47 protein-coding genes and 1 pseudogene (1 of these 48 cut by a window edge) are annotated in these 46,015 nt (G+C 73.3%); 17 read left to right on the top strand and 31 right to left on the bottom strand.

The features are described from left to right. Positions 1 to 56: 56 nt before the first annotated feature. Positions 57 to 269 (bottom strand): dodecin, encoded by a 213-nt coding sequence (locus ACZDWJ_RS10395; RefSeq protein ID WP_463520880.1) that lies wholly within the window; start codon positions 267 to 269, stop codon positions 57 to 59. A 67-nt stretch (positions 270 to 336) separates the two neighbouring features. On the opposite strand from ACZDWJ_RS10395, the gene ACZDWJ_RS10390 reads away from it, so the two are divergent. From ACZDWJ_RS10390 to ACZDWJ_RS10380, 3 genes are read left to right on the top strand one after another with little or no spacing between them, the layout of a single operon-like run. Then, on the top strand, positions 337 to 636 hold the full coding sequence (locus ACZDWJ_RS10390; RefSeq protein WP_463520879.1) for a DUF3099 domain-containing protein: 300 nt from the start codon (positions 337 to 339) through the stop codon (positions 634 to 636). Then, a complete protein-coding gene (locus tag ACZDWJ_RS10385) occupies positions 633 to 872 on the top strand; it encodes an acetone carboxylase (RefSeq protein WP_463520878.1) in 240 nt (79 codons plus the stop codon). The genes ACZDWJ_RS10390 and ACZDWJ_RS10385 overlap by 4 nt, the downstream gene beginning before the upstream one ends. 55 nt (positions 873 to 927) lie before the next feature. Beyond that, positions 928 to 2,010 (top strand): beta propeller repeat protein, encoded by a 1,083-nt coding sequence (locus ACZDWJ_RS10380; protein ID WP_463520877.1) that lies wholly within the window; start codon positions 928 to 930, stop codon positions 2,008 to 2,010. A gap of 4 nt (positions 2,011 to 2,014) precedes the next feature. On the opposite strand, the gene moaA is transcribed toward ACZDWJ_RS10380, so the two are convergent. Then, on the bottom strand, positions 2,015 to 3,025 hold the full coding sequence (moaA, locus tag ACZDWJ_RS10375; protein WP_463520876.1) for a GTP 3',8-cyclase MoaA: 1,011 nt from the start codon (positions 3,023 to 3,025) through the stop codon (positions 2,015 to 2,017). Positions 3,026 to 3,101: 76 nt separating this feature from the next. Here moaA and ACZDWJ_RS10370 point away from each other — a divergent pair, with 76 nt between their 5' ends. Continuing rightward, the gene (locus ACZDWJ_RS10370; protein WP_463520875.1) at positions 3,102 to 4,058 is read left to right on the top strand and encodes an SURF1 family cytochrome oxidase biogenesis protein; all 957 of its coding nucleotides are present in this window, start codon (positions 3,102 to 3,104) and stop codon (positions 4,056 to 4,058) included. A gap of 12 nt (positions 4,059 to 4,070) precedes the next feature. On the opposite strand, the gene ACZDWJ_RS10365 is transcribed toward ACZDWJ_RS10370, so the two are convergent. The 19 genes from ACZDWJ_RS10365 to ACZDWJ_RS10275 form a co-directional block, all read right to left on the bottom strand. Then, a complete protein-coding gene (locus ACZDWJ_RS10365; RefSeq protein WP_463520874.1) occupies positions 4,071 to 5,942 on the bottom strand; it encodes an ABC transporter ATP-binding protein in 1,872 nt (623 codons plus the stop codon). Between the two features lie 83 nt (positions 5,943 to 6,025). Further along, positions 6,026 to 6,811 (bottom strand): enoyl-CoA hydratase/isomerase family protein, encoded by a 786-nt coding sequence (locus ACZDWJ_RS10360; protein WP_463520873.1) that lies wholly within the window; start codon positions 6,809 to 6,811, stop codon positions 6,026 to 6,028. A gap of 42 nt (positions 6,812 to 6,853) precedes the next feature. Further along, positions 6,854 to 8,452 (bottom strand): ABC-F family ATP-binding cassette domain-containing protein, encoded by a 1,599-nt coding sequence (locus tag ACZDWJ_RS10355; protein WP_463520872.1) that lies wholly within the window; start codon positions 8,450 to 8,452, stop codon positions 6,854 to 6,856. Positions 8,453 to 8,634: 182 nt separating this feature from the next. Beyond that, the gene (locus tag ACZDWJ_RS10350) at positions 8,635 to 9,561 is read right to left on the bottom strand and encodes a hypothetical protein (protein ID WP_463520871.1); all 927 of its coding nucleotides are present in this window, start codon (positions 9,559 to 9,561) and stop codon (positions 8,635 to 8,637) included. A 222-nt stretch (positions 9,562 to 9,783) separates the two neighbouring features. Continuing rightward, complete coding sequence (locus ACZDWJ_RS10345) at positions 9,784 to 10,689, bottom strand: phosphotransferase (RefSeq protein ID WP_463520870.1); 906 nt, start codon at positions 10,687 to 10,689, stop codon at positions 9,784 to 9,786. A 17-nt stretch (positions 10,690 to 10,706) separates the two neighbouring features. Further along, complete coding sequence (locus ACZDWJ_RS10340) at positions 10,707 to 11,417, bottom strand: hypothetical protein (RefSeq protein WP_463520869.1); 711 nt, start codon at positions 11,415 to 11,417, stop codon at positions 10,707 to 10,709. A 906-nt stretch (positions 11,418 to 12,323) separates the two neighbouring features. Then, positions 12,324 to 13,205 (bottom strand): ABC transporter ATP-binding protein, encoded by an 882-nt coding sequence (locus ACZDWJ_RS10335; protein WP_463520868.1) that lies wholly within the window; start codon positions 13,203 to 13,205, stop codon positions 12,324 to 12,326. A gap of 27 nt (positions 13,206 to 13,232) precedes the next feature. Beyond that, positions 13,233 to 13,856, bottom strand: coding sequence for an acVLRF1 family peptidyl-tRNA hydrolase (locus tag ACZDWJ_RS10330; protein WP_463520867.1), 624 nt, complete (start codon positions 13,854 to 13,856; stop codon positions 13,233 to 13,235). A gap of 36 nt (positions 13,857 to 13,892) precedes the next feature. Beyond that, on the bottom strand, positions 13,893 to 14,282 hold the full coding sequence (locus ACZDWJ_RS10325; protein ID WP_463520866.1) for a metal-sulfur cluster assembly factor: 390 nt from the start codon (positions 14,280 to 14,282) through the stop codon (positions 13,893 to 13,895). After that, a complete protein-coding gene (gene sufU / locus ACZDWJ_RS10320) occupies positions 14,282 to 14,731 on the bottom strand; it encodes a Fe-S cluster assembly sulfur transfer protein SufU (protein WP_463520865.1) in 450 nt (149 codons plus the stop codon). The genes ACZDWJ_RS10325 and sufU overlap by 1 nt, the downstream gene beginning before the upstream one ends. After that, positions 14,731 to 16,011 carry a cysteine desulfurase gene (locus ACZDWJ_RS10315; RefSeq protein ID WP_463520864.1) on the bottom strand — a complete coding sequence of 427 codons (1,281 nt, stop codon included), beginning with the start codon at positions 16,009 to 16,011 and terminating at the stop codon, positions 14,731 to 14,733. The genes sufU and ACZDWJ_RS10315 overlap by 1 nt, the downstream gene beginning before the upstream one ends. 2 nt (positions 16,012 to 16,013) lie before the next feature. Then, complete coding sequence (gene sufC, locus ACZDWJ_RS10310) at positions 16,014 to 16,772, bottom strand: Fe-S cluster assembly ATPase SufC (protein WP_463520863.1); 759 nt, start codon at positions 16,770 to 16,772, stop codon at positions 16,014 to 16,016. 76 nt (positions 16,773 to 16,848) lie between these two features. Next, positions 16,849 to 17,184 (bottom strand): non-heme iron oxygenase ferredoxin subunit, encoded by a 336-nt coding sequence (locus ACZDWJ_RS10305; RefSeq protein WP_463520862.1) that lies wholly within the window; start codon positions 17,182 to 17,184, stop codon positions 16,849 to 16,851. Then, positions 17,181 to 18,347: a Fe-S cluster assembly protein SufD gene (gene sufD, locus ACZDWJ_RS10300; RefSeq protein WP_463520861.1), complete on the bottom strand. Its 1,167-nt coding sequence runs from the start codon at positions 18,345 to 18,347 to the stop codon at positions 17,181 to 17,183. The genes ACZDWJ_RS10305 and sufD overlap by 4 nt, the downstream gene beginning before the upstream one ends. Further along, complete coding sequence (sufB, locus tag ACZDWJ_RS10295) at positions 18,344 to 19,762, bottom strand: Fe-S cluster assembly protein SufB (RefSeq protein WP_463520860.1); 1,419 nt, start codon at positions 19,760 to 19,762, stop codon at positions 18,344 to 18,346. Before sufB ends, sufD begins: the two co-directional genes overlap by 4 nt. Then, entirely contained in the window at positions 19,762 to 20,445 is a 684-nt protein-coding gene (locus tag ACZDWJ_RS10290) for a helix-turn-helix transcriptional regulator (RefSeq protein ID WP_463520859.1), read from the bottom strand. Before ACZDWJ_RS10290 ends, sufB begins: the two co-directional genes overlap by 1 nt. Positions 20,446 to 20,533: 88 nt before the next feature. Next, on the bottom strand, positions 20,534 to 21,439 hold the full coding sequence (locus tag ACZDWJ_RS10285) for an alpha/beta fold hydrolase (RefSeq protein ID WP_463520858.1): 906 nt from the start codon (positions 21,437 to 21,439) through the stop codon (positions 20,534 to 20,536). Beyond that, positions 21,440 to 21,853 carry a hypothetical protein gene (locus ACZDWJ_RS10280; RefSeq protein WP_463520857.1) on the bottom strand — a complete coding sequence of 138 codons (414 nt, stop codon included), beginning with the start codon at positions 21,851 to 21,853 and terminating at the stop codon, positions 21,440 to 21,442. Continuing rightward, positions 21,850 to 22,212: a hypothetical protein gene (locus tag ACZDWJ_RS10275; protein ID WP_463520856.1), complete on the bottom strand. Its 363-nt coding sequence runs from the start codon at positions 22,210 to 22,212 to the stop codon at positions 21,850 to 21,852. The genes ACZDWJ_RS10280 and ACZDWJ_RS10275 overlap by 4 nt, the downstream gene beginning before the upstream one ends. A gap of 114 nt (positions 22,213 to 22,326) precedes the next feature. On the opposite strand from ACZDWJ_RS10275, the gene ACZDWJ_RS10270 reads away from it, so the two are divergent. From ACZDWJ_RS10270 to ACZDWJ_RS10255, 4 genes are all read left to right on the top strand, one after another. Beyond that, on the top strand, positions 22,327 to 23,265 hold the full coding sequence (locus tag ACZDWJ_RS10270; protein ID WP_463520855.1) for an ABC transporter ATP-binding protein: 939 nt from the start codon (positions 22,327 to 22,329) through the stop codon (positions 23,263 to 23,265). Beyond that, positions 23,262 to 24,062: an ABC transporter permease gene (locus tag ACZDWJ_RS10265; RefSeq protein ID WP_463520854.1), complete on the top strand. Its 801-nt coding sequence runs from the start codon at positions 23,262 to 23,264 to the stop codon at positions 24,060 to 24,062. Before ACZDWJ_RS10270 ends, ACZDWJ_RS10265 begins: the two co-directional genes overlap by 4 nt. Positions 24,063 to 24,069: 7 nt before the next feature. Further along, positions 24,070 to 25,002, top strand: coding sequence for a COX15/CtaA family protein (locus tag ACZDWJ_RS10260; protein ID WP_463520853.1), 933 nt, complete (start codon positions 24,070 to 24,072; stop codon positions 25,000 to 25,002). 183 nt (positions 25,003 to 25,185) lie between these two features. Next, on the top strand, positions 25,186 to 26,115 hold the full coding sequence (locus ACZDWJ_RS10255; protein ID WP_463520852.1) for a hypothetical protein: 930 nt from the start codon (positions 25,186 to 25,188) through the stop codon (positions 26,113 to 26,115). Positions 26,116 to 26,208: 93 nt separating this feature from the next. On the opposite strand, the gene ACZDWJ_RS10250 is transcribed toward ACZDWJ_RS10255, so the two are convergent. After that, positions 26,209 to 27,123: a heme o synthase gene (locus ACZDWJ_RS10250; protein ID WP_463520896.1), complete on the bottom strand. Its 915-nt coding sequence runs from the start codon at positions 27,121 to 27,123 to the stop codon at positions 26,209 to 26,211. A gap of 390 nt (positions 27,124 to 27,513) precedes the next feature. Between ACZDWJ_RS10250 and tkt the strand changes: the two genes are divergently transcribed. The 7 genes from tkt to ACZDWJ_RS10215 all read left to right on the top strand — a co-directional run bounded on the left by tkt (position 27,514) and on the right by ACZDWJ_RS10215 (position 36,550). Continuing rightward, positions 27,514 to 29,541: a transketolase gene (gene tkt / locus ACZDWJ_RS10245; protein WP_463520895.1), complete on the top strand. Its 2,028-nt coding sequence runs from the start codon at positions 27,514 to 27,516 to the stop codon at positions 29,539 to 29,541. Positions 29,542 to 29,612: 71 nt separating this feature from the next. Beyond that, a complete protein-coding gene (tal, locus tag ACZDWJ_RS10240; protein WP_463520851.1) occupies positions 29,613 to 30,719 on the top strand; it encodes a transaldolase in 1,107 nt (368 codons plus the stop codon). Next, positions 30,716 to 32,383 carry a glucose-6-phosphate isomerase gene (gene pgi, locus ACZDWJ_RS10235; protein ID WP_463520850.1) on the top strand — a complete coding sequence of 556 codons (1,668 nt, stop codon included), beginning with the start codon at positions 30,716 to 30,718 and terminating at the stop codon, positions 32,381 to 32,383. The genes tal and pgi overlap by 4 nt, the downstream gene beginning before the upstream one ends. Beyond that, positions 32,380 to 33,915: a glucose-6-phosphate dehydrogenase gene (gene zwf / locus ACZDWJ_RS10230; RefSeq protein WP_463520849.1), complete on the top strand. Its 1,536-nt coding sequence runs from the start codon at positions 32,380 to 32,382 to the stop codon at positions 33,913 to 33,915. Before pgi ends, zwf begins: the two co-directional genes overlap by 4 nt. Positions 33,916 to 33,988: 73 nt before the next feature. Next, positions 33,989 to 34,978: a glucose-6-phosphate dehydrogenase assembly protein OpcA gene (locus ACZDWJ_RS10225; protein WP_463520848.1), complete on the top strand. Its 990-nt coding sequence runs from the start codon at positions 33,989 to 33,991 to the stop codon at positions 34,976 to 34,978. After that, positions 34,975 to 35,703 carry a 6-phosphogluconolactonase gene (gene pgl / locus ACZDWJ_RS10220; protein WP_463520847.1) on the top strand — a complete coding sequence of 243 codons (729 nt, stop codon included), beginning with the start codon at positions 34,975 to 34,977 and terminating at the stop codon, positions 35,701 to 35,703. Before ACZDWJ_RS10225 ends, pgl begins: the two co-directional genes overlap by 4 nt. Positions 35,704 to 35,749: 46 nt before the next feature. Beyond that, the gene (locus ACZDWJ_RS10215; RefSeq protein ID WP_463520846.1) at positions 35,750 to 36,550 is read left to right on the top strand and encodes a maleylpyruvate isomerase family mycothiol-dependent enzyme; all 801 of its coding nucleotides are present in this window, start codon (positions 35,750 to 35,752) and stop codon (positions 36,548 to 36,550) included. A 30-nt stretch (positions 36,551 to 36,580) separates the two neighbouring features. On the opposite strand, the gene pheT is transcribed toward ACZDWJ_RS10215, so the two are convergent. From pheT to ACZDWJ_RS10170, 9 genes and pseudogenes are all read right to left on the bottom strand, one after another. After that, positions 36,581 to 39,076, bottom strand: coding sequence for a phenylalanine--tRNA ligase subunit beta (pheT, locus tag ACZDWJ_RS10210; protein WP_463520845.1), 2,496 nt, complete (start codon positions 39,074 to 39,076; stop codon positions 36,581 to 36,583). After that, entirely contained in the window at positions 39,073 to 40,185 is a 1,113-nt protein-coding gene (gene pheS / locus ACZDWJ_RS10205) for a phenylalanine--tRNA ligase subunit alpha (protein WP_463520844.1), read from the bottom strand. Before pheS ends, pheT begins: the two co-directional genes overlap by 4 nt. A 146-nt stretch (positions 40,186 to 40,331) precedes the next feature. After that, positions 40,332 to 41,405, bottom strand: a complete 1,074-nt coding sequence (locus tag ACZDWJ_RS10200; RefSeq protein WP_463520843.1) for a sensor histidine kinase — start codon at positions 41,403 to 41,405, stop codon at positions 40,332 to 40,334. A 73-nt stretch (positions 41,406 to 41,478) separates the two neighbouring features. Next, the gene (locus tag ACZDWJ_RS10195) at positions 41,479 to 41,982 is read right to left on the bottom strand and encodes a TrmH family RNA methyltransferase (RefSeq protein ID WP_463520842.1); all 504 of its coding nucleotides are present in this window, start codon (positions 41,980 to 41,982) and stop codon (positions 41,479 to 41,481) included. A gap of 12 nt (positions 41,983 to 41,994) precedes the next feature. Continuing rightward, positions 41,995 to 42,243: pseudogene (locus ACZDWJ_RS10190) on the bottom strand (hypothetical protein); the annotation flags it as partial. An 11-nt stretch (positions 42,244 to 42,254) separates the two neighbouring features. After that, a complete protein-coding gene (rplT, locus tag ACZDWJ_RS10185) occupies positions 42,255 to 42,641 on the bottom strand; it encodes a 50S ribosomal protein L20 (protein ID WP_463520841.1) in 387 nt (128 codons plus the stop codon). A 62-nt stretch (positions 42,642 to 42,703) separates the two neighbouring features. Beyond that, the gene (gene rpmI, locus ACZDWJ_RS10180; RefSeq protein ID WP_463520840.1) at positions 42,704 to 42,898 is read right to left on the bottom strand and encodes a 50S ribosomal protein L35; all 195 of its coding nucleotides are present in this window, start codon (positions 42,896 to 42,898) and stop codon (positions 42,704 to 42,706) included. 101 nt (positions 42,899 to 42,999) lie between these two features. Further along, positions 43,000 to 43,746, bottom strand: a complete 747-nt coding sequence (gene infC / locus ACZDWJ_RS10175; protein WP_463520839.1) for a translation initiation factor IF-3 — start codon at positions 43,744 to 43,746, stop codon at positions 43,000 to 43,002. A gap of 272 nt (positions 43,747 to 44,018) precedes the next feature. Continuing rightward, positions 44,019 to 44,495, bottom strand: a complete 477-nt coding sequence (locus tag ACZDWJ_RS10170; protein ID WP_463520838.1) for an SseB family protein — start codon at positions 44,493 to 44,495, stop codon at positions 44,019 to 44,021. A 107-nt stretch (positions 44,496 to 44,602) separates the two neighbouring features. On the opposite strand from ACZDWJ_RS10170, the gene ACZDWJ_RS10165 reads away from it, so the two are divergent. Both ACZDWJ_RS10165 and ACZDWJ_RS10160 read left to right on the top strand, forming a co-directional pair. Beyond that, positions 44,603 to 45,217 (top strand): uridine kinase family protein, encoded by a 615-nt coding sequence (locus ACZDWJ_RS10165; RefSeq protein ID WP_463520837.1) that lies wholly within the window; start codon positions 44,603 to 44,605, stop codon positions 45,215 to 45,217. 9 nt (positions 45,218 to 45,226) lie between these two features. Continuing rightward, positions 45,227 to 46,015: the 5' portion of an aldose 1-epimerase family protein gene (locus tag ACZDWJ_RS10160; RefSeq protein WP_463520836.1), read on the top strand. It continues 123 nt past the right edge of the window; 789 of the gene's 912 nt are visible here — the first part of the coding sequence; it begins with the start codon at positions 45,227 to 45,229; the stop codon falls past the right edge of the window.

Below are 46,015 nucleotides of genomic sequence, written 5' to 3'. Positions count from 1 at the left end.
GTGGCGCGGTCTGCTGAGGGGCGCTTTGCGGTGCTCCGTCGCCGGTCCGTCGTCGGTCAGTCGTCCTCGAGGCGGAAGCCGACCTTCATGCCGACCTGGAAGTGCTCGACGCCGCCGTCCTTGATCTGGCCGCGCACCTGGGTGACCTCGAACCAGTCGAGGTGACGCAGGGTGCGGGCGGCGCGCTCGACGCCGTTGCGGATCGCCTCCTCGATGCCCTCGGGCGAGGTGCCGACGATCTCGGTGACGCGGTAGGTGCGGTTGGACATCGAAGGCCCTTTCGAGGAGTGAGTCAGGATCGGGGGGAGCCTATAGCCCGCACGTACCCTGGGATACGTGGCCAAGACTCGAACGACCCCAGCCGAATCGATCCGCATCACCACGGTCGGGCGCAACCGCAGCGACGACATCGCGACGCGGCAGAAGCGCTACCTGCTCTCGATGACCCTGCGCTCCCTGTGCTTCGTCGGGGCGGTGATCGCGGGGCTGGCCGGCATCGGCTGGCTCTGGCCGATCCTCATCGCCGGCGCGATCATCCTCCCCTACATCGCCGTCGTGCTGGCGAACGTCTCCACCACCCGCACCGACTCCTTCGAGCTGCGACGCACCATCGACCACCGCGAGCTGGGTCGGTGACGGCCCGGGCCGACACGCCGGAGCCCTCCGCCACGGGGCCCGACGTCTGCTCGGCCAAGGGATGCGCCGACGCCGCCCGCTGGGGGCTGCTGTGGAACAACCCGAAGGTGCACACGCCCGAGCGTCGCAAGACGTGGCTGGCCTGCGAGGAGCATCGCGCGTCGCTGTCGTCGTTCCTGGGGTCGAAGGGCTTCCTGCGCGACGTCGTCGACGCCGACCTCGTGCCGCGGGCCTGACGCGCGCCTGAGCGCCGCGACACAACCGGACCTGGCCGGTGCGCGTCCCAGGGGCATGAGAGCGCGCTCCGCCCTGTCCTCCCTGGCCCTCCTCGCCACGCTCGGCACCGCCGTCGGCGCCGGGCTCTCCGGCTGCTCCGCCTCGACCGGAGCGACTCCCGACGTCCGCGCGACCCGCGCCGCCACCTCGACCTCCTCGAGCCCGGCGGGTGAGGCGTCGGCCGTCCTGAGGGCTCGGGACGCCCATGTCACCGGCCTGTCGATCGACGGCGCGGGCGCGACCCTGGCGCTGTGGACCGACGGCTTCTCCGCGCATCCGCGCGAGGCCGTCGCCGTCCGAGCCGACGGCGCCGAGGCGGCGGCCGCCACGGCCGACCTGCGCGAGCCCGTGGTCGTCGCCGCCCTGCCGACGGGCTGGCTGGTCGCGGAGTCCGGCGGCCGGTCCCCCGCGGTCGTCGGCCACGACGCCTCGATCCGTCCGACGACGTCGGGCCCCGCGATTACACCCCGGGCAGGGGACGTCGCCGCCGTCCTCGGCGGACGGGTGAGCCTCCTGCGCGACTCCGTCCTGCACCCCGTCGCCGGCGTCCCGCTGCGTCACGCCACCGGGGCACGCGTGCTCGACGACGGCGCCCTGCTCGTCGTGGGCGACACCGACCAGCACGCGCGCTGGGCCCGCTGGGCCGACGGTCGCTGGACCTCCGGACGGCTGGCCGGCGCCGCCTCCGTGGACCAGCTCGCGGTCGACGGCACCCGCGTCGTCCTCGCCCTCGGCGGCACCGCCCCCGACGGCGTCGACTCCACGCCCCTGGTGGGCCTGACCCGATCGGACGACGGAGGGCGCACCTGGCGTCGGGTCGGCTCCGCCGTGCGGGTCGACACCGCCCTCGACGCGGCCCTGCTGCCCGACGGCACCGCCGCGGTGTCGACCGGCTCCGGCCCGCTCCTCACCCAGCGCGGAGCAGGCGCGGCGCGCCGCACCGGACCGGTGCGCGCGATCAGGCTCGAGGTCCACGGCGACCGGCTCTACGGCCTCGACGCGCCGGGTGGACGGCTCGGCGACGAGCGTCTGGTCGTCAGCACCGACGGGGGTCGGAGCTGGTCGACGGTCACCCTGCCGGGGCGCGGAGCGTCCTGAGGCCTCAGCCGCCGATGGCCGACATCGGTCGGGCGGGCTGGAGGAAGGTGGGGTCGTCGATGCCGTGACCGGCTGCCTTGCCGCGCATCGCCGTGACCCAGCGCTCGGCGAGCTCCTCGTCGGAGGCACCGGCGCGCAGCGCGCCGCGCAGGTCGGACTCCTCCCGCGCGAACAGGCAGGTGCGCACCTGACCGTCGGCGGTGAGCCGCACGCGGTCGCAGTCCCCGCAGAAGGGCCGGGTGACCGAGGCGATGACGCCGACGGTGGCCGCGGTGCCGTCGACGGTCCACAGCTCGGCCGGGGCGCTCCCGCGCGGCTCGGAGGCCGGGGTCAGCACGTGGGTGCGGCCGAGGTGATCGAGGATCTCCTCGGCGGTCACCATCGCCGAGCGCGACCAGCCGTGCTGGGCGTCGAGCGGCATCTGCTCGATGAACCGCAGCTCGTACCCCCGCTCGAGGCACCAGTCGAGGAGCTCGCCGGCCTGGTCGTCGTTGACGTCGCGCAGGAGCACGGCGTTGACCTTCACCGGGGTCAGCCCGGCGTCGGCGGCGGCCTCCAGACCGGCGATGACGTCATGGAGGCGGTCGCGACGGGTGATCTCGGCGAAGGTCTCGGGCCGCACGGTGTCGAGGCTGACGTTCACGCGGTCCAGCCCCGCCTCGGCCAGGGCGCCGGCCGTGCGGGCCAGGCCGAGGGCGTTGGTGGTGATCGAGAGCTCGAGGTGCTCCCCCAGCGCTGTGCCCAGCGCGCGGGTGCGACGGACGACGTCGACCAGGCCTCGACGCACCAGCGGCTCGCCGCCGGTGAAGCGGACCTCGCGCACGCCGAGGCGCTCGACGGCGACGCCGATCAGCCGCACCACCTCGTCGTCGGTGAGCGTGACGTCGTCGGGCAGCCAGTCCAGGCCCTCGGCCGGCATGCAGTAGGAGCACCGCAGGTTGCACCGGTCGGTCAGGGACACCCGCAGATCCGTGGCGATGCGGCCGTAGCGGTCCTGCAGGGGCTGGGAGGTCATGATGGGTGAGTCTACGGACCCGCCCCGCACCGGGCCCTCCCCGCCCGGCGTGGGACGCCCCGGCTAGCCTGGAGGGGTGCCATCGCTGCGGTTCCTGATCAGCCGACGATGGGCGCTGTTCGCCCTCGCCGTCGTGCTCATCGCCTACGCCACGTGGTGGCTCGGCGAGTGGCAGTTCGGCCGCTTGCACGACCGCAAGGCCGACAACGCGATCGTCCGCACCAACGAGTCGCTGGCCCCAGCGCCCGTCGGCGACGTCCTCGCGCCGGGTCGCACGGTCGACCCGAAGGACGAGTGGCGCCTGGTCACCGCCACCGGCACCTACGACGCCGCCGACACCGTCGTCGTGCGGTACCGCACCCGCGACGGCCAGTCCGGCGTCGACCTGCTGGTCCCGCTGGTGACCTCCGAGGGCACCTCGCTCCTGGTCGACCGCGGCTGGCTGGCCACCGAGAACCAGGGCGGGAGCCTGCCGCCGAACGCGCCCGCCCCGCCCAGCGGCACCGTCGAGGTCGTCGGCTACGTCCGCGTCGACGGCGCCGGCGAGTCCACGCGCATCGACGACAACTCCGTGCGCGCCGTCGACAGCGCGGTCATCGGCAAGGCCCAGGGACGCAGCGTCTACGGCGGCTTCGTGGAGCTGAAGTCCGAGGACGGCCGCCCCGCCACGAGCCTGGAGCCGGTCGAGCTGCCCGAGCTGAACAACGGCCCGCACTTCTTCTACGGCCTGCAGTGGTGGTTCTTCGGCGTCCTCGCCGTCTTCGGCTTCTTCTACCTGCTCTACGACGAGTGGCGCCACGGCCCTCGCGGCCAGCGCGCCGGCGCCGGCCGCGAGACCGTGCCCGGGCCGTTCTCGCGTCCCGGCGGGACGACGTCGCGCGACCAGAGGCAGAGGAGGCAGAAGAAGGTGCGCCAGACCAACCACCCCTACGCCCGGATGCGCGAGGAGGCTCGCGCCCGGGCCGCCGCGGAGCGCGAGGCCGCCGAGGCTCCCGATGCCACCGGTCCCGCCGAGGAGCCGGCGGAGCGCTGAGCGCGCCGGCCCTCAGGCGGTGGCGAACTGGGTGCGGTGCAGGTCGGCGTAGAGCCCCGGCTGACCCACCAGCTCGTCATGGGTGCCGCGCTGGACGACGCGGCCGCCCTCGAGCACCAGGATCTGGTCGGCGTGGCGCACCGTGGAGAGCCGGTGGGCGATGACGATCGACGTGCGGCCCTCGAGGGCGGCGTCGAGCGCGCGCTGCACGGCGGCCTCGGACTCGGAGTCGAGGTGGGCGGTGGCCTCGTCGAGCACCACCACCGGCGGCGCCTTGAGCAGGAGCCGGGCGATGGCCAGCCGCTGACGCTCGCCGCCGGAGAGGCGGTAGCCGCGGTCGCCGACGACGGTGTCGAGGCCGTCGGGCAGCTCGCGCACCAGACCGGCGACCTGCGCGGCCTCGAGCGCGTCCCAGATCTGCTCGTCGGTGGCGCCGGGACGGGCGTAGCGCAGGTTCGCGGCGATGGTGTCGTGGAAGAGGTGGGCGTCCTGCGTGACATAGCCGACGGCGTCCTCGAGGGACTCCAGGGCCGCCTCGCGGACATCGAGACCGCCGACCAGCACGGCGCCCTCGGTGACGTCGTAGAGCCGGGCCACGAGGTGGGTGATCGTCGACTTGCCGGCACCGGACGGCCCCACGAGGGCGATCATCTGGCCGGGCTCGGCGCGGAAGGACACCCCGTGCAGGACCTCGCTGCGCTCGCGGACGCCCTCGGGACGCGCCACGGCCTCCAACGAGGCCAGCGAGACCTCGTCGGCGCGCGGATAGGAGAAGCGGACGTCGTCGAACTCGACGGCGGCCGGGCCCGCCGGGACCGGGCGAGCCTCGGGGTGCTCGGAGATGAGCGAAGGCAGGTCGAGCACCTCGAAGACGCGCTCGAAGCTCACCAGGGCGGTCATGACGTCGACGCGGACGTTCGAGAGGCCCTGCAGGGGGCCCAGGAGCCGCAGCAGCAGCGTGGCCAGCGCCAGGAGCGTGCCGACGGTGAGGGTGCCGCTGACGGCCAGCTGGCCGCCGACGCCGTAGACCAGCGCGGTGGCCAGGGCCGGGACGGCGAGCATCGCCGCGCCGAAGATGCGGGTGGTGAGGGTGATCCGCACGCCGAGGTCGCGCACCCGCGCGGCCTTGATGGCGAACAGGGCGTCCTCCTCCTCGCGGCGACCGAAGAGCTTCAGCAGCATCGCGCCGCCGACGTTGAAGCGCTCGGTCATGACGGTGCCCATCTCGGCGTTGCCGTCCATCTGCTGGCGGGTCAGGCCGACCAGCCGGCGGGAGACCCAGCGCGAGGCGAGCACGAGGATCGGGAAGACCGCGAGGCACAGCAGCGTCACCTGCCAGCTCAGCGCGATCATGGTGATGCCGACGACGACGACGGCGATGAGGTTCGAGACCGCGCTGCCGAGGGTGGCGGTGAAGGCGCGCTGCGCGCCGATGACGTCGTTGTTCAGGCGCGAGACGAGGGCGCCGGTCTGGGTGCGGGTGAAGAACGCCAGCGACTGGCGCTGCACGTGGCCGAAGACCTGGGTGCGCAGGTCGAAGATCAGGCCCTCGCCGATGCGCGAGGACAGCCACGCCGACACGATGCTCAGCGCCGCGCTGACGAGCGCGAACCCGGCCATGCCGAGCGCCAGCCAGGTGATGACGCTGCGGTCGCCGGCCAGGATGCCGTCGTCGACGGCGTGGCGCACCAGCAGCGGCGTGACGACGACGGTGCTGGCGTCGACGACGGTGACGGCCAGGAAGGCGGCGATCACCCGCCGGTGAGGCCCGGCGAAGCGGAGGACGCGCCGGATCGTGTCCCGGGCCAGCCGGTGATCGGCGACGCTGCGGTCGGTGCGCAGACTGCGCCACGCGTACCCCGCGCCCATCATCCCTGAGGACATCCTCGGCCTCCTTCTCGATGCATGTGGTCCTGGCGTCTCCCCCGCGTCTCCCCCGCGTCTCCGGCCCAGGGTCGGCGACGGGCTCAGCCGCCGGCCAGCTCGCGGAACCGGCGGCCCTGCGCCTCGCGCTCGAGGCGTCGCTGGGTCTCCAGGTCGGTGCCGGCGGCCGCGAGAAGCAGCGCCTTGGTCTCCCGGACGGCGCCGGGCAGAGGTGCGGTGAGGGCGCTCACGAGGTCGGAGACGGTCTGCTCGAGCCGCTCGGCCGGCACCACCGTGAGGGCCAGGCCGATCGCCTGGGCCTCGTCGGCGGCCACCATCCGAGCCGTCGCGCAGATCTCCAGCGCCCTGGCGTATCCAACCGCCTCGACCAGCGGCTTTGTTCCCGTCAGGTCGGGGACCAGGCCGAGGGCGGACTCCTTCATGCACAGCTGGGCGTCGTCGGCCAGCACCCGCAGGTCGCAGGAGAGCGCGAGCTGGAACCCGGCGCCGACGGCGTAGCCCTGCACCGCGGCGATCGAGATCCAGCGCGGGTCGCGCAGCCAGGTGAAGCCCTGCTGGTAGGCGTCGATCGTGGCCGACATCGACGCGTCGTCCATCGCGAGCAGGTCGGCGACGGTCTCGACGCCCTCGGTGGTGGGGTCGAGCATCGCGCGGTCGAGCCCGGCGGAGAAGGTGGCGCCCTCACCGCGCACCACGACCACCCGGACGTCGTCGGGCAGGCCCGCCCCGACCGCCGCCATCGTGCGCCACATCGCCGGCGTCTGGGCGTTGCGCACCGTCGGCCGGGAGAGGGTGAGCGTGGCCAGCGGACCCTCGACGCGGAGGTCGAGGCCGGCGGCGGCGAGTTCGGTGGTGGAGGGCAGCGTCATGAGGCGGAGTCTAGGGAGCGCCGCCGACGTCCGCCGGGCGGGTCAGGCCAGGGACACGAGGTCGCCGTAGCCCTCGTTCCAGAGGTCCTCGACGCCGTCGGGCAGGATCAGCACCCGGTCGGGCTCGAGGGCGTGCACGGCGCCCTCGTCGTGGGTGACCAGCACGATCGCGCCCTCGTAGGAGCGGATCGCCTCGAGCACCTCCTCGCGGGAGGCGGGGTCGAGGTTGTTGGTGGGCTCGTCGAGCAGCAGCACGTTGGCGCTGGAGACGACGAGCGAGGCCAGCGCCAGACGGGTCTTCTCACCACCGGAGAGCACGCCCGCCGGCTTGTGGACGTCGTCGCCGGAGAAGAGGAAGGAGCCCAGGACGCTGCGGGCCTCGGTGTCGGTGAGCTGCGGCGCGGCGCTCTGCATGTTCTCCAGCACCGAGCGGGAGGTGTCGAGCGTCTCGTGCTCCTGGGCGTAGTAGCCCACCTTGAGCCCGTGGCCCGGCACGACCTCGCCGGTGTCGGGGGCGTCGACGCCGGCCAGGATGCGCAGCATCGTGGTCTTGCCCGCGCCGTTGAGGCCCAGGATGACCACGCGGGTGCCGCGGTCGATGGCGAGGTCGACGCCGGTGAAGACCTCCAGCGAGCCGTAGGCCTTGGAGAGGTCCTGCGCGGTGAGCGGGGTGCGTCCGCAGGGCGCAGGCGCGGGGAAGGCGATGCGCGCGACCTTGTCGGCGGCCCGCTCCCCCTCGATGCCGGCCATCATCTTCTCGGCGCGCTTGAGCATCGACTGCGCGGCCTGGGCCTTGGTGGCCTTCGCGCGCATCTTGTTGGCCTGGTCGGTGAGGGTCTTGGCCTTGTTCTCGGCGTTCATCCGCTCGCGACGGCGTCGCTTCTCATCGGTCTCGCGCTGCGTCAGGTAGGCCTTCCAGCCCATGTTGTAGACGTCGATGACCGAGCGGTTGGCATCGAGGTGGAGCACCTTGTTGACCGTGGCGTCGAGCAGGTCGGTGTCGTGGCTGATGACGATGAAGCCGCCGTTGTGCGCCTTGAGGAAGTCGCGCAGCCACACGATGGAGTCGGCGTCGAGGTGGTTCGTGGGCTCGTCGAGGATCATCACCTCGGCGCCGGAGAACAGGATCCGCGCCAGCTCGACGCGGCGGCGCTGGCCGCCCGAGAGCGTCTTGAGCGGCTGGGCCAGGATCCGCTCGGGGATCGCGAGGCTGGCGGCGATCTGCGCGGCCTCGGACTCCGCGGCGTACCCACCGCCGGCGTGCATCTCGTCGTCGGCGCGGGCGTAGCGCCGCATCGCGCGGTCGCGCACCTCGTCGTCATCGCTGGCCATCTCGATCTCGGCCCGGCGCAGCCGCCGCACGACGTCGTCGAGCCCACGGGCCGAGAGGATCCGGTCGCGCGCGAGCACCTCGGGATCGCCCGTGCGGGGGTCCTGCGGCAGGTAGCCCACCTCGCCGCTGATCTGCACCTGCCCCGACGCCGGCAGGCTCTCTCCCGACAGCACGCGCGTCAGCGTGGTCTTGCCGGCCCCGTTGCGGCCGACGAGGCCCACCTTGTCGCCCGGGCCGACCCGGAACGACACCTTCTCCATCAGGAGCCGCGCACCCGCACGGACCTCCAGCTGCTGCGCGGTGATCATGAGGGCACCGATCCTAGGTGTCGTCGGGCTCGGGGTGGGATTCGTCGGCGCGCGGCGGCCAGGCGCCAATTACCCGGCTGGCCGGGTAGTTGACCGCCGCCGGGCGTGTCTCGCAGGTCTCCAGCACTGCGAACCTGCGAGACACGTCACACGGTCGGAAGCGGACCGTGGTCCGGCAGACCTCATGCCACCCGGTGCCGACGCGGCAGCTGTGCGGCTCGACGCCGGGCTGCCTCGATCCGGGGCCCCAGGCGGGAGGCGCAGAGCTCTGCGCGGCCCACCACCACGACCATCTCCAGCCCAGCGTCGCGGAATCGCTCCTGCCGCCTCACATCACGCCGATGCTGGCGGGCCGAGCGGTGCACGCGGCCGTCGTACTCGAGTGCGACGCCGTGCTCCGCGTCGAGCAGGTCCGGCTCCCCCAGCAGCCGGCCCTGGGAGTCGAGGACGGTGGGATTCTCCAGCAGGTCGCGCAGCCCGAGGAGCACTCGGCAGGTCAGGCGAAGCCGCGTCTCCTGGGGCGATCGGGCCAGGGGCGAGCAGTACGGAAGGAGGAGCCCGAGATCGGTCTCGGCCGAGCTGAGGGAGCGCATCTTGCGCTGCGGCGGAACGGGCGTCAGGTCCGCTCGCAGCGCCGGCAGGCTGACCACTCCGCTGGCGAGCGCCCGATCGATCACGACGACGGACTCCCACGAGTCCGGACCGAGGCGCACCTGGTCGACCAGCGCGCGCAAGGGCGTGGTGACGCGCAGCCCGTCGACGACGGTCGTCTCCTCGGCGGTCAGGCGGGCCCGCGTGCCGACGCATCCGGGCGGCAGGCCCACCCTCGACGACCCCAGGGCGATCTGCAGCGGCAGCGGGGTCACCCCGTCGGGCTCGCGACCGTCGAGGTGCTCGACGCCCATCCACCGCAGAGCCGCCCACCCGGTGATGGCGCCACGGTCCCCCAGCACGGCGGACGCCTCGACGATCCGCTGGTCGACGCCGTCGCCCGCGACGTCGCCAGGCACGAAGAGACCGACGCCGACCCGCCGCCAGCGTGGCCCGGCCGCCTGCCCGCGGGTCGGGCCCGCGCGTCCGAGCGGGTCGATCGGCACGGGAGCGCTCACGGACGGCACACGGTGCGGCGTGGTCATGCCACCTGCCTGCCCACTCGGACGGGAGCTGCCCCAGGCTCGACGCCGACCTGTGGAGGACCGTCCGGGAGCCGCGTCGCGACGGCGTGACGTGTCTCGCAGGTCTGGAGCGCCGCGAACCTGCGAGACACGCCGCACGGCGGTCAGTTACCCGGTCAGCCGGGTAGTTGGCGGGCTGCCCGGCGCGGGAGTCACCTAGGAGAGCAGCGCCTCGATCAGCGGAGCCTGACGCTGAAGGGCGCGCAGGTGCGGCTCGACGGCGGGGTGACGGAACTTGGCGGTGAGGGCGCCCTCGCCGCCGGCGACCCGCGCCAGGGCCCAGTCGGCGCGGGTGAGGGCGGTGAAGACGGCGGTGACGCGGGCGCCGAGGGCTGCCTGGTCGTCGGTGGCCAGGCCGGGCGGCAGGCCGAGGAGGTAGGCCTCGAGGAGCGGGGCGAGCTCCTCGCGCGCGGAGAGCAGGTAGTAGCCCAGGTCGCTGCCGACGGGACCGGTGCCGAGGGTGCCCCAGTCGACGGCGACGACGTCGTCGCCCTGGCGGCCGGCGAGGTTCGAGGGCGTGGGGTCGCCGTGCTGGGCGACCTGCGGGAGGGCGTCGAGGCGCTGGAGGAACGAGCCCCGGCGCGACCAGAGGTGCTCGGCGACGTCGGCGACGGTGGTGCGGCCCAGGGTGGTCCAGCCGCCGCGGTGCTCGACGCGACCCAGGCGGGCGGCGAGCTGGCCGGTGGCCAGCCAGGGGCGGGCGCCGAGGTCGACCCCGGCGAAGCGGCCCAGCGCGTGGGCGACGAACAGGCCGTTGTTGGCGGCGTCCTCGACCCAGTCCTGGTGGAGGGTGAGGCCGTCCTCGTCCTCCTCGACCCAGCAGCGGTAGGGCGCGCGGAGCCCGGGGGTGTCGCGCACCAGACCGCTCTCGAGCACGTCGGCACCACGACGCCACCAGGCGAAGTGGGTGGAGTCGGAGAGCTCGGGCGGGTCGTCGGGGCCGGGCGCGCCGAGCCGCTTGACGACGACCGCCTGTCCGTCGACGGCGGTGCGCCACACGCCGACGGTGGAGGGTCCGGTGCCGCCCGGGAGCGGATGCCAGCCGGGCTCGGGCTGCCACATGTCTCGACGCTAGTGGATCAGCCCAGGTCACGCCGGGCGAACCGCCGTGCGGCGAGTCCTGCGCAGCCCAGCCCGAGGACCAGCAGGGCCGCCGAGGCAGGCGTCAGCAGTTCGCTCGCGCCGGCACCCGCCGGCACGTGGTGGAACGGCGAGAGCCCGAGCACGACGCCCGGCAGGTGCAGCAGCGGGCCGACGTCGTCGAGCAGCAGGCTCAGCGCGAGCACGCCCCAGCCCACCGCGGCACCACGACGCCACCAGGCCGCCGCGAGCAGTGCGACGCCGACGACGACGCTCGTCGCGGGCCAGGGCACGAGCGCCATCGCGACGACCTCGCCGAACCCGGTCGAGCCGGCGCCCACGAGGGACAGCACGGCAGCGGCGACGACGCCGGCCAGCGCGAGCAGCCCCAGCGGCGGCAGCAGCGCCGCGGCGACGGTGGTCGTCGCGGCCCGCAGCCGGGGGACGCCGGTGGCCAGCAGCAGCTCGGAGCGTCCGGACTCCTCGTCGGCCGCGGCCCGGGCGACCACCGCGATCCCCCAGCCGGCGACCGCGACGCCGGCGAGGGAGAAGATCGCGCCGAGCAGCGCCTGCTCCAGGACGCCCTGGCCGCCCAGCGCCTGGAGCACGTCGCGACCGCTGCCGGTGTCGAGCAGGTCGCCGAGGCCGGGCGCGAGCGCCGCGGCGAGAGCGCCGGTGCCACCGAGCGCCACGGCCCACCCGAGCAGCATGGCGCGCTGGGGTGCGCCAGGTGAGCGACGCAGCCCCCGAGAGGCCTCCCCGGGCCGGGCCCGGGAGCTCGCCGATGACGCCGCTGCCGAGGTCGCGTCGGCGGGCCACGGCGACGGCGGCGAGGACGAGCACGCCGGCCAGCGCGGGCCACAGGGCCAGCACCCACCAGCGCGGCTCCGACCACGCCTGGAGGCGCGTCGTCCAGCCGAGCGGGGAGAGCCAGCCCAGCCAGCCGACGGCGCTCTCGACATCGGCCACGGCCCGCAGGCCGAACCAGACGCCGATGACCGCCAGGCTCACGGCAGCCGTCGCGCGGGCGGTGCGGGTCAGCTGAGCGGCCAGCGCCGCGAGCCCGACGCCGACGAGTCCGACACCGGTCCAGGAGGCGCCGAACGCCAGCGATCCAGCCACCGGGAGTCCGCCCAGGACATCGGAGGCCGCAGCGAGCAGGCCGGCGAGCACCACGGTCGCAGCGGCCCACACCAGGGCGCCGTCGAGGAGGGTGCCGCGGCCCAGGCCGGTGGCGGCCAGCAGCTCGGCGCGGCCGTCCTCCTCCTCGGCGCGCGTGTGCCGACGCACCACCACCAGGCCCAGCGCCGCCACGGCGACGGCGTAGAGCACCGTCAGCTTGGTCATGGCGAGCTCGCCGAGGCTGCCGGTGTCGAGGATCGGGCCGTAGAGGGCGACGAGGGTCGGGCTGGCGTTGATCGCCTCGGCGGCGCGCACCTGGTCGGCCCGGGTGGAGTAGAGGCCGCTGGTGGCGCCGGCGGAGGCGAGCACCAGGACCACCAGCACCAGCAGCCACACGCCCACCAGGACGCGATCGCGGCGCGCGGCCGAGCGCACCACGAGCGCCAGGCCGGGCGACGGCGCGGCGTCGGCCGTGCTCCCCGGGCTCACACGGCTCACGTCCCGGACCGGTAGGCGTCGAGGAACAGCTCCTCCAGGCTGGGCGGAGCCGCGGTGAGATCGCGGACGTCGGCCGCCGCCAGCGCGGCCAGCGTCTGGGGCAGGGCGTCGGGCTCGACGCTGCCCCGCAGCCGCCCATCCTGGGACTCGAGGCCGAGGCGCGCCAAGGCGTCGGGCAGCGGGCCGGTGAGCGTGGCCTCGATGCGGGTGCGGCGCAGGTGCCGGAGATCGGCCAGACGCCCGGTGGTGACGACGCGGCCCGCGCGGATGATCGTCACTCGCTCGGCCAGGTGGTCGACCTCGCCGAGCACGTGGCTGGAGAGCAGCACGGCGGTGCCCCGGGCGGCGTGCTCGCGCACGCACTCGGTGAACACCTCGGCCATGAGCGGGTCGAGGCCGGTGGTGGGCTCGTCCAGGACGAGCAGGTCGACCGGGGCGGCGAAGGCCGCCACCAGCACCACCTTCTGGCGGTTGCCCTTGGAGTAGGCGCGGCACCGCTTGGTGGGGTCGAGGCCGAAGCGCTCGACGAGCGCGTCGCGGTCGGTCGTCGCTGGATCGAGGCCCCGCGCGCGCAGCAGGAGGTCGATCACCTCGCCGCCGCTGAGCTGCGGCCACAGCGCGACCTCACCGGGCACGTAGGACAGGCGTCGGTGCAGGGCGGCGGCGTCGCGCACCGGATCGCCGCCCAGCAGCTCCGCGCGGCCGGAGTCGAGGCGCAGCAGTCCGAGCAGCGCACGGATGGTGGTGGACTTCCCGGCGCCGTTCGGGCCGAGGAAGCCGTGCACCTCACCCGCCTCCACGTCGAGGTCGAGGCCGTCGAGGGCGCGCGTCGCGCCGAAGGTCTTGACCAGGCCGCGGGCCCGGATCGCCGACGTCATGGCGTCAGCATGCCACTGGGGTGCGGGTCAGGGCAGGGCGTCGGGATCGTCGACGACGACCTCGATCGCGAGGGCCTCCTCGAGGGCGGCCTCCAGGACGGCGCGACGCGGATCGGCGACCGCCAGCCACCGCTCGACGGGGACGAGGCCGCGCAGACGGGGGTCGCTCAGCACCGCCTCGACGGCAGCACGATCACCCCCGGTGACCAGCGGCCCGCGCAGATCCCCGAGCAGCCGGACGGCGTGCTCGCCGGCGGCCTCGTAGGCCTGGCGCGCCTGGTTGTCGCGTCGTCGCGCGAAGCGCTGCTGGCTCTGCCCGCCGGCCTTCGTGCGGCCCTGGACGTGGCGCTGACCGACCTTGCTGGCCACCAGCCGCTCGCCGGCGAGTCGCCCAACCGCGAACCCGCCCTTGCGCACCAGCAGCACGCCCCAGGCGGCCGGAGCCGCCAGGGAGGCCACCAGGGAGGCGGCGTCCGCCGGACCCGGGTGGGTCAGGCCGAACGGCAGCCGCGCCTCGAAGGACGCCCCGTCGTCGGCGGCGCCGTGGAGGACGCCGCCGTGCACGTCCAGACGCGTGCCGGGGTGCCGGGTGGCGAAGTTGTCGACCCAGCGCACGACCCGCCCGGCCGGCAGCAGGAGACGCTGGGGCACGAGCGGGTCGGGGCGGGACGGGACGACGCGGGAGCGTCAGACGTTGAAGCCGAGGGCGCGCAGCTGCTCGCGGCCGTCCTCGGTGATCTTGTCCGGGCCCCACGGCGGCATCCAGACCCAGTTGATCGCGACGTCGCCGACCAGGCCCTCCAGCGCGGAGTCGGTCTGGTCCTGGATGACGTCGGTGAGCGGGCAGGCCGCCGAGGTGAGCGTCATGTCGATGACGGCGTTGGAGTGCTCGTCGAGGTGGATGCCGTAGACGAGGCCGAGGTCGACGACGTTGATGCCGAGCTCGGGGTCGACGACGTCCTTCATCGCCTCGGTGACGTCCTCGACGGTGACGGTGCCGGCGCCGCCGGCGGCCGGGACCTCGGGCAGGTCGCCGTGGTCGACGGCGGGGGTCTCGGCGGGCGTGGTGTCAGACATCAGGCGTGAGCCTCCAGGGATCGGGCCGTGGCGTCCTTCCAGGCCATCCACGACAGGAGCGCGCACTTGACGCGCGCAGGGAACTTGGCGACGCCGGCGAACGCGATGCCGTCCTCGAGGACGTCCTCGTCGGGCTCCACGGAGCCCTTGCCCTGCATGAGGGTGAGGAACTCCTCGTGGATCGCCATCGCCTCCTCGATCGGCTTGCCGATGACGAGGTCGGTGAGCACCGAGGCCGAGGCCTGGGAGATCGAGCAGCCCACGGAGTCGTACGACACGTCGTCGACGACGCCCTCGGAGAGGTGCACCCGCAGGGTGATCTCGTCGCCGCAGGTGGGGTTGACGTGGTGCACCTCGGCCTCGAAGGGCTCGCGCAGGCCCTTGTGGTGCGGGTTCTTGTAGTGGTCCAGGATGATCTCCTGGTACAGCGCGTCGAGGTCCTGGCTCATCAGCCCACCTTGAAGTAGGAGCGGGTGTAGTGGAGCGCCTCGACGAGCGCGTCGATCTCCGCCGGCGTGGTGTAGAGGTAGGTCGACGCACGCGTCGAGCTCTGCACGCCGAAGCGGGCGTGGGCGGGCTTGGCGCAGTGGTGGCCGGCCCGCACGGCGACGCCGCGGACGTCGAGCACCTGCGCGATGTCGTGCGGGTGCACGCCCGCGAGCTCGAAGGAGACCGCCCCGCCGCGCCGGGTGGCGTCGAGCGGACCGAGGACGCGGACGCCGGGCACGGTGCTCAGGCCCTCGAGGAGGTAGGCGGTGATCGCCTGCTCGTGGGCGTGGATGGCGCCCAGACCGATGCTGCCGAGGTACTCCACCGCGGCGCCGAGGCCCACGGCCTCGACGATCGGCGGGGTGCCCGCCTCGAACTTCGAGGGGATCCCCGCGTAGGTGGAGCGCTCCATCGCGACGGTCTCGATCATCTCGCCGCCGCCGAGGAAGACCGGCAGCTGCTCGAGCACGGCCCGGCTGCCCCACAGGACGCCGATGCCGGTGGGCCCGACGACCTTGTGGCCGGTGAAGGCGAGCAGGTCGGGGCGCTCCTCGACCGGCATCGCGGCGAGGTCGATCGGCAGCTGGGGAGCCGCCTGCGACGCGTCGACGACCACGATCGCGCCGACCTCGTGCGCCCGCCGGGCGATCATCGCGATCGGGTTGATCGTGCCGAGCATGTTCGAGACCCACGTCAGCGAGACGACCTTGGTGCGCTCGGTGATGAGCTCGTCGATCGCGCTGAGGTCGAGCTCGCCGTCCTCGGTGAGCCCGAACCACCGCAGGGTCGCGCCGGTGCGCTGGGTGAGCAGCTGCCACGGCACGATGTTGGAGTGGTGCTCCATCTCGGTGATGACGACCTCGTCGCCGGGGCCGACCTGGAGCGGGCTGCTCCAGGCCAGCGTGTTGGCCACCAGGTTGAGCGCCTCGGAGGCGTTCTTGGTGAAGATCACCTCGTCGCGCGACGGGGCGCCGAGGAACCGCGCGACGAGGTCGCGTCCGTGCTCGAATGCCTCGCTCGCCTCGGCGCCGAGCTGGTGCATGGCGCGCGCGACGTTGGCGTTGTGGCGCTCGAGGTGGTCGACCATCGCGTCGATGACCACCTGCGGCTTCTGCGAGGTGTTGGCGCTGTCGAGGTAGACCAGCGGCTGACCGTCCGCCAGGGTGCGCCGCAGGATCGGGAAGTCCGCGCGGATCACCTCCAGATCGGGGAGGAGTCCGGGCAGCTGCAGGGTCGTCATGATCAGACCCCGGCGCTCTGGAAGCGCTCGTAGCCGTTGGCCTCGAGCTCGTCGGCCAGCTCGGGGCCGCCGGACTCGGCGACCCGGCCGTCGACGAAGACGTGGACGACGTCGGGCTTCACGTAGCGCAGGATGCGCGTGTAGTGCGTGATGAGCAGCAGGCCCTTGGCCTCGCGGCCGGCGAAGGCGTTGATGCCGTCGGAGACGACCTTGAGGGCGTCGATGTCGAGGCCGGAGTCGATCTCGTCGAGGATCGCGAACTTCGGGTCGAGCAGGTCGAGCTGGGCGATCTCGGCGCGCTTCTTCTCTCCACCGGAGAAGCCCTCGTTGACCGAGCGGCTGGAGAAGGCGGTGTCGAGCCGCATCCGGTCGAGGGCGCCGTTGACGTCCTTGACCCAGGTGCGCAGCTTCGGGGCCTCGCCGTCGAGGGCGGTCTTGGCGGTGCGCAGGAAGTTGGCCATCGAGACGCCGGGCACCTCGACGGGGTACTGCATGGCGAGGAAGAGTCCGGCGCGGGCGCGCTCGTCGACGCTCATCTCCAGGACGTTCTCGCCGTCGAGGAGCACCTCGCCGCCGGTGACCTGGTACTTCGGGTGGCCGGCGATCGAGTAGGCGGTGGTCGACTTGCCCGAGCCGTTGGGGCCCATGATCGCGTGGGTCTCGCCGGACCGGATGGTCAGCGTGACGCCCTTGAGGATCTCCTTGGCACCGTCCTCGGTGTCGACGGAGACCTGCAGGTCCTTGATCTCGAGAGTGCTCATGCGTGTCCTCACTTCGTTCCGGGCACGCATGAGGCTCCACGCGCGCTGTTCATGTTGATGAGCTCGCTCCGCTTGCTCATGCGGGGACTACTCCATTCAGGGTGGACTCCACGTCGACGTAGACGTCGCCGTCGCGGAGCTCGACAGGGAAGGTGGCGACCGGCTCGGTCGCGGGGAGGCCGGAGGGCTGGCCGGTGCGCAGGTCGAAGCGGGAGCCGTGCAGCCAGCACTCGATCTGGCAGTCGGCGACCTCGCCCTCGCTCAGCGAGACCGACGCGTGGGAGCAGAGGTCCTGCAGGGCGAAGACCTCCTCGCCGTCGCGCGCGATGGCCACGGTGTAGCGGCCGATCTGGACGGCGTGGCCTTCGTCCTCGGGGACGTCGGCCAGGGCGCAGGCGCGCTCGAAGGTCACGCGAGCTCCTGGAGGACGTTCTTGGAGAGCTCGGCCTCGACGACGGCGAGCAGCTTCTCCTCGACCGACTCGATCTCGACCCGGCGGATCAGATCGTTGAAGAAGCCGTGCACCACCAGGCGCTGCGCCTCCTTCTCGGAGATGCCGCGCGAGCGCAGGTAGAACAGCTGCTCGTCGTCGAAGCGGGCGGTGGCCGAGGCGTGGCCCGCACCCTCGATCTCGCCGGTCTCGATCTCCAGGTTCGGCACGGAGTCGGCCTGGCAGCCGTCGGTGAGGACGAGGTTGCGGTTCTCCTCGTAGGTCTCGATGCCCTCGGCGACCTTGCGGATCAGCACGTTGCCGATCCACACCGTGTGCGCCCGCTCGCCCTGCAGCGCGCCCTTGTAGACCACGTTGCTCGTGGTGCGGGGCGCGTTGTGGTCGACGAAGAGCCGGTGCTCGATGTGCTGGCCGGCGTCGGCGAAGTAGAGGCCGACGCCCTCGAAGGCGCCGCCCGGGCCGGCGTAGGAGACGTTCGTGGTGGTGCGCACGACGTCGCCGCCGATGGTGACCTCGAAGTTGCGCACCAGCGCGTCGCGACCGACGGTGATGTTCGTCTGCGCGGTGTGGACGGCGTCGTCGGCCCAGTCGTAGACGTTGACGAGGTCGACGCGCGCGCCGTCCTCGACGATCACCTGGACCAGCTCGTTGTAGTGCGCGGAGCCCTGGTCCTCGACGATCAGCTGCACCTGGGCGTGACGCCCGACGCGGATGACCGTGTGCTGGACGACGGGCTCGCCGAGGCCGGTGCCGAGGGCACGGATGCGGATCGGCTCGCCCAGCTCGGCCTCGGCCGCGACCTCGAGGACGCCGACGGTGCCGGCGTGCTGGGCGGCCAGGGCGCCGAGACGGTCCAGCGGCGCCACGCCGCCGAGCGCCCGGGCCTCGGCCGCGTCGACCTCGCGCCACGTGGCTCCCTCGGGGAGCTGGGCGTCGAGCTCGAGCGAGCCACCGGCAGGAGCGTCCTCGAGCAGCTCGCCGAGCCGCTTGAGCGGGGTGAAGCGCCAGATCTCCTCCCGGCCCGTGGGGGCCGGGTGCGCGTCGAGCTCGTAGCTCGGCTGGGTGTGGAGGTGGCTCTCGACGTGCTCGACCTCGAGCGCGTCGCGGACAGCGGTGACCGTCACCCGACGGCTCCTTCCATCTGCAGTTCGATGAGTCGGTTGAGCTCGAGCGCGTACTCCATGGGGAGCTCCTTGGCGATCGGCTCGACGAAGCCACGCACGATCATGGCCATCGCCTCGTCCTGCTCCATGCCACGCGACATGAGGTAGAACAGCTGGTCGTCGGAGACCTTCGAGACGCTGGCCTCGTGGCCCATCGACACGTCGTCCTCGCGGATGTCGACGTAGGGGTAGGTGTCCGAGCGGCTGATCTGGTCGACCAGGAGCGCGTCGCACAGGACGTTCGACTTCGAGCCGTGGGCGCCCTCGTTGACCTGGATCAGGCCGCGGTAGGAGGTGCGGCCACCGCCGCGCGCCACCGACTTCGACAGGATCGAGGACGAGGTGTGCGGGGCGGCGTGCACCATCTTGGCGCCGGCGTCCTGGTGCTGGCCCTCGCCGGCGAACGCGATCGAGAGGGTCTCGCCCTTCGCGTGCTCGCCCATGAGGTAGACGGCCGGGTACTTCATGGTGACCTTGGAGCCGATGTTGCCGTCGACCCACTCCATCGTCGCGCCGGCCTCGCAGACCGCGCGCTTGGTGACGAGGTTGTAGACGTTGTTCGACCAGTTCTGGATGGTCGTGTAGCGGCAGCGGCCGCCCTTCTTCACGATGATCTCGACGACCGCGGAGTGCAGGGAGTCCGAGGAGTAGATCGGCGCGGTGCAGCCCTCGACGTAGTGCACGTAGGCGTCCTCGTCGACGATGATCAGCGTCCGCTCGAACTGGCCCATGTTCTCGGTGTTGATGCGGAAGTAGGCCTGCAGCGGGATGTCGACGTGCACGCCCTTCGGCACGTAGATGAACGAGCCGCCGGACCACACCGAGGTGTTCAGCGCGGCGAACTTGTTGTCGCCGACCGGGATGACGGTGCCGAAGTACTCCTGGAACAGCTCGGGCTGCTCCTTCAGCGCGGTGTCGGTGTCGAGGAAGAGCACGCCCTGGGCCTCGAGGTCCTCGCGGATCGAGTGGTAGACGACCTCGGACTCGTACTGCGCGGCGACGCCGGCGACGAGGCGCTGCTTCTCCGCCTCCGGGATGCCGAGCTTGTCGTAGGTGTTCTTGATGTCCTCGGGGAGGTCCTCCCACGAGCCCGCCTGCTTCTCCGAGGAGCGCACGAAGTACTTGATGTTGTCGAAGTCGATGCCCGAGAGGTCCGAGCCCCAGGTCGGCATCGGCTTGCGGTGGAAGAGCTTGAGGCCCTTCAGCCGCAGGTCGAGCATCCAGTCGGGCTCGCCCTTCTTGGCGGAGATGTCGCGCACGACGTCCTCGTTGAGGCCGCGACGCGCGGAGGCGCCGGCGACGTCGGGATCGGCCCAGCCGAAGTCGTAGCGGCCGATCCCCTTCAGCTCGGGGTTCAACTCTTCGATCGAGGTCATCAGACGACCTTCTTCCTCTCATCGGTGGTCCGCTGGGGGTCCGGGATGCAGGTGGTGCACACGCCGTCGCCGTGGGCGATGGTGGCGAGGCGCTGCACGTGGCGGCCGAGGACGCGGCTGATCGCCGCGGTCTCGGCCTCGCACAGCTGGGGGAACTCGTGGGCGACGTGGCTGACCGGGCAGTGCTGCTGGCACAGCTGCTCGCCGGCGACCGCGCCGGGCAGCTCGCGCACGCCGGCCGCGTAGCCCTCGTCGGTGAAGACCCGGGCGAGCGCCTCGGCGGGGCTCAGCGCGGGGTCGGCGGTCTGGACGGCCGGGAAGCGCTGCTCGATGAAGGCGACGCGGCGGTCGGCGAAGGCACGGACGGCGTCCTCGCCGCCGGTCTCGGCGAGGAAGCGCAGGGCCTGGACGGCGAGGTCGTCGTACTGCTGGTCGAAGCCCTCGCGGCCGACCTCGGTGAGCGCGAAGACCTTGGCCGGACGACCGCGTCCGCGGGTGGCGCCGGCGCGCGGCTCGCGGGCCTCGACGGCGCCGTCCTCGAGCAGCTGGTCGAGGTGGCGGCGCACGGCGGCGGGGGTGAGCTCGAGCCGCTCGGCGAGCGCCGCGGCGGTCGAGGGGCCCTCGACGAGCAGGCTGCGCGCGACGCGCTGACGCGTCGTGCCGTCGCCGCTCTCGAATTCCACAACATCAGTGTGCCGTTATTGCCGGAGGCCCTTCAAGGAAGGTCACCCTTACCTGCGGCGCGGTGTGACCTGGGTCTCCGAGATGCGCTCACAGACCGGCCAGCTCGCGCAGCTCGGTGAGGATCTCCGGCAGCCGGTCGAAGAGCGAGAGGTGACCGTCGGCCTCGGTGAAGTGCGGGCGCACGCCCGCGACCGCCGCGGCCAGCCGCTCGGCGTGCGCGAAGGGCACCATGCGGTCCTGGCGGCCCTGCCACAGGGTCACCGGGACGGTGATCTCCGCGAGGTCGAAGCCCCAGGGACGCAGGAACGCGAGGTCGTCGTGGAGCCAGCCCTCGATGCCCGACGACAGGGCGTGTCGGAAGGTCGCGGCCATCCCGTCGGCGCGCTCGCCGGTGAGCCAGGCGCGGTCGACGTCGGGCAGGAGGTCTCCCATGCCCTCGACGACGTTCGCGCCGGTCATGTCCGCGAACCCCGGGCGCCAGGACTCCAGCAGCGGCCGCAGGGCCGACTCGCCCTCGATCGCCGCGCCGAACTCCTCGACGTTCTCCTCCCCCATGCCCTCGAGGAACTGCTCCTCGAAGCCGACGTAGGGGGCGACGCCGACGCCGGAGGCCGCGGCGAGGCAGCGTCCGGGCAGCAGCGCGGCGCAGGCGATGGCGCGCGGACCGCCGCCGGACCAGCCGACGGTGACGAACCGGTCGAGCCCGAGATGGTCGAGCACCGTGACGACGTCGTCGACGTCGGCGGCGATCGTCGCGGCCTGCGCCCGGGCCGTGGAGGCGCCGTAGCCGGGACGCGAGTACGTGATCGTGCGCAGCCCGAGGTCGGCCGCGGACTCCTCCAGTGCCGGGAACGGCCAGGCCGCCTGCGGGGTGCCGTGGTGGTGCACCAGCGGGAAGCCGTCCTCGGGGCCGGCCAGCCGCACCTCGAGGAGGCGGCCGTCGGGGGCGTCGATGAGGAGCGGGGCGTCGGCGAGGAAGGCGGAGTCGGTCACTCAGCGAGCCTGTCGCGTGGCCCGCAGCCAGGCAAGACCGAGGAAGGGGAGGACGAGCGGCAGATAGCCGTAGCCCTGGCCGAAGTGCGACCACACGGTCTTGTCGGGGAACAGCTCGGTCTCGGTGTAGCTGAGCACCCCGACGCTCACCACGCCGACCGCCTCGACGATCACGGCCACCAGCGCGATCCACCACGCCCTGCGGCCCCCGCGCAGCAGGCAGGTGGTCGCGACCAGGTAGATGATCGCGGCGACCAGCGAGAGCGAGTAGGCCAGCGGCGCCTTGCCGGCGTCGAGGCCGAGCTGGGTGAGCGAGCGGCCCGTCGCCGCGACGGCGAAGACGCCGTACAGGGCGACCAGCACGCGTCCCGGACCGGCGGCCAGCACCAGGCGGGGCTCCTCCCCCGCGCTCATGCGACGTTCCACAGCGCGTGCAGGCGCAGCTCGCAGGCCAGCACCGTCAGGATCATGACGAGCAGGACGCCGCTGCCCCAGCGGCTGCGCTCGACCAGCGCGAGCCCGGCGCCCACCGGCACCACCAGCACCGCGGTCCACAGGTAGGCCACGAAGGTGATGCCCTCCACCGCGCGGTCGGTGAGCCCGAGCGCGACGCACCCGCCGATCGCCTGGGCCAGCAGCGCCACCAGGAGCACGCCGAGCACCGCGAAGTAGCGGTCGCTCGGAGGGGACTCGTCGCGCACGATCATCAGCACCGTCGCCACCGTGGCCACCAGGCCGACGACGACGATCACGGCGGTCAGCCACAGCGTCACGCAGCCCAGCCTAGGAGCAGCCCGGCACCGGGACCGACGTGACCCGCGTCCCACCCGGCGTCCGGCGCACCACCGATGCCCCGGCCGCGACCCGCGCGCTCCTACACTGGAGCCGTGTCAGACGCCGACCTCGCCGTCGTCGTCGACGACCTCGTGATGCGCTACGCGGACAAGGTCGCCGTCGACGGACTGTCGCTCACCGTGGAGCGTGCGAGCATCACCGCCGTGCTCGGCCCCAACGGCGCCGGCAAGACCACCACGCTCGAGACCTGCGAGGGCTTCCGCAGCCCGCAGTCGGGCGTCGTCCGCGTGCTGGGGCTCGACCCCGTCCGCCAGCGTCGCGAGCTGCTGCCGCGCATCGGCGTGATGCTGCAGGGCAGCGGCGCCTGGAGCGGCGCGCGGGCGATGGAGATGCTCGCGCACGTCGCGCGGCTGCACTCCGACCCGCTCGACATCGGCATGCTCGCCGACCGGCTCGGCCTCCACGAGTGCGGACGCACCCCGTACCGCCGCCTCTCCGGCGGACAGCAGCAGCGCCTGGGCCTGGCGATGGCGATCGTCGGGCGGCCCGAGATCGTCTTCGTCGACGAGCCCACCGCCGGCATGGACCCGCAGGCCCGCCGCACCACCTGGGAGCTGCTCGAGGAGCTGCGCGGCGACGGCGTCACCGTCGTCCTCACGACGCACTACATGGACGAGGCCGAGCGGCTCGCCGACCGCATCCACATCGTCGACCACGGCCGCCTCATCGCCACCGGCACGCCGCTGGAGCTCACCCGCGGCGGCGACTCCGCCACGATCCGCCTGGTCGTCACGCGCCCCTTCCCGCCCGGTGCGCCGGAGTCGCTGCGCGCCGCCCTCGGCGCCGCGATCGACGTCCAGGTCATCGACGAGCTGAGCCTGGTCGTCAGCGGCCCCGCCGACGCCTCCACCCTCGCCCGCGTCTCCGCGTGGTGCGAGGCGCAGGGCGTGCTGCCCGAGTCCCTGACCCTGGGACGTCGCACTCTCGAGGACGTCTTCCTCGAGCTCACCGGACGGGAGCTGGTCGCATGACCGCCCTCGAGCCCCGCGCCGTCGCCACCGGTCGCTTCGCCCCCCGCCCCGGCTCCGCGCCGCTGGCCCGCCAGGTGCTGGCGCAGGCGTCGATGGAGGCGCGGCTGACGCTGCGCAACGGCGAGCAGCTGCTGCTGGCCGTCGTGATCCCCGTGATCGTGCTCATCGGCGCCGTGCAGGGCGCCGACCGGATCGGCCTCTCGGTCGACCGGCGTCCCGTCGACGTCTTCACCCCCGGCGTGCTCGCCCTCGCGGTGATGTCGACCGCCTTCACCTCCCTCGCCATCGCCACCGGCTTCGAGCGGCGCTACGGCGTCATCAAGCGGCTGGGCGCCTCCCCGCTGCCGCGCGCCGGCCTGCTCGCGGGCAAGGCGCTGGCGCTGCTGCTGGTCGAGGTGCTGCAGATCGTCGTCGTCGGCGCCGTCGGGCTGGCGCTGGGCTGGCGTCCCGACCTCTCCCCCGCCGCGCTGCTGGGCGGCGTCCTGGCCCTGGTGCTGGGCACGCTCGCCTTCGCCTCCCTCGGCCTGTTCGTCGCGGGCGTCCTGCGCGCCGAGGCCACGCTGGCCGCCGCCAACCTCGTCTACCTGCTGCTGCTCGCCGGCGGCGCCGTCGTGCTGCCGTCCTCGGCCTACGGCTCGGTCGGGCCCGCCGTCACCTGGCTGCCCTCCGGCGCGCTCGGCGCGTCGGCCCGCGAGGCGCTGCTCTACGGCTCGATCGCCTGGGTCCACCTGCTCGTCCTCGCGGCCTGGGCCGCGCTCGGCACCGCCCTGACCGCACGCACCTTCAAGTGGGAGTGACCCCCTCGTGAGCCTCACCGACCGCACCGCGCCCGCGACGACGCCCGCCGGCCGTCCCGCCCGCGAGCCCGGACCGCTCGCCCGCTTCCTGCCGCTGACCGCGTGGGCCTCGATCGTGGCCAACATCGGCATCGTCGTCACCGGAGGCGCCGTGCGCCTCACCGGCTCCGGCCTCGGCTGCCCCACCTGGCCGCGCTGCACCGACGAGGGCTACACGCCCCACGGCGCGTACAGCGTCCACGCGGCCATCGAGTTCGGCAACCGGCTGCTGACGTTCGTGCTCGTCGCCGTCGCGATCGCCACGGTCGTCGCCGCCTGGTCCAGCCGTCGTCGCGACCTGCGGATCCTCTCGATCGGCATGGCGCTGGGCATCCCGTTCCAGGCGATCATCGGCGGCATCACCGTGCTCACCGACCTCAACCCCTGGATCGTCTCGCTGCACCTGATGCTCTCGATGGTGATCACCGCCGTCGCGGTGCTCTTCCTGCGCCTGCTCCCCGGCCCGCTCCCCGCCCCCCGGGGCGGCCCGGTCACCGCGCTGGCCTGGGCGACGTTCGCGATGGCCTGGGTGGTGCTCTACATCGGCACCGTCGTCACCGGCAGCGGACCGCACGCTGGCGACGCGAACGCCCCCCGCAACGGCCTGGACCCGCTCGAGGTCAGCCAGCTGCACGCCGACGTCGTCATGCTCTTCATCGGCCTCTCCGTCGGCCTCCTCGCCCTCGCCGTGCTCCTGGGCGACGGCGCCGCCCGCCGCGCCGCCCTCCTGCTGCTCGGCGTCGAGGTGGCGCAGAGCGCCGTCGGCTTCGTCCAGTACTTCACCGGGCTCCCCGAGATCCTCGTCGGCGCCCACATGCTCGGCGCCGGCGTCCTCATCGCCGTCACCACCTGGGTGCTGCTGGCTCTTCGGCACCCGGTGGAGCGGGTGGCGGTGGGCTGACGCCCCGGGGGCAGTTTCCCCGGATATCCGGGGAAACTGGACGTTGTCAGGGGAAGTTTCCCCCGACAACGTCCAGTTTCGCCTGACCTGATCCACGCCCCAGCGACGCTGGATCGCACCGTCGTCCACAGGCGATGATCTCCTCCCAGCGAAGAGCGTCGACGATGACGCAGGGTGTCGCGCATGGCTGACCTGATCGATCGCTCCCTCGTCCGGTCCCGCGCCGAGATGCTGACAGCGGGCTACACCGACAAATCGCTCGCCCGACTGGTGCGGGCCAAGCGCCTGGTGCGCATCCGCCAGGGCGCCTACGTCGAGACGGCGGTGTGGGAGGAGCTCGACGCCCTCGCGCGCCACCGCCTGCTCGCTCGCGCGGTCCTGGATCGGTCCGGCGCTCCGGCCGTCCTCTCGCACACCAGCGCGGCCGTCGAGCACGGCGGAACCGCCTGGGGCCAGGACCTCGGCCGCGTCCACCTCACCCGCACCGACGCCATCGCCGGCCGACGGGAGGCAGGGGTGGTGCAGCATCGCGGCCTCCTGGGCGAGGACGAGATCGACAGACTCGGGGAGATCGCGGTCACGACGCCGGCACGCTGCGTGGCGGAGGTGCTGAACCGCGACGGATCCGAGCCCGCCCTCGTCCTCGCTCACGAGCTCGTCCAGCTGGGGAGGCTCTCGACGGCCCACGTCAGGGACGCCATCGAGAAGGTCGGCCGCTGGCCGGGGTCGCTCGGCACCCATCGCTTCCTGCGCATCCTCCCGGCCCGGTGCGAGAGCGTCGCCGAGAGCCGGTTCCTGCACCTCCTCCAGCAGGCGGGCATCCCGCTGCCGGAGACGCAGGTCGAGATCCACGACGAGGACGGGCGGTTCGTCGCCCGGGTGGACGGGGCGTGGCGCGATCGCGGGGTGTTCTTCGAGGTCGATGGGCGAGGCAAGTACGACATCGGTCTGACGTCCGGTCGCTCGGCTCGCGATCTGCTGTGGGAGGAGAAGACCCGGGAAGACGAGGTCCGTCGGGTCACCGGATGGCGCTGCATCCGCATCACGTGGGCGGACCTGGAGAATCCGTCGCGCCTGATCCGCCGGATCCGGACCGCACTCGGCCTCACCTGAGGTCGATCAGGTCAGGGAGAACTGGACGTTGTCAGGGGAAGCTTCCCCTGACAACGTCCAGTTTCCCCGGATATCCGGGGAAACTGCCCCGCCTCAGAACCGCAGCAGCGGGTCCAGCGCGACGGCGACGAAGAGCAGGGAGAGGTAGAGGTTGGAGGAGTGGAACAGGCGCATCGGCTGGATGACGCTCAGCTCCTCGGAGCCGCGGGCACGGGCCCACATGCGGTGGGCCTCGACGAGGAAGACCGCGCCGAGGACGACGGCGGCGATCGGGTAGGCGGGGCCGGTGCCGGCGACGGGCCACAGCAGCAGGGAGGTGGCGACCATGACCCAGCTGTAGAGGACGATCTGGCGGCCGACGTCGCTGGCGGAGCGGACGACGGGGAGCATCGGGACGTCGACGTTGCGGTAGTCCTCGCGGTAGCGCAGCGCGAGCGCCCAGGTGTGGGGCGGGGTCCAGAAGAAGACCACGAGGAAGAGGATCACCGGCGTCCAGGCGAGCGAGCCGGTGACGGCGGTCCAGCCGATGAGGGCCGGGAAGCAGCCGGCGATGCCGCCCCAGACGATGTTCTGGGTGGTGCGGCGCTTGAGCAGCATCGTGTAGACGAAGACGTAGAACGCGTTGGCCAGCACCGAGAGCACCGCGCTGAGCGGGTTGGCGCCGAACCACAGGATCACGGTGGAGCCGACGCCGAGCACGAGGCCGAAGACGAGCGCGGACCTCGGGCTGACGATGTGGCGCGGGAGCGCTCGACGCCGGGTGCGGCGCATCTGCTCGTCGATGTCGCGGTCGTAGACGCAGTTGAACACCGACGCCGAGCCAGCCGAGAACGTGCCGCCGAGGACGGTGGCGACGACCAGGCCGAGGTCGGGGACGCCGCGGGCGGCGTAGAACATCACCGGAACGGTGGTGAGCAGCAGCAGCTCGATGACGCGCGGCTTGGTCAGGCCGACGTAGGCGGCGACGACGTCGCGCCAGGTCTTGGGCGCCTCGTCGCGGGAGGCGATGCGTCCACCTGAGCCGTCGCCGGGGCCGGTGAACGGCTCAGCCGACGGTTGCTCACCGACGTGGGTCACGCAGCATCCTCGAGGGGCAGGGGGGCGCGCCCCCCGTGAGGGTGGGCGCGCGGACTCAGGTTCGAGTCTAACCGCGCAGAACAGTAGGCTCGGAATCGCCTGCCACGTCGTCGCTCGGGCGTCCGCCGCACAGGTGAGCAAGCCCACAGATCAGCAACCCGATCAGCCTCCGGAGACACTCCGGTCCCCGGGCCCGGCGACCACCGTCGAGCCGCTCGGGGCCGCCTCCGCCGCCATGGAAGGATCCCCGTGACCTCTGCCGCCCCCCTCGAGTGGACCGACCTGGACCGCAGGGCCGTCGACACGGCTCGCGTCCTCGCGATGGACGCCGTCCAGAAGGTCGGCAACGGCCACCCCGGGACGGCGATGAGCCTCGCGCCGGCCGCGTATCTGCTCTTCCAGAAGGTCATGCGCCACGACCCCGCGGCCACCGACTGGATCGCGCGCGACCGCTTCGTGCTCAGCTGCGGTCACTCCAGCATCACGCTCTACACCCAGCTGTTCCTCGGCGGCTTCGGGCTCGAGCTCGAGGACCTCAAGGCGCTGCGCACCTGGGACAGCAAGACCCCGGGCCACCCGGAGTACGGCCACACCGCCGGCGTCGAGGTCACCACCGGCCCGCTGGGCCAGGGCGTCGCGAACGCCGTCGGCATGGCGCTGGCCGCCCGCCGCATCCACGGCCTGCTCGACCCCGAGGCGCCGGCCGGCGAGTCCCTCTTCGACCACGACGTCTTCGTCCTCTGCTCCGACGGCGACCTCCAGGAGGGCGTGAGCGGCGAGGCCAGCTCCATCGCCGGCACGCAGGGCCTGGGCAACCTGACGGTCGTCTACGACCGCAACCGCATCTCGATCGAGGGCGACACCGACATCTCCTTCACCGAGGACGTCGCGAAGCGCTACGAGGCCTACGGCTGGCACGTGCAGAACGTCGACTGGACGAACGGCGGCACCGAGTACCGCGAGGACGTCCCCGAGCTCTACGAGGCCATCCAGACCGCGCGCGGCGTCACCGACCGTCCCTCCCTCATCGTGCTCGACACCGTCATCGCCTGGCCCGCGCCGAACGCGCAGGGCACCGAGGCCGCGCACGGCTCGGCCCTGGGCGCCGACGAGGTCGCGGCCACCAAGAAGGTCCTCGGCTTCGACCCCGAGCAGCACTTCGCCGTCGACCAGGAGGTGCTCGAGCACACCCGGGCGCTGCGCGAGCGCGGCGCCGCCGCCGGTGCCGAGTGGGACGAGAAGTACGCCGCCTGGGCCCAGGCCAACCCCGAGCTCGAGACCCTGCTGCACCGGCTGAAGAAGCGCGAGCTGCCCGACGGCATCGCCGACGCGCTGCCGACGTTCCCGGCCGACCCCAAGGGCGTCGCCACCCGCTCGGCCTCCGGCAAGGTCATCAACGCCCTCGCGCCGCTGCTGCCCGAGCTGTGGGGCGGCTCGGCCGACCTCGCCGGCTCCAACAACACCACCATCAACGACGTGCCGTCCGTCGGCACCGTCGAGGGCGGCACCCACGACTGGAAGACCGACCCGTTCCAGGGTCGCGTGCTGCACTTCGGCATCCGCGAGCACGCCATGGGCGCGATCATGAACGGCATCGCCGTCTCCGACCTCACGCGCGTCTTCGGCGGCACCTTCCTCACCTTCTCCGACTACATGCGCGGGGCCGTGCGCGTGGCCGCGCTCATGGGCGTCCCGGTCACCTACGTCTGGACCCACGACTCCATCGGCCTCGGCGAGGACGGCCCCACCCACCAGCCGGTCGAGCACCTCGCCGCGCTGCGGGCCATCCCGGGCCTCGACGTCGTCCGCCCCGGCGACGCCAACGAGACCGCCGCCGCCTGGCTGGCGATCCTCAAGAACACCGACCGACCGGCCGCCCTGGCGCTGACCCGCCAGAACGTGCCGGTCCTCCCCCGCGGCGAGGACGGCTTCGCCACGGTCGACGACGTCGCCCGCGGCGGCTACGTGCTCGTCGACGCCGACGGCACGCCCGACGTCATCCTCATCGGCACCGGCTCGGAGCTGCAGATCGCCGTCGAGGCCCGCGAGCGGCTCGCCGCCGACGGCGTGCAGGCCCGCGTCGTCTCGATGCCGTGCCAGGAGTGGTTCGAGTCCCAGGACCAGGCCTACCGCGACTCCGTCCTGCTGCCCTCGGTGCGCGCCCGTGTCTCGGTCGAGGCCGGCGTGCGCCAGGGCTGGCGCGAGTACGTGGGCGATCTGGGCCGCATCGTGTCCATCGACCACTTCGGAGGCTCGGCCGACTACGCCCGCCTCTACCAGGAGTACGGCATCACCACCGAGGCCGTCGTCGCCGCCGCGCGCGACAGCCTCACCTCGGTCAGCGGCTGAGGCCGACCGGGCGAACCCCGGTCCCCCCGCCACCGTCCGTGCCACCTGACCCACCTCACCAGGAGGAACACATGACCGACCGCCTCAAGAAGCTGGCTGACGCCGGCGTCTCCATCTGGCTCGACGACCTCTCCCGCGAGCGTCTGGAGACCGGCAACCTCGCCGAGCTCGTCCAGGACAGCTCCGTCGTGGGCGTCACCACCAACCCGACGATCTTCGCCGGCGCGATCGCGAACGGCGAGCGCTACGACGAGCAGGTCCGCTCGCTGGTCGAGCGCGGCGCCGGCGTCGACGACGTCATCTTCGAGCTCACCACCGAGGACGTCCGCAACGCCTGCGACGTGCTCGCCCCCGTCTACGCCCAGCAGGCCTGGGACGGCCGGGTGTCCATCGAGGTCGAGCCGACCCTCGCCACCGACACCGAGGGCACCATCGCCTCGGCCCAGCGGCTGTGGCAGGCCGTCGACCGTCCCAACGCGCTGATCAAGATCCCCGCCACCCGCGAGGGCGTCCCGGCGATCACCGCGGCCATCGCCCAGGGCATCTCGGTCAACGTCACGCTGATCTTCAGCGTCGAGCGGTACCGCGCCGTGATGGACGCCTACCTCACCGGCCTCGAGCAGGCCCGCGACGCCGGCCTGGACCTCTCCACCATCCACTCGGTGGCGTCCTTCTTCGTCTCCCGCGTCGACTCCGAGGTCGACAAGCGCCTCGAGGCCATCGGCTCCGAGGAGGCCCTCGGCCTGCGCGGACAGGCCGCGGTGGCCAACGCCCGCCTGGCCTACGCCGCCTACGAGGAGGTCATCGCGAGCGACCGCTGGCGTCAGCTCGCCGAGGCCGGCGCGAATCCGCAGCGTCCGCTGTGGGCCTCCACCGGCGTGAAGAACCCCGACTACTCCGACACCCTCTACGTCACCGAGCTGGTCGTCGCCGGCACGGTGAACACGATGCCGGAGAAGACCCTCCAGGCCGTCGCCGACCACGGCGAGGTGCACGGCGACGCCGTCACCGGCACCGGCTCGGAGGCCCAGCAGGTCTTCGACGCCCTCACCGGGGTCGGCATCGACCTCGACGAGGTCTTCCTCGCGCTGGAGGACGAGGGCGTCAGCAAGTTCGTCGACTCCTGGCGCGAGCTGGTCGAGACCGTCCAGGGCCAGATGGAGGCGGCGGCGAAGTGAGCGCCGCGCCGGTGGACCCGACCTCGACACCGGCCTGGTCGCGGCTGACCACCCTCGCAGCGGGCTTCGAGCCCGACCTGCGCGGGTGGTTCGCCGCCGACCCCGACCGCGTCACCCGGCACACCCACGACGCCGCGGACCTGCACGTCGACCTCTCGAAGTCGCTGCTCACCGACGAGGTGCTCGCAACGCTCCTCGAGCTGGCGGAGCAGACCGGCGTCGCCGAGCGGCGCGACGCCATGCTGCGCGGGGAGCACGTCAACGTGACCGAGGGCCGCGCGGTGCTGCACACCGCGCTGCGGCTGCCGAAGGACGCCACGCTGATCGTGGACGGCGAGGACGTCGTCGCCGGCGTGCACGAGGTGCTCGAGCGAATCTACGACTTCGCGCGGCGCGTGCGCAGCGGCGCCTGGACCGGCGCGACCGGCGCGGCCGTGCGTACCGTGGTCAACATCGGCATCGGCGGGTCCGACCTCGGACCGGTCATGGCCTACGAGGCGCTCCAGCCCTACCGCGACGGCGGGCCGGAGGTGCGGTTCATCTCCAACATCGACCCCACCGACGCCGCCACCACCCTGGCCGATCTCGATCCCGCGACGACGCTGTTCATCGTCTCCAGCAAGACCTTCGGGACGCTGGAGACCCTGACCAACGCCCGGCTGTGCAAGGCCTGGCTGCTCGAGGGCCTGGCCGGCCGCACCGAGGGTCAGGACGAGTCGGCCGTCGTCGCCCAGCACTTCGCCGCGGTCTCCACCGCGCTCGACAAGGTCGCCGACTTCGGCATCGACCCGCAGAACGCCTTCGGCTTCTGGGACTGGGTGGGCGGGCGCTACTCCCTGGACTCCGCGATCGGCACCTCCCTGGTGCTCGCGATCGGCCCGGAGCGGTTCGCCGAGATGCTGGCCGGCTTCCACGCCATCGACGAGCACTTCCGCACCACGCCGCCCGAGCGCAACGTCCCGCTGCTCATGGGCCTGCTCAACGTCTGGTACTCCACCCTCCTCGGCGCGCAGAGCCACGCGGTGCTGCCCTACGCCCAGCTGCTGCACCGCTTCCCGGCCTACCTCCAGCAGCTGACGATGGAGTCCAACGGCAAGAGCGTGCGCTGGGACGGCTCGCCGGTCACCACCGACACCGGCGAGGTGTTCTGGGGCGAGCCCGGCACCAACGGCCAGCACGCCTTCTACCAGCTGATCCACCAGGGCACCCGGCTGATCCCCGCCGACTTCATCGCGGTCGCCAACCCGGCCCACCCGCTGCGCGACGGCGACACCGACGTCCACGAGCTCTTCCTGGCCAACTTCCTGGCCCAGACCCGCGCCCTGGCCTTCGGCAAGACCGCCGAGGAGGTCCGGGCCGAGGGCGTCGACGAGGACGTCGTCGCCGCCCGCACCTTCCCGGGCAACCGGCCCACCGCCTCGATCATCGCCCCCGAGCTCAGCCCGAGCGTCCTGGGCCAGCTGGTGGCGCTCTACGAGCACATCACCTTCACCCAGGGCGCCGTGTGGGGCATCGACAGCTTCGACCAGTGGGGCGTCGAGCTCGGCAAGCAGCTGGCCACCCAGGTCGGCCCGGCCCTCGGCGGCGACGCCGAGGCCCTCGAGCAGCAGGACGCCTCCACCCGCGCCCTGATCGCCTACTACCAGGAGCACCGCCGCCGATGAGCGCCTACGTCAACCCGCTGCGCGACCCGCAGGACCGACGGCTCCCCCGCATCGCGGGCCCGTGCGGCCTGGTGCTGTTCGGAGTCACCGGCGACCTCTCGCGCAAGAAGGTCATGCCGGCCATCTACGACCTCGCCAACCGCGGTCTGCTGCCGCCGGGCTTCAGCCTCGTCGGGTTCGCCCGTCGCGACTGGGCCGACCAGGACTTCGCGCAGATCGTCCACGACTCGGTCAAGCAGCATGCCCGCACGGAGTTCCGCGAGGAGGTCTGGCGCCAGCTGGCCGAGGGCTTCCGGTTCGTGCCCGGCTCCTTCGACGACGACCAGGCCTTCGAGCGGCTGCGTCACACCATCGAGGAGCTCGACGAGGTCCGCGGCACCGGCGGCAACCACGCCTTCTACCTCGCCATCCCGCCGGGCGCGTTCGGCACCGTCACCCAGCAGCTGCAGGAGCATGGTCTCACCGACGCTCCGGCCGACGCGCCGGACGCCTGGCGCCGGGTCGTCATCGAGAAGCCCTTCGGCCACGACCTCGCCTCGGCGCGCGAGCTCAACGCGGCCCTCGACGCCGTCTTCCCGCCCGAGACGATCTTCCGGATCGACCACTACCTCGGCAAGGAGACGGTGCAGAACATCCTCGCGATGCGCTTCGCGAACACGATGTTCGAGCCGCTGTGGAACAACAACTTCGTCGATCACGTGCAGATCACGATGGCCGAGGACGCCGGCATCGGCGGCCGCGCGGGCTACTACGACGGCATCGGCGCGGCCCGCGACGTCATCCAGAACCACCTGCTTCAGCTGATGGCGCTCGTGGCCATGGAGGAGCCGACCTCCTTCGAGCCGCACGCGCTGCAGATCGAGAAGCAGAAGCTGCTCGGGTCGGTGAGCCTGCCGCGTCGCCTCGACCTCACCACCGCCCGCGGCCAGTACGACGCCGGCTGGGCCGGCGGCGTCAAGGTCCCCGGCTTCCTGGAGGAGGACGGCATCGCGAAGACCTCCACCACCGAGACCTTCGCGGCCATCACGCTGCACGTGGAGAACCGCCGCTGGGCCGGCGTCCCGTTCTACCTGCGCACCGGCAAGCGCCTGGCCCGCCGCGTCACCGAGGTGGCCGTGGTGTTCAAGCGGGCGCCGCACCAGCCGTTCTCGGAGACCTCGGTGGAGGACCTCACCCAGAACGCCCTGGTCATCCGCATCCAGCCCGACGAGGGCATGACCGTCCGGTTCGGCTCCAAGGTGCCGGGCACCGCGATGGAGATCCGCGACGTCAGCATGGACTTCACCTACGGCGGCACCTTCACCGAGGCCTCGCCGGAGGCCTACGAGCGCCTGATCCTCGACGTCCTGCTCGGCGACCCGCCGCTGTTCCCGCGGCACGAGGAGGTCGAGCTCTCCTGGAAGATCCTCGACCCCATCCTCGAGCACTGGGCCGCGAAGGGCCGTCCCGACTCCTACGGCTCGGGCGGCTGGGGGCCGGACTCCGCGGAGCAGATGCTGGCCCGCGACGGCCGCACCTGGCGTCGGCCGTGAACGCCGCCCGTCCGCGCACCGCAGCGCGACCCGCAGCACGACCCGCAGCCCGACCCGACCTGGAGGGACTCGCATGATCGAGCTCACCGACACCACCTCGTCCGCGATCGCCGCCGAGTTCGTCCGCGCCCGCTCGCGGGCCGGCTCCCCGGCGATGGGCATGGTCATGACGCTCGTCTTCGTGGTCGAGGAGGAGCAGGCCGAGCAGGCCATGGCCACCGCCCGCGAGGCCAGCCAGGAGCACCCGGCCCGGGTGCTGGGCGTCATCCTGGGCTCGGCGCGCGGCTCGGGGCAGGTCAACGCGCAGGTCGGCATCGGCTCGGGCTGGGCCGGCGAGACCGCGCTGATCCGGCTCTCCGGCGAGCTGGTCAAGCACCCGGAGTCGGTCGTCCTGCCGCTGCTGCTGCCCGACTCCCCCGTGGTCGTGTGGTGGCCGGTCGACGCGCCCCACGACCCCGCCGGCGACCCGCTCGGCACCCTGGCGCAGCGCCGGATCACCGACTCCGCCGCGGCCACCAAGGCACGCACCACCGCGTTGCGCACCCAGTGCGACGCCTACACCAAGGGCAACACCGACCTCGCCTGGACCCGCCTCACGCCCTGGCGTGCGCTGCTGGCCGCGGCCCTCGACCAGTCCCGCTCGAAGGTCGTGGGCGCCAGCGTCACCGGCGAGAAGGTCAACCCCAGCGCCGACCTCCTCGTCGCCTGGCTGGCCGACCGGCTCAAGGTGCCGGTGACCCGCGAGACCTCCGAGGGCCCCGGCCTCACCGAGGTGGTGCTGGAGACCAAGGCCGGCCCGATCCGCATCTCGCGCGCCGACGGCCTGCTGGCCACCTTCACCACGCCCGGCGCGCCCGACCGTCCGATCGCCCTCAAGCGTCGCTCGCCGCACGAGCTGCTCGCCGAGGAGCTGCGACGCCTCGACGAGGACGACGTCTACGCCGCCACCGTGAAGGCCCTGGGACGGGCCGCCTCGAAGGCCCCGGCGAAGAAGGCCCCGGCCAAGAAGGCTGCCACGAAGACCGCCGCGAAGAAGACCACCGCGAAGGCGGGCTCGCGGTGAGCGCAGCGCTGATCGAGGTCCAGCCCGACGCCGCCACCCTGGCCACCGCGGTGGCCGGGGAGCTGCTCGAGCGCCTGCGGGCGCTGCAGGCGGCCGGTCGCGTGCCCCAGGTGGTGCTCACCGGCGGCACCATCGCCGAGCGCATCCACCGCGAGGTGGCCCGCATGGCGCCGGAGGCCGACGTCGACTGGACCCGGGTCGGCTTCTGGCTCGGCGACGAGCGGTTCGTCGAGGCCGACTCCCCCGACCGCAACCTCGGGCAGGCCAGGGCCGCGTTCCTCGATGCCGTCGGCGCCACGCTCGTGCACGCGGTGCCGGCCGCCGACGAGGTCGCCACGCCCGAGGAGGCGGCTGCCGCGTACTCCGCCGAGCTCGACGTCCTCGACGCCGCGGACGGCTTCGACGTCGTCATGCTCGGCGTGGGTCCCGACTCCCACGTGGCCTCCCTCTTCCCCGGGCACCCCGGCGCCGCCCACGAGGGCCCCGGCGCCATCGCGGTGCACGACTCCCCCAAGCCGCCGCCGCTGCGCGTCAGCCTGACCCGCGAGACCCTCAACCGCGGCCGCGCGGTCTGGTTCCTCGTCAGCGGGGCCGAGAAGGCCGACGCCGTCGCCGCGGCGCTGGCCGAGCCCGCGCCCGATCACCGCGAGGTGCCGGCGTCGGGCGTGCGGGGCGTCGAGGAGACCACCTGGTTCCTCGACCACGACGCCGCCTCCCGGCTCTAGCGCAATCGGCTCGCGGTCGGCCCGCAGCCGCCCCTAGGTTGGTCGGATGCGACTCTCGGCCGAGCAGTGCCTGACCGCGATCTCCCAGGAGACCGACCGCTTCCTCGACGTCCTCGAGGGCGCGCCGGAGGGGGTGCGCGTGCCGACCTGCCCGGACTGGGACGCCGACGACCTGCTGTGGCACCTCGGGGAGGTCCAGTGGTTCTGGGCGCGGATCGTCGAGGGTCGTCCGGCCGGACCGGACGCGGTGCCCGAGCGCGTCGAGCGGCCGGCCGATCGCGCCGGTCTGCTCGCGCACCTGCGCACGTCCTCCGGCGACCTGCGTCGCCTGCTGAGCGAGGCGGACGCCTCGGAGGAGGCGTGGTCGTGGGCGGGTGACCAGAGCGTCGGGTTCACCCTGCGTCGCCAGGCCCACGAGGCCCTGATCCACCGCCTCGACGCCGAGCTCGTCGCCGGGCTGCCGCACGCGCCGATCGATCCCGCCCTCGCGGCCGACGGCGTCGAGGAGGCCCTCGACGTCATGTACGGCGGGGAGCCGCCCGCCGGCGTCGCCCTCGACGCCCTGCCGGGGCTCGTCGAGGTGCGTCTCACCGACGTCGACCGGACGCTGCGGGTCGCCGTCGGCACGCTCGCCGGACGCACCGCGGAGGGCCGCGAGCTGAGCGGCCCCCATCTCGTCCTCGTCGACGACGCCCACCGCGGCCGGCCGGCCGCGGCGCTGGAGGGCACCGCCGCCGGCGTCGACCGCTGGCTGTGGAAGCGCACCGGCGACGATGCCGTCACGTGGAGCGGCGACGACGCGACCCGCGAGGCGTTCCTCGCCGCGGTGCGCCCGTCGATCGACTGACCGACGGGCGCTCCCGCGCGCGGCGAGGGCTCAGGCGCGCTGCTCGGCGCCCGTGCGCTCGGCGGCCAGGGCCACCGCGGCCGTGCGAGCGGCGGTGGTCTCCTCGTCGGTGAGGGTGCGGTCGGGCGCCCGGAAGCGCAGGGCGAAGGCGAGCGACTTGCGACCCTCGCCGATCTGGGCGCCGCGGTAGACGTCGAAGAGCCGCACCGACTCCAGCAGGGCGCCCGCGCCCTCACGGAGCGCCTCCTCGACCTCGGCGACCGTGGTGGACTCCGCGACCACGAGGGCGACGTCCTCCTTGGCGACGGGGTAGCTGGAGAACGACGGCGCCGGGGCGACGTCGGGGGCCGCGGCGATGAGGGCGTCGAGATCGAGCTCGACGGCTGCCGAGCGGGCCGGCAGGCCGTGCGCGGCGCACACCCGCGGGTGCAGCTCACCGGCGTGGCCGAGGACGACCTCGCCATCGGGGCCGCTCACGACCACCTCCGCGCAGCGGCCCGGGTGCCACGGCGCGAGGACGGCGGAGCGCACCTGGACCTCGACGGCCAGCTCGGCCGCGAGGCGGCGCACGACGGCGACGGCGTCCTCCCAGCCGGCCGGACGCGCGGCGCCCCACCAGCCCGAGGCCTCGCGCTCGCCGGCCAGGACGACCGCCAGGTGCAGCGGCTGGGCCGGGATGGCCTCGAGCAGGGCGGCGATCTCGGCGTCGGTGGGACGGCGGTCGACGCCGTAGATGGGCGCCTTCACGGGACCTGCGGACACCACGACCGCTCCGGTCTCGAAGACCGCGACGCCGGCCTGCCCGCGGGCGAGGTTGCGGCCGGCCTGACGCAGGACGCCGGGCAGCAGCGTGGTGGTGAAGCCGGGCTCCTCGCTCGACATCGGGTTGGCCAGCGGCACGGTGGCCCGGCGCGGGTCGTCGGCCGGCAGGCCGAGGGCGTCGAGGCCGGCGTCGCCGATGAAGGGGAAGGAGACGACCTCGACGCAGCCCGCGGCCGCGAGCGTGCGTTCGATGCGGCGACGCAGCCGCTGCGAGCGGGTCAGGCCGCGGCCGGCGGGCGGGGTCGGCAGCACGGAGGGCACCTGGTCGTAGCCGACGATGCGCACGACCTCCTCGACGAGGTCGAAGGGGTCGGCGACGTCGGGACGCCAGGTCGGCGGCGCGGCCCGCAGGCGTGCGCCGTCGACGGCGACCTCGCAGCCGACGGCCTCGAGGTGACGCACCGTGTCGGCGTCGGCGATCGCGATGCCGCTCACGCGCGCGGGCAGGTCGACGTCGATCTCGATGGCAGCGCGCGCGGGCACCGAGCCCACGACGGTGACGCCGGGCTCGGCGGTGGCCCCGCCGTGCGCGACGAGCAGCTCGACGACGCGGTCGGCGGCGGCCTCGGTGATCGCGGGGTCGACGCCGCGCTCGTTGCGCTTGCCGGCCTCCGAGGAGATGCGCTGGCGCTTGCCGGTGCGGAACATCGAGACGGGGTCCCAGTGGGCGGCCTCGACCAGCACGCGGGTGGTGGTCTCGGAGATCTCCGTGGACTCACCGCCCATGACGCCGCCCAGGCCGATGGCGCCGGAGTCGTCGCAGACGACGAGGTCCTCGGGGTGGAGGGTGCGCTCGGTGCCGTCGAGGGTGGTGAGCCGCTCGCCGGGGGTGGCGCGGCGCACCCGGAGGGCGCCGGCGACCTTGTCGGCGTCGTAGCCGTGGATCGGGCGGCCCAGCTCGAGCATCACGTAGTTGGTGACGTCGACGGCCAGCGAGATCGGCCGCATGCCCGCGGCGGCGATGCGCTGGGCCATCCAGTCCGGCGTCGGCGCGGTGGGATCGAACCCGGAGACGGTGCGGGCCACGAACAGCGGGCAGCCCTCGGCGTCGTCGATGACGACCGGGTGGCCGGCGTCGTCGGCGGCGGGCACCGCACGCACGGCGGGGTCGCGGAAGGGCGCCTCGAAGCCGAGGGCGGTCTCGCGGGCCAGGCCCCGGATCGAGAGCGCGTACGCGCGATCGGGGTTGATCTCGAACTCGATGATCTCCTCGTCGAGCCCGAGCAGCGGACGGGCGTCCTCGCCCGGGGTGCCCGCGCCCTCGGGCAGCACGATGATGCCGTCGTGGTCGCCGGAGAGGCCGAGCTCGGCGGCCGAGCAGATCATGCCCGCCGAGACGTGGCCGTAGGTCTTGCGCGCGGAGATCGCGAAGCCGCCGGGCAGGACGCCGCCGGGCAGCACGGTGATCACGAGGTCACCGGGCTTGAAGTTGTGGGCGCCGCAGACGATGCCCTGGGGCTCGCCGGTGCCGTTCGCGTCGCCGACGTCGACGGTGCACCAGTTGATGGTCTTGCCGTTCTTCTGCGGCTCCGGCTCCTGGGTCAGCACCCGGCCGACGACCAGCGGGCCGGTGATCTCGCTGCCGGGCGACTCGATCGCCTCGAGCTTGAGGCCGAGCGCGGTGAGGCGGTCGGTGATCTGCTCGGTCGTCAGCCCCGCCGGGAGGTCGACGTGCTCGAGGATCCAGGACAGGGGTGCCTTCACAGCTCGCTCCCGAACGCAGTGGTGAATCGGACGTCGCCCTCCCAGAAGGCGCGCAGGTCGTCGATGCCGGAGCGGAACATCATCATCCGGTCGATGCCGAAGCCGAACGCGAAGCCGGTGTAGCGCTCGGGGTCGACGCCGCACGCGACCAGCACGCGCGGGTTGACCACCCCGCAGCCGCCCAGCTCGATCCAGCCCTCGCCGCGGCAGGTGCGGCAGGCGTCGGTGCCCTCGGGGTTGAGCGCCGAGCCGTGGCAGACGAAGCAGACCATGTCCATCTCGGCGCTGGGCTCGGTGAACGGGAAGTACGACGGGCGGAAGCGCGTCGAGATGCCCTCGCCGAAGAGGCTGGAGACCAGGTGGTCGAGGGTGCCCTTGAGGTGGGCCATCGTCAGGCCCTCGTCGATCGCCAGGCCCTCGACCTGGTGGAAGACCGGGCTGTGGGTGGCGTCGTACTCGTCGGTGCGGAAGACCCGTCCCGGGCAGGCGACGTAGATCGGGGGCGTGCGGGTGAGCATGCTGCGCGCCTGCACCGGCGAGGTCTGGGTGCGCAGCACGACGCCGCTGTCGGCGGGGGCGACCCAGAAGGTGTCCTGCATGGTGCGCGCGGGGTGGTCGGGGCCGAGGTTGAGGGCGTCGAAGTTCAGCCACTCCGCCTCCATCACCGGGCCCTCGGCGATCTCCCAGCCCATCGCGACGAAGATGTCGGCGATCAGCTCCGAGCCGGTGGTCAGCGGGTGGCGCGCGCCGACGGGCACGCGGTCGACCGGCAGGGTGACGTCGACGGTCTCCTCGACCAGCATCCGCTCCTCGTGCTCGGCCTCGAGCACGGTCTGACGGGCGGCCAGGGCCTGGTTCACCGCGCCGCGGGCCTGGCCCACGCGCTGACCTGCCTCCTTGCGGGCCTGGGGCGGCAGCGCGCCGATCTCCCGGTTGGCCAGCGCGAGCGGCGAGCGGTCGCCGGCGTGCTCGAGCCGCACCGCCTTGAGCGCCTCGAGGTCGGCTGCGGCGGCGATGGCGGCCAGCGCGGCGTCGCGGGCGGCCTCCACCTCCGGGGCCTGCAGCGGGGTGACCTCGACGGGGTCGTACTCGGTGTTCGGTCCCGACATGACGGCCTTTCACGCGTGCGGTGCGGTGGGCTGCGTCGCCCTCGATGCGACGGCGACCGGCCAAGTCTAGGAAGCCGTGCCCCCGCGCCGCGAACCGGTTCCGCGCCCCGGTCGTCCAGGGACCGGCGCGGGCCCTGCAGGAACGCTCAGAGGGGCGCGGCAGCAGGCCAGTCGACGACCATCCGCGCCCCGCCGCCGGCGGCGTCGTCGATGAGCACGGTGCCCCCGTGGGCGCGCACCAGGCCGTTGACGACGTAGAGCCCCAGCCCGGTGCCGCCGCGCTCGCCGTTCTTCCAGAACTTGGTGAACACGGTGCGCCGCAGGGCGACGGGCACGCCCTCGCCCTCGTCCTCGACGACGAACCGGACGCCGTCGAAGACGACGTGGTGCTCCTCGTCGGTGGGCTGGGCCTCCTGCAGCCGCTCGGCGCGGACGCGGACGGTGCCCTCGCCGTGGCGCAGCCCGTTCTCGACGAGGTTGGTGAGCACCTGGGTGAGCTTGTCGGGGTCGGCCGCCAGCAGCGGGAGGTCGTCGGCGACCTCGAGCTCGACCGGACGCGGGGCCTCCCCGGCGCGCACCGACTCCACGACGCGGGTGGCGATGACGCCGGCGTCGGTGGGGCGCTGGTGCAGCTGCAGACGGCCGGTGTCGATGCGGGCGACGTCGAGCAGCTCGGCGATGAGGCGCGAGAGCCGGTCGGAGTCGACCGACACGGTGGTGAGCATCAGCTTCTTCTGGTCGTCGTTGAGCCGGTCCCAGCGATTGAGCATCACCTGCACGAAGCCCTTGACGCCGGTGAGCGGCGAGCGCAGCTCGTGCGCGACGGTGGCGACGAGGTCGGAGCGCTCGCGGTCGAGACGCGCGCGGCCGCGACCCGAGCGGATCACCAGCGCGACCCGGCTGACCGGAGCGCCGAGGTCCTCGCGGTGCAGGCGGGCGGTGACGAGCACCTCGGTGCCGTCGGGCAGCAGCCAGGGCTGCTCCGGGACGCCGGTGCGCGTGGCCAGGCCCTCGTAGGGGCGGTTCTGACCGACCCAGTCGCGGCCGTCCTGGTCCTGCAGGCGCAGCACCTCGCCCAGCGGCCGGCCCACGGCCGTGGCGGCGTCGAGGGCGAGCATCCGGGCGGCGACGTCGGAGACCGCGACGACGCGCTGATCGGCGCCCGCGATGACGACGCCGTCGGGCAGGGCGTCCAGCAGCGCGATCGTGGCCCGGTCCATGGGCCTCACCCTACGGCCGCGGGAGACGCCGTCCAGGGACGAGCGCGCCCGGGACCTCGGGGGCTCCGAAGGCTCAGTCGCGCTGGGCGGTCGCCGAGGCGTAGAGGCAGAGCGCGGCGGCGGTGGAGAGGTTGAGGCTCTCCGCGCGGCCGTGGATCGGGATCGAGACCCGGGCGTCGGCCAGGGCGACGAGCTCGGGCGGGAGACCGTGGGCCTCGTTGCCGAAGAGCCAGGCGGTGGGGCGCGCGAGCAGGTCGCCGGCGGCGAAGAGGTCGACGTCGCCGCCGGCCTCGGTGGCCAGCACCTGGTAGCCGGCGGCCCGGGCCGCCGCGATGGCCTCCTCGGCGCCGACGCCGAGGCTCACCGGCAGGTGGAAGACGCTGCCGGCGCTGGCGCGCACGGTCTTGGCGTTGTGGACGTCGACCGACTCCCCCGCCAGCACGACGCCGCCCGCACCGGCGGCGTCGGCGCAGCGGATGACGGTGCCGGCGTTGCCGGGATCGTTGACCGACGCGCAGATCGCGACCGTGCCGCCGACCAGGGCCTGCCCCAGCGGGACGTCGAGGAGCCGGCACACGGCGAGGACGCCGTCGGGCGTGACGGCGTCGGTGAGCGCCTTGAGGGCGCGGGCGTCGAGGTGGGCGAGCGGGACGTCCTCGGGCAGCGCCGGGAGCAGGTGGGCCCGCTCGGGCAGGGCCAGGACCTCGACGACGACGCCGGCGGCCAGGGCGGCCTCGACGGCGTTGCGCCCCTCGGCGAGGAAGAGCCGCCGCTCCGATCGCTCGGAGCGGCGGCTCAGGCGCCGTAGCTGCTTGACGCGAGCGCTGCTCGACGTCAGGACGGCGATGCTCAGGCCGAGACCTTGGGCGCGTTGACGTCCGCCGGGAGGGCGGCCTTCGCGGTGGCGACGAGCGCGTTGAACGCGGCGATGTCGTTGACGGCGAGGTCGGCGAGGATCTTGCGGTCGACCTCGACGCCGGCCAGGTTGAGACCCTGGATGAAGCGGTTGTAGGTCATGCCCTGCGCACGCGCGGCGGCGTTGATGCGCTGGATCCAGAGGCGACGGAAGTTGCCCTTGTTCTTGCGACGGTCGTTGTAGCTGTAGACCAGCGAGTGGGTGACCTGCTCCTTGGCCTTGCGGTACAGGCGCGAGCGCTGGCCGCGGTAGCCGCTGGCGCGCTCGAGGGTGGTCCGACGCTTCTTGTGGGCGTTCACTGCGCGCTTGACGCGAGCCATCTCGTACTCCTAGGTGATTCTGCCGGCGAGGCCGGCGGTCGTGGCTGTGGTGCGGGGCCGCGTCAGCGACCGAGCAGCTTCTTCGCGCGGGGGACGTCGTTGGCGGCGACCTCGACGGTGCCCGTCAGGCGGCGGGTGACCTTGGAGGCCTTCTTCTCCAGGTTGTGCCGCTTGCCGGCCTTCTCGCGCAGGATCTTGCCGCTGCCGGTCACGCGGAACCGCTTGCCGGCTCCGGAGTGGCTCTTGTTCTTCGGCATCTCGTCTCTCTTTCTCGGGTGTCGGCCGGTGCGGTGGTCCACAGGCCGGCTCAGGCGGTCGTCGGGGCGCGCGGCACCCCGACGACGAGGGTTCTGCTGGCTCAGGCCTCGATCTCGGGATCGAGGTTCTCGGAGCGGCCACGCTCCTTCTTGGCCGCGACCGGCCCGGCGGCGTGCGCGGCGTCGCGCTCGGCCCGCTCGGCGGCCTGGTCGGCCGCGCGCTCCTCGGCCTTGGCGACCTTGGCGGCCTCGGCCTCGACCTTGGCGTCGGCCTTCTTCTTGTGCGGGCCGAGGACCATGATCATGTTGCGGCCGTCCTGCTTCGGCGAGGACTCGACGAAGCCGAGCTCGGCGACGTCGTCGGCGAGCCGCTGGAGCAGCCGGAAGCCCAGCTCGGGGCGGTGCTGCTCGCGGCCGCGGAACATGATCGTGATCTTGACCTTGTCACCGGCGCGCAGGAAGCGGACGACGTGACCCTTCTTGGTCTCGTAGTCGTGCGCGTCGATCTTCGGACGAAGCTTCATCTCCTTGATGATCACGTTCGTCTGGTTCCGGCGCGCCTCACGGGCCTTCTGGGCGTTCTCGTACTTGAACTTCCCGTAGTCCATGAGCTTGCACACGGGCGGCTTGCCCTGCGGCGCGATCTCGACGAGGTCGAGGTCGGCCTCCTGGGCAAGGCGCAGCGCGTCGGCGGTGGGGACGATGCCGACGGTCTCGCCGTTGGGGCCAACGAGCCGGACCTCGCTGACGCGGATCCGGTCGTTGATACGAAGCTCGGTGCTGATGGGTCCTCCTGGTGGGAATGGGAGCGGAGGGCCGGGGACCCGGGGACGGACCCCGGGAAGCACGAAGGCCTCCGCGCTGACGCAAGCGGAGGCCAGTCCGATGGTCTCCTGCCACGAGGAGTCCACCGGGGAGGGACGCACGGCACGCCGTGCGGGAGATCCCTCCCGGACCGGACCCGACGGCCTGGGCGGCCGGTGCGGGTGGGAGACGATCGAGCTTGTCTCCGCTTGTGGATCGATCGGCTCCCGCACGGATGCGGGCGTCGACTGATCGGTCAACACCGAACGCTACCCCAGGTGTTCCCGGGCGCCGAATCGGCGCGACGGACCGGGGCTCAGGCCGGACGCACCCAGCCGCGTGCGCCGTCGACCGAGGCCATCCGCCAGCCCGAGGCCAGCGCGGTGAGGTCGTCGCCCTGGACGACGAAGCGCACCGGTCCCGCGACGTCGACGAGCAGCGCGGCCGCCTCCTCCTGCACCGCGGACAGCGCCGCGACGGCGGTGGTGACGGGCACGGGGCGGGCCTGGGGGTCCCAGCGGGCCATCGACTCCAGGCCGGTGAAGGCCAGCAGGGCCCGGCGGCCGTCGGCGCCGGTGAGCAGCACGGCGGCCATGTCGCTGGACTTGTCGTGCACCAGGCCGGCCTCGTCGGTCTCCGACTCCCCCAGCACCGCGATGACCGGCACCAGCAGACGCCCCTCGGCCAGCCGCGCGAGCACGTCGCAGTAGCGGTCGAGGTCGTCGGGGGCGGCGTCGTAGGCGGTCAGGGCCGCGGCGAGCGCGGGGTCGGTGGAGCCGTCGTCGTCCGGCACCGCCGGAGCCTGCAGGTACCGTCCTCGTCCCTCGACCGCCACGCCTCGAGCCTACCGGTGCCCCGCCGACTGACCCGCCGGTGCTCCCGCGCCTAGGCTGCGGGGCGATGAGCGACGTCGACGCAGCCGTGACGCGGCTCCTGACCGCCCTCGACGCAGCACCTCCCCGCCTGGGCTCGGCGCGGCTGCTGGCGATCGACGGGCCGTCGGGGTCGGGCAAGTCAACGCTGGTGGAGGCGCTCCTGCGGCACTGCCCCGACGCGTCGGTGCTGCGCGTCGACGAGCTCTACGAGGGCTGGGACGGCCTGCCGGGCGTCGGCCCTCGCGTCGCGGAGGCCCTCGCCGACCTCGCGGCCGGACGCGTCGCGCGTCCGCGCGCCTGGGACTGGCATGCCGACGCCTGGGGCGAGCCCCTGGAGGTCGCGCCGGCTCCGGTGGTCGTGCTCGAGGGCGTCGGCGCCGGAGACCGCCGCCATGCCCACCACACCTCGCTGCTGGCGTGGTGCGAGGCGCCCGCGGCGCTGCGCCATGCCCGCGGCGTGACCCGCGACGGCGAGGCGATGCGGCCGCATCTGGAGCGCTGGTGGAGGGCCGAGGACGCCCATCACGCCGCGGAGGACACCCGGGCCCGGGCCGACCTCGTCGTCGCGACCGGGGGCCATCCGGATCCGGGGGCCCGCCCGGACGCCGGCCCGAGCACGGGAGGGCCGTCCGCCCCCTAGGGTGTCGCCGTGAGCATCCCTCCCAGCGGCGAGCAGTACGAGATCACCGCGGCCGGCTACCGCGCCGTCATCACCGAGAGCGGCGGCGCACTGCGCGTCCTCGAGCACGAGGGCCGGGCGCTCCTGGCCGGCTTCGAGCTCGACGCCGTCGCCGACGGCGGCCGCGGCCAGCTGCTCATGCCGTGGCCCAACCGCATCCGCGACGGCCGCTACGAGGTCGACGGCGTCGTCCACCAGCTCGGGCTCACCGATCCCAGCCGCGGCAACGCCTCCCACGGCCTGGCCCGCTGGGTGGCCTGGACGCTGGAGGAGCACACCGGCCACTCCGTCAGCCTGCGCTACCGGTGCATGGCGCAGTCCGGCTACCCCTGGACCCTCGACCTCCACGTCGTCTACGACCTCTCCGCCGACGGCCTGACCGTCACCCAGTCCGCGGCCAACCTCGCGGCCACCGCCGCCCCCTATGCCAGCGGCGCGCATCCCTACCTGCAGGTCGACGGCCGCCTGGTCGACGAGCTGGAGCTGCGGATGCCCGCCTCGACCCGCTACGTGCTCGACGACCGGCTGCTGCCCGTCGGCACCGAGCCCGTCGACGGCACCGCCCTGGACTTCCGCGTCAGCCGGCCCGTGCGCGACGTCGAGCTCGACGTCGCCCTCACCGACCTCGAGCGCGACGCCGAGGGCCGCGTCGTCGTCGAGCTGCGCGACCCGGCCACCGGACGCGGCGCCGCGCTGTGGGCCGACGAGGCCCACCCCGTCATCCAGCTCTACACCGCGCCGGGCGGACCCGAGGTCGCT

It is taken from the genome of Nocardioides sp. B129/18 (assembly GCF_055282735.1).
Note: the sequence above shows the minus strand (reverse complement) of the source record. Positions and strands in the feature narration are given on the sequence as shown.

What these genes read in the sequence shown, in the direction of transcription:
- rpmI (WP_463520840.1), bottom strand. Translation starts at nt 42,898, where the DNA reads ATGCCGAAGAACAAGAGCCACTCCGGAGCCGGCAAGCGGTTCCGCGTG.
- ACZDWJ_RS10315 (WP_463520864.1), bottom strand. Translation starts at nt 16,011, where the DNA reads ATGACGACCCTGCAGCTGCCCGGACTCCTCCCCGATCTGGAGGTGATC.
- ACZDWJ_RS10325 (WP_463520866.1), bottom strand. Translation starts at nt 14,282, where the DNA reads ATGTCTGACACCACGCCCGCCGAGACCCCCGCCGTCGACCACGGCGAC.
- ACZDWJ_RS10355 (WP_463520872.1), bottom strand. Translation starts at nt 8,452, where the DNA reads ATGATCACCGCGCAGCAGCTGGAGGTCCGTGCGGGTGCGCGGCTCCTG.
- ACZDWJ_RS10395 (WP_463520880.1), bottom strand. Translation starts at nt 269, where the DNA reads ATGTCCAACCGCACCTACCGCGTCACCGAGATCGTCGGCACCTCGCCC.
- tkt (WP_463520895.1), top strand. Translation starts at nt 27,514, where the DNA reads ATGGACGCCGTCCAGAAGGTCGGCAACGGCCACCCCGGGACGGCGATG.
- ACZDWJ_RS10365 (WP_463520874.1), bottom strand. Translation starts at nt 5,942, where the DNA reads ATGTCCTCAGGGATGATGGGCGCGGGGTACGCGTGGCGCAGTCTGCGC.
- ACZDWJ_RS10200 (WP_463520843.1), bottom strand. Translation starts at nt 41,405, where the DNA reads ATGGACCGGGCCACGATCGCGCTGCTGGACGCCCTGCCCGACGGCGTC.
- ACZDWJ_RS10360 (WP_463520873.1), bottom strand. Translation starts at nt 6,811, where the DNA reads ATGACGCTGCCCTCCACCACCGAACTCGCCGCCGCCGGCCTCGACCTC.
- pheS (WP_463520844.1), bottom strand. Translation starts at nt 40,185, where the DNA reads ATGTCGGGACCGAACACCGAGTACGACCCCGTCGAGGTCACCCCGCTG.
- ACZDWJ_RS10345 (WP_463520870.1), bottom strand. Translation starts at nt 10,689, where the DNA reads ATGTGGCAGCCCGAGCCCGGCTGGCATCCGCTCCCGGGCGGCACCGGA.
- ACZDWJ_RS10380 (WP_463520877.1), top strand. Translation starts at nt 928, where the DNA reads ATGAGAGCGCGCTCCGCCCTGTCCTCCCTGGCCCTCCTCGCCACGCTC.
- sufB (WP_463520860.1), bottom strand. Translation starts at nt 19,762, where the DNA reads ATGACCTCGATCGAAGAGTTGAACCCCGAGCTGAAGGGGATCGGCCGC.
- rplT (WP_463520841.1), bottom strand. Translation starts at nt 42,641, where the DNA reads ATGGCTCGCGTCAAGCGCGCAGTGAACGCCCACAAGAAGCGTCGGACC.
- zwf (WP_463520849.1), top strand. Translation starts at nt 32,380, where the DNA reads ATGAGCGCCTACGTCAACCCGCTGCGCGACCCGCAGGACCGACGGCTC.
- ACZDWJ_RS10340 (WP_463520869.1), bottom strand. Translation starts at nt 11,417, where the DNA reads ATGCTGCTCGGGTGGGCCGTGGCGCTCGGTGGCACCGGCGCTCTCGCC.
- ACZDWJ_RS10255 (WP_463520852.1), top strand. Translation starts at nt 25,186, where the DNA reads ATGGCTGACCTGATCGATCGCTCCCTCGTCCGGTCCCGCGCCGAGATG.
- ACZDWJ_RS10215 (WP_463520846.1), top strand. Translation starts at nt 35,750, where the DNA reads ATGCGACTCTCGGCCGAGCAGTGCCTGACCGCGATCTCCCAGGAGACC.
- ACZDWJ_RS10165 (WP_463520837.1), top strand. Translation starts at nt 44,603, where the DNA reads ATGAGCGACGTCGACGCAGCCGTGACGCGGCTCCTGACCGCCCTCGAC.
- tal (WP_463520851.1), top strand. Translation starts at nt 29,613, where the DNA reads ATGACCGACCGCCTCAAGAAGCTGGCTGACGCCGGCGTCTCCATCTGG.
- ACZDWJ_RS10280 (WP_463520857.1), bottom strand. Translation starts at nt 21,853, where the DNA reads ATGAGCGCGGGGGAGGAGCCCCGCCTGGTGCTGGCCGCCGGTCCGGGA.
- ACZDWJ_RS10265 (WP_463520854.1), top strand. Translation starts at nt 23,262, where the DNA reads ATGACCGCCCTCGAGCCCCGCGCCGTCGCCACCGGTCGCTTCGCCCCC.
- ACZDWJ_RS10335 (WP_463520868.1), bottom strand. Translation starts at nt 13,205, where the DNA reads ATGACGTCGGCGATCCGGGCCCGCGGCCTGGTCAAGACCTTCGGCGCG.
- ACZDWJ_RS10225 (WP_463520848.1), top strand. Translation starts at nt 33,989, where the DNA reads ATGATCGAGCTCACCGACACCACCTCGTCCGCGATCGCCGCCGAGTTC.
- moaA (WP_463520876.1), bottom strand. Translation starts at nt 3,025, where the DNA reads ATGACCTCCCAGCCCCTGCAGGACCGCTACGGCCGCATCGCCACGGAT.
- sufU (WP_463520865.1), bottom strand. Translation starts at nt 14,731, where the DNA reads ATGAGCCAGGACCTCGACGCGCTGTACCAGGAGATCATCCTGGACCAC.
- sufC (WP_463520863.1), bottom strand. Translation starts at nt 16,772, where the DNA reads ATGAGCACTCTCGAGATCAAGGACCTGCAGGTCTCCGTCGACACCGAG.